We start from the raw sequence: 49,871 nt of genomic DNA, 5'->3' as shown, positions 1-49,871 counted from the left end.
ATGTCTCGCGCTACAACATCAGCAGGCCTCATAGCTACAACGACTACCGGTCGCCGGTCGTGAAGGAAAGGTTGGCGGCGTGAACCTTAATCAGTGTCCAAGATTACTTGACCAGTTCAGCTTGCTCGCGAAAATCGTCAACGATAACGCAGCGCTTCAGGTTTATCGTGGCGCGCTCTAGTTTTTCGCGAGCAAGCTCGCTCCTACAGGGGATAGCCAGTGCAGGTTACGCGCGGAGTAAACACACGCCCGTACGCAGCTCAAACACGGCAGCGATATTCAGCGTATGGCCTACTGCCCAACGGTCCGGCTTGATTCAACGTGCTGTGGAGGCAGTAGCCAGTGACGTGTAGTGGTCCATCCCAGAAATACCCTCGCGCCATCGGCTGTTGGACACTGTTGAGGCAATACTTCGCCTGCAACGGCTTTGCGCAAGCCACTCATCAACGGTAGAAATTTTTCTCGAAAAGCCACAGGCTGCGTGGCGAAATAAGCCTCGACAGACCTCAACGCATCTTTGCATTCAAATTCGTCGAGCATCGCAAGGTAAAACACCATCTGACGCCAGGCATAGGCCGTGTTCTTCAGCATTATCAACCGAGCATGATAGTGCTCAGTCTGCATCTGGTGCCGTTTGCAGATCCACTCAAAACACGCCTGGACCATGCTCCCTAGTCGAGGCTTTAGAAAAACTTTCAATCCAAGCTCATCGAAAAGCAGTGCGAGGTTTTGAGTGGTTAAAATCTGCTGCTGCTCAAGGATGGTGCCATTGGTTGCAGGGTGCCACGTGCCCAACCTAGCCTCCGCGCGCTTCGCGCATAAGGCGGCAAAGGCATCGCTTGAAACTCGCGCATGTCGTCGCTCTGTGATGACCAGACGGGCCAGTTCATCGGTATCAATCGCGTAGTAACGTGCGTATAGGGTATCTGCCATCACCCCTCCCGCTCGCCGAGCATTGTCAGCGAACTTAGGTGAAAACTTCCCCATGAAGATATCTGCAGCGACCTCCTCCACGAAGGGAAGATCCAGCCCCGCAGCGTCCGCCAGTGTTCCAAACTCCTGGAGAAGCTTGTTAGGAAGGATGGCATAAGGAAAGGCATGAATCGTCAATGCCGATGATTCAACAAGAGATTGCCTGGCGGCACTCGCTGCACCAACGCCTGACTGCCGGTCACCTTCAATTACAGTAACCCATGGCAACTCACTGAAGCCGACCTGACGCTGAAGGTTTAATAGCAACAACGAACGCCGTCGACGGAAAGCCTGGTAGGTCGAGGCGTAGACCATCCTCAGTGCTTCGTCGCGTAGCCCCGAGCTACTGAGCTGAGCGGTCATCGCGGGCAGCAGCCGTGCGACTGTGTCACCCGAAGTGATGAGCCCATGCTCGATCAATTCGCTGATTGTCCCACTGCGACAGCGTTGAACTCGCCGCAGGATCGCCTCGGGTATCGCGACACATCCGCCCTGCGCGCACTCCAATGCCTCCTCAGCAGTGAGCGGAACGACCAAATCGACAAAATCCGAAATACCACTTTTCGCCGGATACTTGGAGAGACGCTTTGCCACGGCACGCGCAATCAGGTGATGCTCTGGCCCCGCAACCTGGCGAAGCTGATTTGCACGGAACGCAAGGTGAGAGGCCGAATTCGGCGCGCCATGCTTGCGCACGAAGTCATCGACAATTCGCTTTATGCGACCTACGTGACGCCCTGTGAGCGATTCAGCATCGCGGGCGCATTGCTCGAGCAGAAGAAACAATTCATCCACACGATCGGGGGTGCGTTTGTTGAGTCCAAGGCTGTTATAACGCGCATCTAATTCGGCTGCCTGTTCGTGCCACTGAACCGGGTAACTGCGGCACGGCCAGCCAGCCTGATAAGTCAGGAGGAAATGCGCAACGGCTGAATCATATAGGGGCAGACGCGCTTCAATACTCTGTTTCTGAGCAACGATCTGAGCGCGAGGCGGCAAGGTTGAAAGCAATTCCTTGACCTCACCGGCATCAACTATGTGAACCTGCGTGGCTGAAATCGGGAGCTGCGCGGAGATTGACGGAAAGAAACGCAATCGATCGAAGAACGGAACAATCAGGTCTATAAGTGCCCTGGCTTCATCGTTGCGCTGCTGGCCTGACAGCCAGGCCACTGTCAGTAACGCGGCCTCTTCCGGTACCTCAACGCGATAGTCACAAGCGGTCAGACGCTGGTGCAAAGCGTCAAGGCCATCATCCGTCAGGTGCCAGGCATTGATGTCCAACCGCTCGAACCCCGGGCGAACACCCGGAATAGAGGCGGCCAGTTCACGCTCATTGCCGGTCAATTCGCCACCAGCCAGAAGGTTGCCGGTAGCAAAGCCCCCCGTAATGACTTCCAGCGTAACCCAGGCGGGAAGCCCGGCAATCGGGGCGCGCGAGCCGTACTCAGCACTGCCTTGCAGCATGTGCGTAATTACCTGCTGCCACTGTGAAATACGTCTGCTGGCTTTAAAGCGAGCGAGGGGACCGCAATTTTTATCGTGCGCAATCAGCGCTTTGGACAGTTGGAAAACCGCATAACCCGCGCCCATACCAGTCACCCCGTGTGTTCTGGGCCTGTGTCCAGATTGCCTTGTGATGTGATGGGTCCGGAGGCTGGATTCGAACCAGCGCCCACCCGGTCCTGAGCCGAGTGTTCTACCGCTGAACTACTCCGGAACAGCGGGCGCATTGTCTGGCAATTGCTGAAGAATGTGAAGGTTCGAGGTCATCATTAAATAATGGCCTACGACAACGTACTTCTTTTTTGTAAGAACCGCCGCGGGCCTCTGCGCGCTATTCCGGGGAATGCCGAATCAAAGATCGTTCCCACGCTCCCGTGTATATCCATCTGAGAAATGGGAAAAACCTGGGTTGCGATGGCAGCGTAGCATTCGTTTTCTGCGTTTGCTCTTCTCGGATTTTTCCGACAAGGCTTTCAGGTTGTCGCTCGGAACTTCCCTGACTAACCTCTCCGCCGTCGCTGCCAATTCAGCGGCCGGATTTGACCGTCCGACCTTGTTAACGAACTGCTACGCCCTGCACCTATCCCAGGCGTTTTTTTTGTGCCTGAGGTATCGTGTCGCGGCAGTTGTGCGCGGGATACCTTCGGGTATGCCGGGTTCGTTGACAACCGGTCGGTCAACCCGCGTACAGCTGCCACCCTCTTCGTTTGACCGCGAACGCTGGCGGCTCCACTTGTCGACGGAGCTTCACCATGATTAAAGACAGCCCCAATCCCCCAGAAAAACTCTTCACCGTGCGCCCCGACCTGGGCACGGAAACCCTGCTGGTCAACGCGTCCCAGGATCTATCCTCCATCACCGACATCGCCACTCACCTGGCCTTTGAAGTCGACGGTACGCAACGCAATGTAGCGTTGGGCATCTGCCGAATGCTGGAAGGTGTGCAACTGTTGGTGGACAAAGCATTGGATGACGCCCATCCAGCGGCATGACACTCAGATGATCGTTCCCATGCGCGTGGGAACGATCTCAAAACACCGACCACCCAATCCGCTCACTCAACAACTCCAACGCCTTGATCCCCGCCAGCGAGTTGCCCGCCGCGTTCAACTCCGGCGACCACACGCACACCGTAAACTGCCCCGGCACCACCGCGACAATGCCGCCGCCCACACCGCTCTTGCCCGGCAAGCCCACGCGATAGGCAAAATTGCCCGCCTCGTCATACAGCCCGCTGGTGGCCATGATCGAGTTGACTTGCTTGGTCTGCCGCGCGGTAAGGATCTGTTCGCCGCTGTGGGCACTGGTGCCCTCGTTGGCCAGGAAGCTGAACGCCTTGGCCAAGTCCAGGCAGCTCATCTGCAAGGCGCAGTAGTTGAAGTAGCTGTGCAGCACCGCGTCCACGTCGTTGTGGAAGTTACCGAAGGATTTCATCAGGTAGGCCATGGCCGCATTGCGCGCGCCGTGCTGGGCTTCGGAGTCGGCGACGACGCTGTTGACCAGGATCTGCGGGTTGCCCGACAGGCGCCGCACGAAGTCGCGCATCGACAGGATCGGCACGGCAAAGCGTGATTGGTTGATGTCGCAGATCACCAGCGCGCCGGCATTGATGAAGGGGTTACGCGGGCGGCCGCGTTCGAATTCCAGTTGCACCAACGAGTTGAACGGTTGCCCCGAAGGCTCGTGGCCCAGGCGTTCCCAGATGGTTTCACCGCCGTGGTCGATGGCCTGCACCAGGCTGAACACCTTGGAAATGCTCTGCACCGAGAACAGCGTATCGGCGTCACCGGCGCGGTAGGCCGAGCCGTCATTGCCGTACACCGCGATGCCCAGCTGGTTGGCCGGTACATCGGCCAGCGCGGGAATGTAGTCGGCGACTTTGCCGAGGCCGATCAGGGGGCGCACTTCGTCGAGGATCGACTCCAGCAGCGCCTGCATGTCTTGTCCTGTCATCTGTCTTTGAATCGGTGGAAAGCGGGGTGCGGAGGATACCTGAAACACGCAGGCCAGGTGGCGTACTACAGAACGTGAAGGCCCTCCTCGTCCCGGTAATACATAAGGGACTCGTACTGAAACGACATCAAGAAACAGGCCTCACACCTCGCAGTCAGTTGCTCAACCAGTTGCCTGACGTCAGCCAATGGATCAGCGTCCTGCGGCGCAGGCCCCTTGATGCGCAGATAACCACGAACGGCCACCGGAAATGCCAGATCGCTCGGGCCTTGCGCCCGAATATCAGGATCATCCACTTCATAGCAGCCGCTCAGAAAAAGACCTGAATGAAAGTGCGCCACCACCGACTGTTCATTCTGTTCCAGTTCAGCAGCGCCCACCGCGTTCACGGCGTCAGCCAGATGGACCAGGGACATTCGCTTATCAGCCTCAAGATGAATATCAAGCCCCATGGAGCACAGCCTCCAACCGTGTGTACAAGCGTAACCCCTCAGTCTCGTCAGCGTTGGCATCGAGAAACACCAGATCCTCGCAAAGCCCGGACGGCAACGAAATACCCACCACAAAATCACGCCCTGTAGCGCCAGCCATGGCTTTGGCAAACAGGACCAATTGGTCAATTTGAGATTGGCTGACGCAAGGTAAAGGAAGGTTGAGCCCGATAAACCAGTCATTCAGATCATCAGGCGCCAGGTCGGGTGTACGCTCGTGCTGATGATTCACAAACACGGCGCAATATTGCGCCCAATCGCTGACCAATGCGCGAAAGGCGTCGACCAATACCGGTTCGATTGCTTGGTTGTCAGATCCATCGACGTAACAATAAAGCGTGTGCATGGTGCGCATCCTGGTCCGCGGGCGGGCAATTCTAGCGCGAACGCGGCGAACACCTCGATTCAATGCGCCCTGAAACCCCACACAATCTCCACCACCCGCTCGGCCACCACCAGATAAACCAGGATCAGCAACAGCTGCAAGGCCAGGTGATAACGCAGCTTGGCCAACCGGCGAATGCCATCGCTGACGTTCAACAGCATCAGCACTGTCGACAGAATGATCAGTCCCCACCCCGCCACGCTGGAAGCAAACACCCCGATAAACAGGTCCTGCTGCCCCACGAGGGTATTGGTGCCCGCCGCAAACAACAGCGCGCACACCAGCAGGTTTTTGACGTTGTCGAAGATCTGCGTGCTCAGGTCGTTTTCCAGCAGGGCCACATACCGCTTCCATAACGTGCGCATGAGTCATTACCGGTTAGGGATCGCTCGTCAATCAAAGTAGTCCATATGCCCGTACACTGCACCGCTGCGCTTACTCCACGAGGACTTTTGCATGAAATTGATGATTGGCCTGGCCGCTTTACTGCTGGTATCGGCCTGTACCACGACCCCACCCGCCCAGGACGCTGCGGCGTCCACCTGCCTGGCAGGCGGCGGTACCATGAAGCAAGTCGGCAAGCTGCAGAGCTGGAAATGCATCACGCCGTACAAGGATGCGGGCAAGGCATGTACCGATTCGAGCCAGTGTGAAGGCGAGTGCCAGACCAGTGTCACCACCCAGTCCGGCAACGGCCCTGTGACCGGCGCGTGCCAGGTGGATAACGGCCACTTCGGCTGCTCGGCGACGGTGGAGAAAGGCAAGCTCGGCCGAGCGATCTGCGTGGACTGAGCCACACCACCGAACCTATTCGGCGCGCGGGGCCAGGAAACCGTGCGCATCGGTCACCAGAAATCCTCCACGCTGATCACGCTGCCGATGCATTCTTCAAGGCGGGGTTGTTGCCGAAGGCGGTGGATGCCAAGGATGTACAGACCTGGCGGCCTTGAAGGCTTGCACCGCCCCTCCCACAGTTGGTTTGCATATGACGTTAGAAGAGTGTGCGGGCCAGAGCCTTTTTCCACTCTGCGTAGCGCCCGGCCATCGCCGGATCCTCCTGCGGCTCAAAGCGCTCGCGCTGGCGCTCCAACTGCCCCAGCGCCGTATCACTCGCCCACACCCCCAACGCCCGACCCGCCAGGTGCGCTGCGCCCAGCGCCGAGACTTCCGGCGACAGGCTGCGCACCACCGGGCGTTGCAACAGGTTGGCGAGGAACTGCATCAGCCAGCGGTTGCGCGTGGCGCCGCCATCCACCCACAGTTCCTTGAGCGGGCTGCCGATGTCTTGCTGCATGGCTTCGAACACATCGCGAATCTGATAGCCGATGGATTCCAGCGACGCGCGCAGGATGTGCGCGCCGGACGTGGCTTCGGTCAACCCGCAGATCAGCCCACGGGCGTCGGCCTTCCAGTGCGGTGCGCCGAGACCGGACAGCGCCGGTACAAAGTACACGCCGCCGTTATCCGGCAGTTGCGCGGCCTGTTCGGTCAAGGTGTCCAGGGACTCCCCGGCCACCAGGCGCGACGCCCATTGCACGGCAGCGCCGGTATGGACGATATTGCCTTCCATGCCGAAGGTGGGTTGGCTGCCGTCATGCCAGGCCAGGGTGGTCGACAGGCCATGGGTGGAGGCAATCGGCCCACTCATGGGCGTCATCAAGGACGAACCGGTGCCGAGGGTGGCCTTGACCAGCCCCGGCGCAAAACCGCCCTGCCCGTACAGCGCCGCATGGGAATCGCCGATCATCGACATCACCGGGATACCGGCGGGCAAGCCGCCCACGGCGACCGTTTCGGCGAAGAATCCGGCGCTCGGCTGAATCGGTGCCAGGGCCGCAGCAGGAATGCCGAACAGCGCCAAAAGCTCAGGATCCCAGGCGCAGGTATGCAGGTTGAACAGTTGGGTGCGCGCGGCGTTGGAATAGTCGGTGGCAAACACCTGGCCGCCGCTGAGTTGCCACAACAGCCAGCTGTCGACGGTACCCAGGCAGATCTCCCCGGCAGCGGCGCGGGCATGGCCGTCCTCAAGGTGATCGAGAATCCAGCGGAATTTGCCCGCCGAGAACATCGGGTCCAACGTCAGCCCGGTCTTTTCCAGGATCAGCGCTTCATGGCCTTGCTCATGCAGTTGCGTACACAACGCCGTAGAGCGTCGGCATTGCCAACTGATGCACGGCGACAATGGTTCGCCGGTATGCCTATCCCAAGCCACCACCGATTCACGCTGGTTGCTGATCGCGAGCGCAGTGATCGGACGATCCACCTGGGCCAGGCATTCTTCAACCGCCGCCAATGTGTTTTGCCAGATCAGCAACGGGTCCTGCTCGGAAAAACCGGCCTGGGGATGGCGGATGCTCAAGGGCCGCGAACCGCGCGCAATTACCTGGCCAAGTTCGTTGACCAGGACTGCCTTGGCGTTGCTGGTGCCTTCATCTATCGCGAGGATCAGCGGGGTGTTGTTATTCATTGAGTTCACCGCAACCGAGTGGCAGCCGCCACGATCCCAGCCGCGTCGATGTTATGCAAGGCGCGGGTCGGTTCGCGGGCACCGGCGGCGGCGTACTCGCCATCGCCGATACCCAGGCGGATCAGGGCAATGCCCAACCCGGCTTCGGCCAGCACTTCGGCGACCAGGCTGCCGACGCCGCCATTGATGTTGTGTTCTTCCACACTGATGACCGCGCGGGTGCCGCTCAAGGCGCTGAGCAACACATCACGCTGCAAGGGCCGGATCGACGACAGGTTGATCACCTGCGCCTGGATGCCCTGCTCCGCCAGCAATGCCGCTGCATCCACCGCTTCATGCACCACCGAGCCCAGGGCCACGATGCTCACATCGGCGCCCTGGCGCAGGATGTCTACCTGACCGGGCACAAACTGATAGTCGGCGCCGTGCACGTCGGGCAAGGCTTTGCCGTCGAGGCGGATATACACCGGGCCGTGGTAGCGCAGCGCGTAATCGATGATCTGGCGGCACTCGACGGCATCGGCCGGGGCGAAGATTTGCACATTGCCAAACCCGCGCATCACCGAAATATCGTCGAGGCTGTGGTGGGTGCTGGCGAGCGGGCCATAACTGGTGCCGGCATTCAGGCCGAACATCTTCACGTTGGCCTGGTTGTAGCAAACGTCCACCTTGATCTGCTCATTGGCCCGCGAGATCAGGAACGGCGCCGCGTTGCAGGTGGCGGCGATCTTGCCACCCAGGGCCAGGCCCGCCGCGACGCTGACCAAGGATTGCTCGGCAATGCCGACATTGATCAGGCGCTCGGGAAAGCGCTGGGCAAACGGGCCGATCTTGGCCGTGGAGGTGGAGTCGCTGACCACCGGCACTACGTCCAGCCCGGCCTCGACGGCAGCGATAAACGCTTCCACCATGACGCTCGCCAAATGTTCACTCGCCATGGTTCAACTCCTCCAGTGCTGCGTTGATTTCATCACCCTTGGGCACGCGGTGGTGCCATTCGGGGCGGGCTTCGATAAACGACACGCCCTTGCCTTTAATGGTGTGGGCGATCAGCACCTGGGGCGCGCCGGTCTTGGTCTGCATGGTTTCCAGGGCTTCGATCAATTGGCCGACGTCGTTACCGTCGCACTCGCTGACGCGGAAGCCGAAGGCCGCCCATTTCACGTCCAGCGGGTCCAGCGGCATGATCTCGGCGGTCAACCCCGCCAGCTGCAGCTTGTTCTTGTCGACGATCACAAACAGGTTATCCAGGCCGTACTTGGCCGCCGCCATCGCCGCTTCCCAGTTGGAGCCTTCGGCCAGTTCGCCGTCACCGGTCAGCACGTAGATGCGTTTTTTGCTGCCGGACATCTTCGCCGCCAAGGCCAGCCCGACCGCCACCGGCAAACCGTGGCCGAGGGCGCCGGTGTTCAGTTCGATGCCGGGGGTTTTCTGGCGTACCGGGTGGCCGGGCAGGTGCGAGTTGAAGTGCTGGTAGGTGGGCAGCCACTCGGTGGGGATGTAGCCCGCCTGCGCCAGGCAGCAGTACAAACCGCCCACGCCGTGGCCCTTGCTCTGGATATAAATATCGCGTTCGGGGTCTTCGGTGCGTTCCGGGCCGGTGTTGAGGATGCGGAAATACAGGGTGGCGAGGATGTCGGTTTCGGAAAGATCCGCCCCGGTGTGGCCGCCGGCCGGTGAGTCGGCATTCAGGCGGATCACATGGCGACGGATCAGGCGGGCCTGTTCCTTGATCTGGTGGGCGTCGTACTGGAAGGCATTCATGCAGCGGCTCCTTTGAGGCTGACCACGCGGGGTGAAAGTGTCCAAGGCTGTCTTTGAATATTTATTCAGCAGTGACAATATATTTCTATTTAGACGCCGATCCTCTGGCAGGTCAAGTAAGCGAACCGCCGAAAAATCAAATAAAGCTCGGAAATATCCCTCGGACAAACGGCCAAAATCCCACGCCGGCTCATCTAGCCCGTGGCTTTGCGCCGGGCAAAAACACCGGATCAGCGGCTTACAAGAAAAATTAAGCGCTTGACTTTGACACGGTGTCACTGGAATCTGAATTAACAGTCAGGTGCGCATAAATATTCACGACGCCTGAAAGCACTCCAAAAAAAATAACTCAGGAGAACACTGTGGACGCCAAAGCTATTGTCCAGCACCCGGCCGAACTCAAGCCGCCACCTCGCCCACGTATTGTCAAACTGCTGCCCAGCAATATCGGCGGTCCGTTGATCGGGCTGGTGTTGCTGGTGCTGGTCTTCTCCTTCAGTTCCGAATACTTCTTCTCGTTGCGCAATGGCCTGAACATCCTCGATCAGGTCACGGTGCTGGGCATCCTGGCGATCGGCATGACAGCGGTGATCGTGATCGGCGGCATCGACCTGTCGGTCGGCTCGGTGCTTGCGTTCTCGATGATGATGCTTGGCTGGCTGTATCAGGATCAGGCGGTGCCGCTGGGCTTTGCGATTCCGATCTCGATTGCCAGCGGTATGCTCGCCGGGCTGGTCTCCGGCGCGTTGATCACCTACGCCAAGCTGCCCCCCTTTATTGCCACGCTGACCATGATGTCGGTGGCCCGCGGCCTGGCGAATATCCTCACCGAAGGCCGGCAGATCGTCGGCTACCCGGACTGGTTCACCAGCCTGGCCACAGTGCGCCACTTTGGTTTCCTCTCGGCCACCGTGGGCCTGTTCCTGGTGATGCTGGTGGCGGCCTGGGTGTTCCTGCGCTTTCGTGCCGGTGGCCGTAACCTCTACGCCATGGGCGGCAGCCCGGAAGTGGCGCGGTTGTCGGGCATCAAGGTGCGGGCGATTACCTTGTGGGTGTACGCCATCAGCGGTGCGCTGGCCGGCATCGCCGCGGTGACCCTGGCCGCGCGCCTGGACTCCTCGCAACCAAGCGCCGGGCTGAGCCTGGAACTGGACGCCATCGCCGCCGTGGTGATTGGCGGCGCCAGCCTCAGTGGCGGCGTCGGCAGCATCGGCGGCACCCTGGTGGGCGTGCTGATCATTGGCGTATTGCGCAATGGCCTCAACCTGCTGGGGGTTTCACCCTTTATTCAACAAGTGGTGATCGGTGTGGTCATCGCCCTCGCCGTCACCATCGACACCCTGCGACGCCGCTCCAGCACTGCCCGTTAAACCTGTTCGACAGTTGACACCCTCCAACAATAAAACCAGGAGTCACCGACATGTTCAGCCCCAAGAAATTGCTGTTGGCCACCGCTCTCGCCGCCGCCACCCTCACCGCTGCCGGCACCACCTGGGCCAAGGATTTGACCATCGGCCTGGCCGTGGCCAACCTGCAGGCCGACTTCTTCAACCAGATCAAGCAATCGGTGGAAGCCGAGGGCAAAGCCAAGGGGGTCAAGGTGATCACCGTGGACGCCCAGGGCAACTCCTCCACCCAGGTCAGCCAGATTGAAGACCTGATCACCCGCCAGATCGATGTGCTGATCTACATCCCGGCCGGTGCCACTGCTGCCGGTGTGCCGGTGAAAGCCGCCAAGGCCGCGGGCATCCCGGTGATCGCCGTGGACCGCAACGCCCCCGACGCACCAGGCGACACCTTTATCGCCAGCGACAGCGTGGCCGGCGCCAAGACCCTGGCCGAGTACGTGGGCAAGATCACTGACGGCAAGGGCCGCATCGCGATCCTGCAAGGCCAGATCGGTACCACCCCCGAGAATGATCGCGCCAAAGGCTTTGAAGAGGGCCTGAAAGCCTTCCCGGACCTCAAGGTCGTCGCCCAGCAACCGGCCGAATGGACCCAGGACAAAGGCTTCGCCGTGGCCCAGGACCTGCTCCAGCGTGACCCGAACATCACCGTATTCTTCGGCCGCGCCGATGCCATGGCGCTGGGTGCCGCCCAGGCGGTGAAAGTCGGCAACCTCGATCACAAGGTGGTCGTGGTCGGTTTCGACGGCGACGTGGCCGGGCTCAAGGCCGTGCAAAGCGGTGTGCTGAACGCGACCATGACCCAGCAGACGCAGAAAATGGGGCGCCTGGCCGTGGCCTCGGCCATCGACCTCAAAGCCGGCAAGACCCTGCCCAAGGAGCAACTGTTGCCCACCGTGCTGACCACTAAAGAAAACGTCGCGCCGTTCCTGCAACAGCACCCGTAAGCCTTGGAGGTCGTCATGCAAGCAGCAGCCGTGGACACCGCTCAATCTGACGCGGTGCTGTGCCTGCGCAATATCAGCAAGGCCTACGGGCCGGTGCAGGTGTTGTCGCAGGTCAACGTGGACATTCGCCCTGGCGAGGTATTGGCCCTGCTCGGTGAGAACGGCGCGGGCAAGTCGACCTTGTCGTCGATCATCGCCGGGCTGGTGCAACCCGAAGCCGGGGGCAGCATGACCTGGCTCGGCGCGCCCTACGCGCCAGCTTCACCGGGGGCTGCGCTAGGGGCCGGGATCGGCCTGATCCACCAGGAAATCCGCCTGCTGCCGCAATTGTCGATCGCCGAGAACATCTTCGTCGGCCGCCTGCCCATGCGCCGTGGGCGGGTGGACCGCGAGTACATGGAGGCCCAGGCGCAGATCCAGTTAGAGCGCCTGGGGCTCAAGGTGCCGGCCTCGCGCAAGGTCGAAGGCCTGAGCGTGGCGGCCCAGCAACTGGTGGAAATCGCCAAGGCGCTGACGCTGAAGGCCAGCCTGTTGATCCTCGATGAACCCACCGCCGCATTGGGTGGCGAAGAAACCGAGCTGCTGTTCAAGCAGGTGGAACGGCTCAAGGCCGAGGGCGTGTCGTTTATCTATATCAGCCATCGCCTGGAAGAAATCGCACGCATCGCCGACCGCGTGCTGGTGCTGCGCGACGGCCGGCAGATCGCTTTGCACGCCACGGCCCAAGTGCCGGTGCGTGAGTTGGTGGAGCAGATGGTCGGGCGCAGCCTGGAGCGAATATTCCCTGCGTTGCAGGCGCCGCAGGACCAAGTGATGTTGCAGGTCAAGGATTTGAGCTGCCGTGAGTTTGCCTTGCACGGCATCGACTTCAGCGTGCGTGCCGGCGAGGTATTCGGCATTGCCGGGGTGGTCGGCGCCGGGCGAACCGAGCTGGTGCGTACCATTGCCGGTGCGGCCCAGGATATTCGGGGCCACATGGTGTTGGATGGCGAGGTCCGCCAGTTGCGCTCGCCCTTCGAGGCGATCCAGGCCGGCGTGGTGCTGGTGCCCGAAGACCGCAAGCAGCAAGGCGTGGTGGTGGAGCACCGTATCGAAGACAACCTGATCTACGGCAACACTGATTTGCTGGATAAACGCGGTTGGGTGTTCCCTGCCCCGCTGCGCGAATTCGCGCGCACGGCGGTGGCGCGACTGGGGGTGAAAGGTGCGCCGCAGTCGCGGATTTCCAGCCTGTCGGGCGGTAACCAGCAGAAGGTGATCATTGCCAAGTGGCTGGCGCGCAACCCCAAGGTGTTCATCCTCGATGAGCCGACACGCGGCATCGACGTGGGTGCACGGGCGGCGATTTATGAAGTGATCGCGGATCTGGCGGCCAAGGGCATGGCGGTGATTGTGGTCAGTTCCGACCTGGATGAAGTGCTGGGGTTGTCCCATCGGGTGATGGTGATGAGCCGGGGACGGCAGATGGGGATTCTGGAGCGCGGCGAAGCCACCCCGGTGTCGGTGATGGAGATGGCCACCGCATAACCAAAGACCTGCAAAGATCCAACTGTGGGAGGGGTCTACTGTGATTTCAAAAATTGGAGTTATCCATGCAACTTTTTAGTCTTCAGGGCCAAGTGGCCTTTGTCACCGGCGCCGGCAGCGGCATTGGCCAAGCTATCGCCGTCGGGCTCGCCGAAGCTGGCGCGGATGTAGCCTGCTTTGATCTTCCGGGCAGCCCCGGCATTGCGAGCACGGTAGAACGCATCCAGGCGCTGGGCCGTCGCGCCTTGGCCTTGAGCGGTACCGTCACCGAGCGGGCCGCCCTGGATGCAGCGGTCGCGCAAACCGAACAAGAACTCGGCCCACTCAGCGTGGCCGTCAACTGCGCCGGCATCGCCAATGCCCAGGCCGCCGAAGACCTGGAACTGCAACGCTGGCAAACCACCCTGGACATCAACCTCACCGGCATCTTCCTCAGCTGCCAGGCCCAGGCGGCGGTGATGTTGCCGCGTGGCAAAGGCGCCATCGTCAATATCGCCTCCATGTCCGGCAGCATCGTCAACCGCGGCCTGTTACAGGCGCACTACAACACCTCCAAGGCCGGGGTGATCCACCTGAGCAAAAGCCTGGCGATGGAATGGGCCGACAAGGGCCTGCGGGTCAACTGCATCAGCCCCGGCTACACCGCCACGCCGATGAATTCACGCCCGGAAGTCGCCGACCAGGTGAAGATCTTCGAACAGACCACGCCCATGGGCCGCATGGCCAGCGTGGAAGAAATGGTCGGCCCGGCGATTTTCCTGGTCAGCCAGGCTTCGTCTTTCTGCACCGGTGTCGACCTGTTGGTCGATGGTGGTTTTGTCTGCTGGTAAGGAGTTTTGTCATGTCGCAACGTTTCAGCGGTAAAACCATCGTGATCACCGGCGCCTGCCGTGGCATTGGTGCCGGCATTGCCGAGCGCTTCGCCCAGGAAGGCGCCAACCTGGTGCTGGCCTCCAACGACCTGGAACGCGTGACGTTCACCGCCGACCAATTGGCCCGGGAATACAACGTCGACGCCCTGGCCCTGGGGATCGACGTGACAAGCGAAACCGACATTGAAAAGCTCTACCGCGAAGGCCACGCGCGCTTCGGCAGTATCGACGTATCGGTACAGAACGCCGGCATCATCACCATCGACCACTACGACAAGATGCCCCGCGCCGACTTCGACAAGGTGCTGCAGGTCAACACCACCGGTGTGTGGCTGGGTTGCCGGGAAGCGGCCAAGTACATGGTCAAGCAAGGCCGCGGGCGCTTGATCAACACCTCGTCCGGCCAGGGCCGCCAGGGGTTTATCTACACCCCGCACTACGCCGCCAGCAAAATGGGCGTGATCGGCATCACCCAGAGCCTGGCGCTGGAACTGGCGCGGCATAACATCACCGTCAACGCGTTCTGCCCCGGCATCATCGAAAGCGAGATGTGGGACTACAACGACCGCGTGTGGGGCGAGATCCTCAGCACCGATGAAAAACGCTACGGCAAGGGTGAATTGATGGCCGAATGGGTCAAGAACATCCCCTTGCGCCGGGCCGGCAAGCCCTCGGATGTCGCCGGTCTGGTGGCCTTCCTGGCCTCGGATGACGCGGCCTACCTGACCGGCCAGGCGATCAATATCGACGGCGGCCTGATCATGTCGTAAGGGTTTGGTATCCTCACGGCCATTGTGTCAACAACCGAGGCTTTCATGAGCCAGATCGAAGAACAGCGCCTGATCACCAAGATCGCGAGCCTCTATTACGAAGAAGGGCTCAAGCAGTCCGAGATTTCCGCCCAGCTGGACCTGTCCCAATCCTTTATCAGCCGCGCCCTGCGCCGGGCGCTGCAGGAAGGCGTGGTGAAGATCAGCGTGATGCGCCTGCAAGGCCTGCACCTGGAGCTGGAAACCCAATTGCAACGCCGCTACGACGTGCGCCAGGTGATCGTGGTGGAAGCCACCGAGCCCGGCAACGATGAGAGCATCAAGCAAGCCATCGGCTCGGCGGCTGCCCATTACCTGGAGACCAGCCTGTCGCCCCAGGACCATATCGGCATTTCGTCGTGGAGCAGCACCATTCGCGCCATGGTCGGCCACCTGCATGCCCAGCCGGGCAAACAAGGCGCCCAGGAAGTGGTACAACTGTTGGGCGGCGTCGGCAACAAAGGCGCGTTTGAAGCCACCCTGCTCACTCAACGCCTGGCCACCCTGCTCAACTGCCCGGCGTTTTTGCTGCCGTCGCAAAGCATCGAGCAATCGGTGGAAAGCAAGCAACGCATCGTGCAGATGGAAGAGGTCAAGGAGGTGCTGCAACGCTTTGACAGCATCACCCTGGCGATCGTCGGCATCGGCGACCTGGAACCCTCGCAACTGCTGCGCAACAGCGGCAACTACTACACCGAAGACATGCTGCGTTTGCTGGCCGAGCGTGGCGCCGTAGGCGATATCTGCCTGCGCTACTTCGACGCTCAGGGCAAGCCGGTGCTGGAAGAAGATGAAGAATTCGTGGTCTCGGTGGCGCTGCCCAAGTTGCGCAGTATCCACCGCGTGCTCGGCCTGGCCGGCGGGCTGAACAAGGTCCAGGCCATTCGTGGCGCGCTCACGGGCGGCTACCTGGATATCCTGATCACCGACCTGGACACCGCACAGGCCCTCAACCAATAACCTTTTTTGGAGAATGCCGCTCATGACGTCCAAGCTCGAACAACTCAAGCAATTCACCACCGTGGTCTGCGACACCGGCGACCTCGAAGCCATCAGCCGCCTGCGTCCGGTGGACGCCACCACCAACCCGTCGCTGCTGCTCAAGGCCGCCGCCATCCCGGAATACGCCGAGCTGCTGCGCAATGCCGTCAACATAGCCAAAGGCGACGTCGGCCTGGCCTGCGACCACTTCGCGGTGTCAGTCGGTGCCGGCATTTTGAAGGTGATTCCCGGGCGTATTTCCACCGAAGTCGACGCGCGCCTGTCCTTCGATGAAGACGCGCTGTGGGCCAAGGCCAACCAACTGATCGCCCTGTACGACCAGGCCGGTATCAGCCGCGACCGCGTGCTGATCAAACTGGCCTCCACCTGGGAAGGCATCCGCACTGCCGAACGCCTGGAAAAAGCCGGCATCCAGACCAACCTCACCCTGCTGTTCTCCTTCGCGCAAGCCCAGGCCTGCGCCGATGCTGGGGTATTCCTGATCTCGCCATTCGTGGGCCGCATCTACGACTGGTACCGCAAGAACACCGGCCTGGACTACACCGGCTCTGATGACCCAGGCGTGCAATCGGTGACGCGCATCTACAACTACTACAAGGCCAACCAGATCAACACCGTGGTCATGGGCGCAAGCTTCCGCACCCTCAGCCAGATCGAACAGCTGGCGGGTTGCGATCGCCTGACCATCAGCCCTGAGCTGCTGCAGAAGCTCGACGAAGACCAGGGCACACTGGCGCGCAAATTGGTACCGGTGACCGAAGGCGAAGCGCGCCAGCCAATGAACGAAGCGCAGTTCCGCTGGGCATCAAATGAAGATGCGATGGCCACGGAGAAACTTGCGGAAGGGATTCGACAGTTCGCGCGGGATCAGGAAAAACTCGAGGCGGTGTTGTCGGCGCTATGACCCCCGTCCAGCCGCTCGGCCAGTCGCGCACCTTGGTGTTCCTGGCCTACCCGCAAATGGGCCTGCTCGACCTGACCGGTGCCCAGACCGTGTTCTGGGCTGCCACCAAGGCCATGGTCGAGCGTGGCCTGCCGGGCTATGTGGTGCACACCGCCAGCCTGGCGGGCGGCTTGATGCCAACGGCCGAAGGATTGAGCGTCGACACCCTGCCATTGGCGCAATTTGACCCCGCCGCCCTGGACACCTTGATCGTACCCGGCGCCCCCGCCATTCAACAGGCGCTGGCCGCCAACACCGACCTGGTGGACTGGCTGCGTCACGCCTCCACTCGGGCCCGGCGCACGGCCTCGGTGTGCAGCGGTACCTTCCTGCTGGCCCAGGCCGGCTTGCTCCAGGGCCGACGTGCTGCCACGCACTGGGCGATGTGCGACATGCTCAAGCGCGGGTTTCCCAGCATCGATGTGGACATGGACGCGATCTTTGTCCAGCAAGGCAATGTGTGGACGTCGGCAGGCGTAAGTGCCGGCATCGACCTTGCGCTGGCGTTGGTAGAGGCCGATTGCGGGCGTCACATCGCCCTGCAAGTGGCGCGGGAACTGGTGGTGTTTCTCAAAAGGCCCGGCGGCCAGGCCCAGTTCAGCCAACTGCTGCAAGCCCAGACCGACGACACTGCCGGTTTCGATGCCTTGCACCTGTGGATCACCGACAACCTCAGCGACCGCGAGCTTACGGTGGAGCGCCTGGCGGAACAAAGCCGCATGAGCCCACGCAACTTCGCCCGGGTCTACAAACAAAAAACCGGGCGCACCCCGGCCAAGGCCATCGAGTTGTTTCGCGTGGAGGCGGCGCGGCGCCTGCTGGAAGACTCCCAGCGCAACATCGACCAGGTGGCGCACCTGTGTGGCTTTGGCGATGAAGAACGCATGCGCTACACCTTCCATCGCCACCTTGCGATTTCCCCTCGCGACTACCGCGCGCGCTTTTCCCGCTGACGGCAGGCCGCTTGGCAGTTATTCAGGGTTTTCTGTCCTACCCGCCAAACCGCGGCGCTCTTAGAGTAGGCCGGTAACGCATTGCGCCTTGAGCAATCGTATCGACCTGGTCCCTGGAGCATCCCCATGAAGCAGCACATCCTTATCATCGGCGCCGGGTTCGGCGGTGTCTGGAGCGCCTTGAGCGCCGCGCGCCTGCTGGATAAACATGATCGCCATGACGTGCAGATCAGCGTCCTGGCCCCACAGCCGGCGCTACGTATTCGCCCACGTTTCTACGAAGCCGACGTGCATGCCATGCAGGCACCGCTGGGCCCATTGTTTGCGGCAGTCGGCGTGGACTTCATCGAGGGCGCCGCCGACCGCATCGATGAACACGGCAAGCAGGTGAGCTACCGCAACGCGGCGGGCATCCCCACCACCCTCAAGTACGATCGCCTGGTGCTGGCTGCTGGCAGTCGTCTCAATCGCCCGCAGATGGAAGGCCTCCAGCACGTGTTCGATGTGGACCAGATCGAAGACGCCACGCGCCTCGAAGCCCATCTCAAGGGTTTGAAAAACCTGCCCGACAGCCCGGCACGCAACACCGTGGTGGTGGCCGGCGGCGGGTTTACCGGGATCGAGACCGCCACCGAGATGCCGGCACGCCTGCGCGCAGCACTGGGTGACGACGCCACTATCCGTGTGATCGTAGTGGACCGTGGCCCGCAGATCGGGGCATCCATGGGCGATGGCATTCGCCCGTCCATCGTCGAAGCCAGCCAACACCTGGGCCTCGAATGGCGATTGAACACCTCCGTGGCCGCGGTGGATGCCGGCGGCGTGACCCTGGCCGATGGGCAGCGCATCGAGTCCAGCACCGTGATCTGGACCATCGGCTTTCGCGCCAACCCGCTGACCGAGCAGGTCAGCGGCACCCTTGACCCCCAGGGCCGCCTGCATGTGGACGGCAACCTCAAGGTGAAGGGCCAGGCCGATGTCTTTGCCGCCGGTGATGTGGCCTACGCCGCCACCGACGACCTCGGTCACTTCGCCAGCATGTCCTGCCAGCACGCCATCGCCCTGGGTCGCTACGCCGGCAACAACGTCGCCGCCGACCTGATCGGTGTAGCCCCGATGACCTACAGCCAGCCCAAATACGTCACCTGCCTCGACCTCGGGGCCTGGGGCGCGGTGTATACCGAGGGCTGGGATCGTCAACTCAAGCTGGTGGGCCAGGAAGCCAAGGAGCTCAAGCAGCAGATCAACACGGTGTGGATCTACCCGCCAGCCGCCGAACGGGCCACCGCCCTGGCGGCGGCTGACCCGCTGATTCCGGTGGCCTGACCCCGACGTCAGCCCTGTGGCGCATTCACCGTCAGGCAACGCGCCACCCACGCCCCCAGCACCCCGCCCACTATCGGCGCCAGCCAGAACAACCACAGCTGCGCAATGTACTCACCGCCGGCAAACAACGCCGGCCCGGTGCTGCGCGCAGGGTTGACCGAGGTGTTGGTCACCGGGATCAGGATCAGGTGAATCAGGGTCAGTGCCAGGCCGATGGCAATCGGCGCAAAACCGGCGGCCGCGCCCGGTGCGGTGACGCGCATGATGATCAGCACAAAGAAGAACGTGGCGATGACTTCGGCCAGCAACGCCGCCTTCATATCGAACAGGCCCGGACTCAGTTCGCCGTAGCCGTTGGCGGCAAAGCCCCCCATGTCGAAACCGGGCTGGCCGGTGGCGATCACGTACAGCGCCGCAGCGGCAGCCAGCGCGCCAATGACCTGCGCCGCGATGTAGGGCAGCACATCCCCACCGCACATGCGACGCCCTACCCACAGGCCGATGGTGACGGCCGGATTGAAATGCCCCCCGGAGATGCCACCCACGGCATAGGACATGGTCAGCACGGTGAGCCCGAATGCCAGGGAAACCCCTGCGAAACCGATGCCCAACCCAGGAAATGCGGCCGCCAGAATGGCACTGCCACATCCCCCGAAGGTCAGCCAGAAGGTACCCAGAAACTCTGCGGTCAAACGTTTTTGCACAGTCGACTCCATTGCTGTTCAAGCGCCGTCACCACAGGCTGTGGGCGGTCCTGGGCGACGGTAGCAATGGGCATTGAGGGGCCCTGTAAGACTTGTCTGGTTCTATTTAATCTGCGGCGCTTCGCACGTCAGTCCTGCACAACTCCGGTCCCAAACTTGCGAATCGCCAGGCAATACCCGATCAACGCCAGCGCCGCCAGCAACCCGCCCGCCACGCCGACCCAGGCGAAGCCGAAGTGGCTGCCGACCCAGCTGCCCATCAGGGCACCGCCGCCGATGCCGATGTTGTAGATGCCGGAGAACATCGCCATGGCCACGTCGGTGGCGTCCGGGGCCAGCACCAGCACCTTGGACTGCATGGCGAGGCCGAAGCCCATGATCGCCATGCCCCAGAACACGCTGAGGATCACCAGGTACGACTCGGCGCCGCTCAACGGCAGCATCAGCGCCAGGCACGCAGCCAGGATAAACACCGCGCCGACCACGAACAGGTGGGGATTGAAGCGGTGCACCAGGCTGAACAGCAGCGAGCCGATGATGCCCGCGCCGCCGAACACCAGCAGGATCAGGGTCACCGCGCTGCCGCTCATGCCGGCCACGCCTTCGACGAAGGGTTCTATGTAGCTGTAGGCGGTGAATTGTGCGGTCACGGTCATGGCGGTGAGCACGTACAGCGCCACCAGCGCCGGACGCTTGAACAGCAATGGCAGGCTGCGCAGGGAGCCGGAGTTCTGGCTCGGCAGCAGGGGCAAGGTGCGCGCCAGCCAGAACACCAGGGCGGCGGCGAACGCGCCGATCACCAGGAATGTGGTGCGCCAGCCCATGGCTTCGCCGAGCAGACGGCCCAAGGGGATGCCCAGCACCATCGCCAGGGACGTGCCGGTGGCGAGCAGGCCGAGGGCTTGCACCTGCTTGCCTTCCGGCGCCAGGCGTACCGCCAGGGAGGCGGTGATCGACCAGAACAGCGCATGGGACAAGGCAATACCGACGCGACTGACCATCAACAGGCCGAAACTGGTGGCCACGCTGGAGAGAATATGGCTGGCGATAAACATGCAGAACAGCACGATCAGCAACTTGCGCCGCTCGACGTTACGCGTCAGCAGCATCACCGGCAGCGAGGTCAGGGACACGATCCAGGCATAGATGGTGAGCATCAGGCCGACGCTGGACACGGGCATGTCGAAGCTGGCGCCAATGGCGCTGAGCAGGCCGACGGGGACGAATTCGGTGGTGTTGAACACAAAGGCGGCCAACGCCAGGGCGATGACCGGTTGCCAGTTGGCTTGGGGGGTTGCGGCTGAATGGCTCATTGAAGGGCGAGGTACTCTGGCGATGATCAAGCGGCCACCCAGGACAAGCGCCGCCGCCTGGCATTCTATAGGTTTCTCGGTCGCCTGTTGACGCTCATCCCCCTCAAAATACCCTCAGTTTTGTCACGGTAGGGTCACAGTCGCCAAGTGGTTCCCTGCCAGAATCGGCTGGCCAGCGCCATCCACCCGCACATAGCGCTGCTCCGGGCCACTGCGCGCATTTGTCGCACAACCTGGCTCGACGATGCTGCCCCTGGGTGATAGATCACGGATCCACCTGCCCCATCAGCGCCGGAATGCTTTCCGGCCGGTTGGCATAACGCTGCGCCAAGGCCGCACAGACCATCAACTGGATCTGGTGAAAGAGCATCAACGGCAAAATCAGCACGCCCATGCTCGCCCCGGCGAACAGCACCTGGGCCATTGGCACCCCGGTGGCCAGGCTTTTCTTCGAGCCGCAGAACAGGATGGTGATGCGGTCTTCCTGGTTAAAGCCAAAGGCCTTGCCCAACAGCGTGGATGCCACCAGCACCAACGCCAGCAACACGCAGCAGGCCACCACCAGACCGCCCAGTTCCCACAGCGGGATCTGGTGCCAGATGCCCTCATTGACCGCTTCGCTGAATGCGCCGTACACCACCAGCAGGATCGAGCCCTGGTCGACGAACTTCAGCCAGGCTTTATTGCGCCCCACCCACGCGCCGATCCAGCGGCGGGCAATCTGCCCGGCGATAAACGGCAGCAGCAACTGCACGCTGATTTTCAGGATCGCATCGACGGTAGAGCTGCCTTCGCCGTGCACATTGAGCAACAGCGTCACCAGCAACGGTGTGAGGAAGATGCCGAACAGGCTGGAGGCCGCCGCGCTGCAAATCGCCGCCGGGATGTTGCCCCGCGCCAGCGAAGTGAAGGCAATCGCCGACTGCACCGTGGCCGGCAAGGCGCAGAGGTAGAGCATGCCCATGTACAGGTCTTTGCCGATCAGCGGCGACAACACCGGTTTGAGCGCCAGGCCCAACAGCGGGAACAGCACAAAGGTCAGGCTGAACACCAGCAGGTGCAGGCGCCAGTGACCAGCGCCGGCGACGATGGCCTGGCGCGACAGCTTGGCGCCGTGCAGGAAAAACAGCAGCGCGATGGCCAGGTTGGTGACCCAGCCGAAGGCCACGGCGGTCTGGCCGCTGGCGGGCAGCAGGGAAGCTAGGATCACCGTGGCGATCAGGGTCAGGGTGAAGTTGTCGGGCAGAAAACGGGGGCGAGTCATAAGCGAATCTTCCGGGGGTTGCCAAGAGCGTCATTGCGACTCTAACGTAACGGCTTGTTACCGACTAACGCCAATGAGCCAGTAAATGCCGCCTAAAGGACATGCCAATACCGTGCGCCGCAGTGTGCCTGGGCTCGCCAGCCTGCCACGGCCGGTGTATGGGCGCACTGAATCGCTGCCCAACCGCGCGCTGACCCGTCGGCACAGCCACCCGTGGGTGCAATTGTCCTACGCGATTTCCGGGGTGCTGGAGATCCAGACCAGCGCCGGCCGCTTCGTCGCTCCCCCCCAGCGGGCGGTGTGGATCCCGGCGGGCATGCCGCATCGGGTGTACAGCTCGCCCCATACGGAGATGCGCAGCCTGTACCTTGATTGCAGCGTCACCGCCTGGGCCTCGGAGCACTGTCACGTGTTGGAGGTGAGCAGTCTGTTGCGCGAGCTGATCAGCCGCTTCAGCGAGTTGCCGGTGGAATATGCCGAGGACGGCCCGGATGGGCGCTTGGCCCAGGTGGTGCTGGACCAATTAGCGGCAGCGCCCCAGGTGGACCTGATGCTGCCCTTGCCGCTGGACCCGCGCCTGCGGCAAATCTACCGCAGCCTGAACCTGCACCCGGAACAGCAGACCACCCTCGGGCACTGGAGCCAGAAGCTGGGGGTCAGCGAGAAGACCCTGAGCCGGTTGTTCTTGCGTGACACGGGCCTGACGTTTCGGGCCTGGCGCCAGCGTTTAAGGCTATTGAGCGCCCTGCCCGCCCTGGAGCAAGGCGAGCGGGTGACGGATGTGGCGTTGAACTGTGGCTATGAGTCCACCTCGGCGTTTATCAACGCGTTTCGGCAGCAGTTCGATGCCACACCGGGTGAGTTCTTCCGCTGACACTTCAAACGCTGAACGCCCGGCAGATAGGGCAACTGTGGCGAGCGGGCTTGTCCCGCGTTGGGCTGCGTAGCAGCCCCAGTAAGGAAGAACGCGGTGTATCAGACACTCGGTGGAGGCTGGTTTTGGGGCTGCTTCGCAGCCCAACGCGGGGCAAGCCCGCTCGCCACAGTTACAGTGTTCCTCCTTAACTGACCGGTATTAGGGCAAGCCCCCTCCCACAATGTTGACCGTATTTCCAATGGGGATCGACGTTCAGCTGCCGTCACCGCCATGGGCCTCTTCAAAGAAGTAGTCCTTCCAGCTCGCCGCCTTGTTTTTCAGTACGCCCAATTCCTGCAATTTATCGGCATAGATAGAGGTACGCTGCGGCACGATGGTGAAGTCGATTCCGGGTCCTGGACGATTTTCTCCACCAGGTCCAACGGCAGCTTCGACTGCTCTACGCGGATATACGCCTTGGCCGCTGCGGGTTTTTCGGCCTTGATGATCTGCTCGGCTTCGGCCAGCGCGGCGTAGAACGCCGGGTAGGTCTGTAGCGGCGGTTTTTTAGACAGCAAAAGAATATCGGAGTCTATTGTTATGCAAATACCCCCAAAACGACGCGTGGCTGTTATTGTGCCGCGCTTTGAAAAAACAGCCGCACACTGCGAGGACATGCACGTTGAACACTGACGAAAAAATGACCGGGGACCTGTTCGAGGTGGATAAGCGCCTGTCACTCAAACCCGTGGTGGACTTCAACAGCTACCTGCGCAGCGCTTTCGGCGACGGCCCGTGCACCTGCATACGTTGCACCGCCAGCGGCGGCGATGAGAGTGGCTACGCGTTCCAGCACACGTTCAGCTTCGACGGCAAACCGAGCCAGCGCCGCTTTGCCTCCACGGCTGGCAGTGATGTGTTGATGGCACTGAAAAAGGCCTGGTTGTCGTACACCAAGGCCGAGCTGCCTTCGACTGGCGCACTGGCGCTGGAGACGGTGAAGGAGTTTGTCGAGCCGCAATTGCACAAGCGCCTGGCGCCGCTGTTTCTGGCCAGTGGGTTGGTCAAGGATGTGGACGGCGAGTTGCACCTGCAGCCACAAGCCACGGCCTGAACATCACCGTCAGCGCAAACGGGTGACGGTGAGTGCCACCACGGCGATCCGCTCCACACGCTCATAGCCGGGCTTGGCCAGTTCTTCGCCGAACACATCTGGGTCGAGTTCGCGGTAGGTCCAACCAAAGGCATCGCTGCCCAGCAACGGCTTGACGGCGGCCAGGAACGGGTCTTCCCCGGCGACAATCGCCACGCCGGTGTAGAGCACCAGGCTGCCGCCCAGGGCCAGGCGCCTAACGGCCTCGCCGGCGATGCGCACCGACAGTTGCTCGCCCAGTGCGCCGCCGCCATGCCGGTAGGCACGCTGGCGGTCATCATTCATGTAGGGCGGGTTGGCGACGATCAGGTCGAATGTTCCTTCGACGCTGCCGAGCACATCGCTGTGGTACGCGGTGACGTTCGCCAACCCGGCCAGCTCGGCATTCACCGCCGTCAGGCGCAACGCGCGCGGGTTGATGTCCACCGCCAGCACCTCGGCGTCAGGGCGCGCCCGGGCGACCACCAATGCGCCTACACCGGCACCGCAGCCGATGTCCACGGCGCGCTTGATCGGCTCGAAGCGCTGTTGCAAATGGGCTTCGATCAGTTGGGCAAATCGATAGCTGTCAGGCCCGAAAAACACCGCGTCCGCTTGCGTGGTGGGGTACGCCGAGTGGGCAAACAGCAGGTCGTCCAGGCTCGACCAACGCACCGCACTGCGCCACAGCGCATCGTGTTTTTCGACCACATCGGCCTGCTGCAGCTCCTCACGAAACGCATCGGGCAATAGCGCGCGGTCAAACGGCAGCGACCATCCGAATACATCGCGCAGGTCCCTCGCCAGCGGCGTCCCCATACGCTGAAAAAACCGTTCATGGGTCAAGGGCGTTGGTGTGATGAACCGGTAGCCATTTTCCTTCAACCCCCGCCCCAGGTTCAGCAGGGCGCGGTCGGCGAGTTGTTGTGCAGACATGGACAAACTCCTCAGCGCAGGCGCGCACGCAGTTGGATAAAACGGCGAGTGGCATACAACCCGGCAGGCGTGCAGTGACGTCGCGCCGACAGCCACGGGATCAGCGCATTGAGCTGCTGCTCATCGGGCAGGTTCCACAGCGAATCCACCAGCGCCTGGGTGTCCGGATCGGACGGGCGATGCTGCGCGCGCGCGGAACGGCTGCCGCGTCCGGGCCGTACCGGGGCCACGCGTTGATCGCTGATCCAATCGCCCGCGATCCAGTCGTGCAGCACCTGTTTCTCATAGCCGCTGAACACACCGAACATCGCCGCACCGGCGCCTTCGATCAATTGCCAGAAGCGACTCTCGGCCGGATCCTGGTTGCGCTTGATCCAGCCCTTGTCTTCCAGGGCCTGGAGAAAGGCGCCGATCTGCCCCTGCCGAGCCAGCCATTGGTTGACAGTCTTGCCTTCGAAGCGGCAGTAATCCGAATGCATGTGCTGGCCGAAAGTGCGCTTGCGCTCAAGCATGCCGACCACTTCGTTATTCAGGTTGAAGTCGTGGATAACGGCGGTGGTTCCTGGGCCGAGGTCATTCAGGCGATACCCCTCGGCCACGCGACGGTAGAAGTCCTCCCTGCCCTCGCCCAATGGCAACAGGTTCAACACCGACTGCGCCGCCTTGCAGGCATGTCCGCTGCTCGCATTGTCGATGGTGACGTGGAGGGTGAAGTAATACGGGTCGATGCCCAGTTCGCTCAACTCATACGCGGTGATCATCAGGTGCAACGGCAACTGCTCATAGCCGAGGTTGAAGCCGATGATCTCCGGCAGGAAGTCCTCGACACACAGGCCCAGCGCCAGTTGCAGGGCGCCTTGCAGGTAGTGGTCATCCTCAAGGCCGGCATCGCTGTCGGCATCATGCTCGCTGAGTAATTTGCGGTAGATCACCACATGATTTTGCGCCGCTTCCCCGTCACCCAACTCCTCGAGGTAGGTGGTGAGCAGGCCGTCGAAGCGCGGGTCCTGCCAGTAGCGCAGCAACCCGTTGAGCCACGCACCGTCGACCAGCTTGGTCGGCGCCACGCGCTGCAGGAAATACAACGCATGGGCCTTGTTCTGGAAGTAACGACGCGGCTGGCCCTGCTGGCGTTGCTCAAGGTAATCGGCATAGGCCTGGGCGACGTCGGCGCAGCGCTGTTCGATCCAGGCGGGCAGTTGTTCGGGTATCGGAGGCAGTTCACTGGGTGCGGCGCGCACCTGCGCCAATTGCGTCCGTAGAAATTCCCGCGCAACCTCTTCTGCGCCAGGGGGGTCGCCATACAGGTGTTGGTACAACCGCTGGTACTGACCCGGTTGGGTGATGGAGGCCGGCTGGCCCGACAGCGCTGTAAGAAGCGTCATGATGGCAGTTTCCGCAAAGTCCGATACAACCAGGCCTCCCGACAAGGAGGCCCCGCAAGCGCGCTCAACACCACACGCGTCTAAAAGTGCAGAGCCTGCGGGCATGCGAAAAATTCAATCGGGGTTATGCGGGTGCGGATCAGTGGTCGTCAGTAGCCCACGCCACGTACGCCGCCCGAGGCACGGATCGACTCACCTGTGACCCAATGCGCCGCCTCGGAGGCCAAGAATACGGCCAGCGGTGCAATGTCCTCGGGCTCGCCGAAACGCCCCAGCGGCGTGCCGGCAATCAGCGACTGACCAAATTCGCCAGCGAAGTTGCCTTCGGTGGCAGGCGTATGGGTATGGCCAGGCAGGATCGAATTGACGCGAATACCGCGCGGTCCCAACTCACGGGCCAGGGCAAACGTCAGGGTATCCACCGCCCCCTTGGTGGCCGAATAGACGCTGGAGGCGAGGTACGGGTCGGTGCTGAGGATCGAGCTGATATTGATGATACTGCCGCCCTGCCCCAGCAACTTGACCGCCTCACGTACCGCCAGCAGGTAGCCCAGTACATTGAGGTTGAACTGCTTGTGAAAGGCCTCTTCAGTCAGGTCTTCAATCATCTGGAACACCGCCACACCCGCGTTGTTGACCAGGATGTCGAGCCTGCCGTATTCGCTGCGCACCGTGTCGAACAGGCGTGTCACATCGGCAGCCTGGCTCATGTCGGCTCGCACGCCGAACGCAGTGCCACCGTGGGCGCGAATATGGGCGACCACCGCATCGGCGTCAGATTTGCTGTTGGCGTAATTGACCACCACCGTCGCCCCTGTTGCTGCCAGGGCCTTGGCGATACCGGCACCAATGCCTTTGGAGGCGCCAGTCACGACTGCGATTTTTCCATTGAGTGTCATAGCTGTTTTCCCAGGTTGAGTGATAGTGCTGACCCCCAGTATTCGGGCAAGGCCTGAAACGGCGGTTGCCGGTTTCTCTCCCATGCTTGCCTATTCTTCGCACGTGGCTTGCTTTGCGCTCCGGCACGGCTCATGGTCAGCGCCATGAACGACAACCTGAATGAACTGCGCCGTCTGGTGATGCGCGCAGAAAACACCTGGACCGACACCGGCCTGCCCCGCGTCGCCATGGTCCAGGCCGAAGCCTGCGCAGATCAGTTGTACCCGCCGATGGTGCACCTGGTGCTGCAAGGCTCGAAAACCCTCTCGATTGGCGATCAGATCTCGACGTGCGGGCCGTCCAGCTATTTTGTGGTGCCGGTGGAGGTACCCGCCACTGGCCAGGTCCACGCCGGTGCACCCGGCCTGTCCTACCTGGCACTCAGCCTGACCCTGGAGCCTGCGGTGATCGCGGCCGTGCTGGCGGATGAAGTCCCCCCCGACGAAAGCCTGGGCGCGCACCGGTTCGCGGCGGTGCAGGCCACCGACGAATTGCTGGATGCCTGGCTGCGCATGCTGCGCCTGATGGATCGGCCCAGCGAAGCGGCTGTGCTGGCCCCCCTGATCGAACGGGAGATTGTGTTTCGCGTATTGCAGGGCCCGTTGCGCTCAACCCTGGTGCAAATGGCCCGCCCCGAAGGGCGCCTGGCGCAGATCCGGCGAGCCACCGCGTGGATTCGCGAGCACTACACCGAACCCTTTCGCGTGGAACCGCTGGCGGCCATGACCGACATGAGCGTCGCGGCGTTCTATCGGCACTTCAAGGCCGCGACCGCGATGACGCCGATTCAGTACCAGAAGCGCTTGCGCCTGTTGCGGGCGCGCTGGTTGCTGCTGTTCGACAGCCTGGATGCAGCGTCTATCGCGTTCCAGGTGGGCTATGAAAGCGCCTCGCAGTTCAGCCGCGAATACGCACGACTGTTTGGCCTGCCACCGATCAAGGACGCGGCGAGGTTCAAGGTCTAGCCCCCCACCGGTACTGCCTGGAAATTAAAAATCGCTGATGCGCGTGCCTGCAATCGTCTGGGCAAAGCCCACGCCAAACAGGTGTGCAGGGCTTTCAAAACCGCTGCGGCGCTCACCGCCAAGCACCCGCCGCGCGGCTTCTACTGCGGCGAGGGGCGTGTAGCTGTAGCCATTGACGGTCTCGATCACCGAGCGCGCCACGCTGCCATCCGCGCCGGTCACTTCGGCGATGGCGCGGGCGCGATGGGCGTCACGCTCGACCTGTGTGGGGCCGTCGGGCAGTTGTGACAGGTCACCTTCGGGGAAGGCGTCGCCACTGATGTGCACGAACATCGCGATATCCGCGATCGCGGTGGAATGCCAGGCGGTCACCAGGTCGCCGAAGGACAGCGGCGCGCACAGCACCGGGCCATCGCCGAAGTCGAGTAACTGTGGCTGTGCGTCCGGGGTCGCGATCAGTTGGCCGTCGACCCTTGCCATAACGCCCGCGCCGATGATTTCGCCCACGCTCAGCGCCGAGCCTCGGGACATCGAGCCCGGCACTTGCAGGGCGATGCGCAACGATTGGGGCTGCCGCACGCGCTGGGCGACATGCATGGCCAGACAGTCGGTGGGCACGACGTCCCAGCCGACACCGGGCAGCAACATGACGCCGGCTGCGGCGGCGTCGCTGCCGAGTTGCTCGGCCAAGCGATAGACGTTGATCTCGGCGGTGATATCCAGGTAGTCGACCCCAGCCTTGATACAGGCCTGCATCAAGGTGCCCGCCGTGTGCGCGAAGGGCCCGGCGAAATTGAGCATCACATCTATACCGTCCAAGGCGTCAGCGCTGGGCGCCTGCGCAGAGAAGACACGGTATTGCACCTCGAGTTGAGCGGCGAGTGACGCCAGCCGTTCGGCATTGCGCCCGGCGATCACCAGGGCCAGGCCCAGTTTCTTGGCGTGTTCGGCGGCCATGCGTCCGGTGTAGCCGGTGGCGCCGTAGATCATCAAGGTCTTCATAGGGTGTGCTGCCAGTTCTTGTAGACGAATTCGAGGCTGTACCCGTCCGGGTCCAGTACGTTGGCGGCGTAGTAATTGGGGTCGTAGTGCAAGCGGGCGCCGGGTGCACCGTTATCGCGGGCGCCATGGGCCAGGGCGGCGGCGTAGGCGGCCTCCACCTCGGCACGGCTGTTGGCGACGAACCCCACATGCACCGCGCGGCCATCGACCACACCTTCGCGTAGCCAGAAAAACATGCGGCCATGGGCACCGAACCCTTTGAGATCCGGGTGACCGGCAGGCCCGTCCTTGCCATCGAAGTCATGGCGAGCGGTGATGCCCAGGGGCGTCAGCGCGGCGGTGTAGAAACCCACGGAACGCGGGATGTCACTGACTGAAAGAAAGAGATGATCAAGCATGCGGTAGCCTCGCGATTCAAATGATGTAGCCGCCCGCGACCTCAATTGTCTGGGCATTGATCCAACGGCCTTCTTCCGACAGCAGCATGGCGATAACCCGTGCCACGTCTTCCGGTTCGCCTACACGGCCCAGGGCGGTTTGCCCGGCCAGCAGCGCTTCGAACTCATCGTTCAAGCCACCGCCCAGTTCGGTGCGGATGGCGCCGGGTGACACCGCGTTGGCGCGGATACGGCGCTCGCCGAATTCCTTGGCCATGTAGCGGGTGAGTACGTCGAGGCCGCCCTTGAAGGCGGCATATGGCGCCACACCGGCGGTAGCGACGCGGGTGGTGGCGCTGGTGAGGTTGACGATGCTGGCGTGTTCTTCCAGCAGCGGCAGCAGGGTCTGGGTGAGGAAGAACGGGCCCTTGAGATGGACGTTGAACAGGCCGTCGAATTGCGCTTCGGTCACGCTTTCAAGCGGGTTGAACAGGCCATAGCCGGCATTGTTGACCAGCCCGCCCAGGGTGTTTGCACCCCAGGTGCTACGCAGGGTCTGCACCACGGCGTCACGGAACGCTGCGAATGTGCCGGTAGCGCTGACGTCCAGTTGCAGCGCCGCCGCCTTGCCGCCTGCCGATTCGATGCGCTGGACCACCGCGAGTGCCGCCTCGGGGTTGCGGTTGTAAGTGAGGATCACGCCGTGACCTTGGCGGCCACACAGTTCGGCGGTACTGGCGCCGATGCCACGGCTGCCTCCGGTAATCACGATAACGCTCATGGCTTGCTCCACTGTCGAAAAGTTGAGTGACCACAATAGCCATCGCCCTACCCCGTGACGCAGCCGTTCCTACTCCAATCCTGCCTGTTTCTGCTTTTTGCTTGCGCAAGGTCTGCAGGAAGGCACAGCATGGCCAGCATGAATATTCAATTGATCGAACTGCGAGCCCTGGCCGCCAAGGCCGAAAACCGCCGCACCGAGACCGGTATCCCGCGGGTGGCGATGGTCCAGGGCGCGATTCCCGAGCATATGCTCGCGGCGGTGTATGACCCGATGATCAACCTGATCCTGCAGGGCAGCAAATCCCTGACCGTGGGCGATCGCACGTTGCACTACGACCCGGCGACGTATTTTGTGATGTCCATCGAGTTGCCCGCCGTGGGGGTGGTCAACCCGACGAGTACGGGCGAACCGTACCTGGCGGTCAGCCTGACCCTGGACCCGGCGGTGCTCACCACCTTGCTCAATGATCTGCCCGCGCCCAGCGGTCGCGGCGAACAGGACGCGGGGTTTTCAGTGGCGGCGGTGACGCCTGCGTTGATGGACGCCTGGGTGCGCATGCTGCGCCTGATGGGCGACCCGGTGGCCATCGCGGCCTTGGCGCCGGTGTATGAGCGGGAAATCCTCTACCACGTGCTGCAAGGCCCCCATGGTTGGATGCTGCGGGAAATCGCCGCGCCGGATACCGCCATGGCGCGGGTCAGCCAGGCGATCCAGTGGATACGCCGGGACTACGCCGCCCCGATCCGGGTGGAGGCCTTGGCACAGAAGGCAGCGATGAGTGTTTCGGCGTTTCACCGGCACTTCAAGGCGGTGACCAACTTGAGCCCGTTGCAGTACCAGAAACGCGTGCGCCTGTTGAACGCGCGCACGTTGATGTTGGCCAGTGCGAGCAGCGTGACCAAGGCCGCGTTCGAAGTGGGGTATGAAAGCGCGACCCAGTTCAGCCGCGACTATGCGCGCGTCTTCGGGCTGCCGCCGGCGCGGGATACGGCGCGGATTCTGGCGCAGAGCAAAGGACAGTGAACACAGGCCAGCGCTCGATTTCACTTATACAAGATCGCCTGGTGGATATCCTCCAGCGCCATGATGCGTTGGGCAGCGTTGAGCTTGATAGCTTCCTTGGGCATGCCGAACACCACGCAACTGGCCTCGTCCTGGGCCACCGTGGCGGCTCCGGCCTCGAGCATCTCCTTGAGCCCGCGCGCGCCGTCGTCGCCCATGCCGGTCATGATGATGCCGGTGGCGTTCTTGCCGGCGAACTTGGCCACCGAGCGAAACAGCACATCCACTGATGGCCGGTGCCGGTTGACCAACGGCCCATCAATGACCTGCGCGTGATAATAGGCGCCGCTGCGAGTGACCATCAGGTGCTTGCCCCCAGGGGCGATCAGGGCCAGGCCAGGCAGGATGCGGTCGTTGTTGCGCGCTTCGCGCACCTCGACCTCGCATAAGCTATTGAGGCGTTCGGCAAACGAAGCGGTGAATTTTTCTGGCATGTGCTGCACGATCACCATGCCTGGGCACACCCTCGGCAATGCCGTCAGTACCGCCTCCAACGCTTGGGTGCCGCCGGTAGACGTGCCGATGGCGATGATACGTTCGGTGGTCTGTGCCATGGCATGGCCATTGGCGGCAGGCAGGATCGCATCCGCACTGAGCTTGCTGGCCGGGGCCAGTGCCGGGCTGGCGCTGCGCTTGCCCAGGTTCCTGACGTTGGAATTCGCTGCGGCGCGGATCGCTGCCACCAGCTCGGCCGCCGACTCGATCAGGAAACTCTTCAACCCGGTACTGGGCTTGGTGATGATTTCCACAGCACCCGCCGACAGCGCCTGCAGGGAAGTTTCCGCGCCTTTCTGGGTCAGCGAGGAACAGATCACCACCGGTGTCGGCCGCTCGCTCATGATTTTCTTGAGAAAGGTGATGCCGTCCATGCGCGGCATTTCCACGTCCAGCACGATCACATCCGGCCATTCCCGGGCGAGTTTATCCATGGCGAAAATCGGGTCGGAGGCGGCGCCCATGACGTGAATATCCGGCGTATCGCTGAGGATCGCCAGCAGTACCTGGCGCACCACGGCCGAGTCATCGACCAGCAGTACACTGATTTTTTTGGTAGGCATCTTGTTGAATTATTCCCATTGGTTGGTGCCGGACCCAGACGTTGCCGTTCCACAGGTCGAACATGATCGTGCGGTAACCGGTACTGCCCATGTCCTGGGCTGTCAGGTGCAGGTGATAGTGCTCGGCCAGGGCCAGCGCTGCGCGAATATTCAGGCTGGCCACGTCCTGCGTTGGCAGGCGGCGCTGCTGCTCGGGAAACATCTTGCCGCCGCCGAACAACTTGACCTGGTAATCCTGTGCATACGTGCCATTGACCTTGGCGTGGAGCAGCAACAGTTCCAGGGCTTCGTCGGCATACCTGCCATCCAGGGGCTGATGGTCGCGCAGGCGCCCCGGCAGCATGAAGTGACACATGCCGCCGATCAGCCGTTGCGGGTGCCAGAAGGTGATCGCCACGCAGGAACCGAGCAAGGTGCGCAGGCGCGTCGACTGCGTCGCAAAGCTGACCTGCCCAGGGGCTAATACCACTTCGGCCGTACCGGCAGGCTTTTTCATGGCTTGCGGTAAATCGACGGTGCCACCAGCTTCAGGGTGTCATTGACGCCGTGGAGGCTTTCCGAGTGACTGATGATCAAGTAGCCGCCGGGTTTGAGCAGCGGCAGCAGGCGCGCGATTACCTGGCTCTTGGTCTGCTGGTCGAAATAAATCATCACGTTGCGCAGGAAGATCACCTCGAACTCACCCAGGGCCGGCAGCGCTTCGTTAAGGTTGACCTGGACAAAATTGACGCGGCTACGCAAGGCCTTGTCGATCAGCAAGGTGCCCTCCTGGCGACCAATGCCCTTGAGGCAGTACTTGGCCAGCAGCGGCTGGGGCAATGTCTCGGTGCGCTCCATGGAGTAATGGCCAGTGCGCGCCTTAGCCAGCACTTGGGAACTGATGTCCGAGCCGACCACTTCCCAGGGCGTGCTGCCAAGGCTCTCGGCCAGGGTCATCGCCAGGCTGTAGGGCTCTTCGCCCGAGGAACTGGCCGCGCTCCACACGCGAAACACCTTGCCCGGCGCGGCATGGGGCAGCACCTGCTGACGCAGGAAGTCGAAGTGCTTAGGCTCGCGAAAAAAATAGGTTTCGTTGGTGGTCAGCAAATCCAGCGCAACCTGCAGTTCGCCCTTGCGCTCACCATTCATGATCAACTTGAAATACTCACCATAGCTGTGCAGCTCATAGTGCTTGAGGCGCTTGAACAGGCGTCCGGCCACCAGGGCTTTCTTGGCCGGCGACAGGTTGATGCCGGCCGCGCGGTACAGCCAGGTCTGGAACTGACCGAATTCACGGTCGTCGATGGAGACGGTGTCTGGCATGGTCGGGTCTCAACGCGGGTCGAAGTCGAGGGCCGGCGCCTGGCCGGCCTCGGCGAGACTGGACATCTCATCGATGGACAGCACCTTGTCCACCTCCAGCACGATCACGAACTTGCCGTCGACCTTGGCCATGCCGCTGATGAAATCAGCGCGAATTCGCGCGCCGAAGTTGGGTGGCGGTTCGATCTGCGTGGCCGGGATCTCCCGCACGGCAGACACCGTATCAACCAGCAGCCCGATGTCCTGGGGCTGCCCATCCTCGGTACTCGCCTCGATGATGATCACGCAGGAGCGCCGCGTGATCGCCGAGTTGGCCCGCCCAAAGCGCGCCGACAGGTCGACCACCGGCACCACCGCGCCGCGCAGGTTGATCACCCCGCGCACAAAAGCCGGCATCATCGGCACCACGGTCAGGCTGCCGTATTCAATAATTTCCTTGATCCCCAGAATGCCGATGGCGAACATTTCGCCGCCGAGCATGAAGGTCAGGTACTGCGCATCCTCATCTACCGCCACCGCGGTCTGCCGAGTCGTCATTACTGCGCCCATGTCACTCTCCCTAGTAGGCCCGTATTGATCGTGGGATCAGAAGCGAGTGAAATCCGCTTCGTCCGGGGCACTGGCCATGGTGTAGGCGAACGCCTTGCGCTGCGCCGGTGTTTTTGGGCGTGGCGCCTGACGGTTGGGCTTGCTGCCCGGGCTGTCCACGCCGCTGCTTTGAACCGCGACCCTGGGCGCTGAATCCAGCACGAAGAAGCTCATGGCCTGTTGCAGTTGCTCGGCCTGGCTGCTCATTTCTTCGGCCGTGGCCGCCAATTCCTCGCTGCTCGAGGCATTTTGCTGGGTGACCTGGTTGAGCTGGGTCATCGCGGTGTTGATCTGCGCGACACCGGCGGCTTGTTCCTCGGACGCGGCGCTGATTTCCTGCACAAGGTCGGACGTCTTGTTGATGGAAGGCACCATTTCGTCGAGCAACTTGCCGGCTTTCTCGGCCATGTCCACGCTGCTGGAGGACAGTTCACCGATTTCCTGGGCGGCTACCTGGCTGCGTTCAGCCAGCTTGCGCACTTCGGCGGCTACCACGGCGAACCCCTTGCCGTGCTCGCCGGCCCGAGCGGCCTCGATAGCGGCATTGAGTGCGAGCAGATTGGTCTGGTAGGCGATGTCATCGATGATGCTGATGCGCTGGGCGATTTTCTTCATCGCCACCACCGTCTGCTGGACCGATTCGCCGCCCTCGGTGGCTTCCTTGGCGGCCTTGCTGGCCATGCCATCGGTGACCTTGGCGTTTTCGGTGTTCTGGTTGATGCTGGCGCTCATCTGCTCGACCGACGCACTGGTTTCCTCGACGCTGGCGGCCTGTTCACTGGTGGCCTGGCTCATCGATTGCGCGGTGGCGCTGACCTCCTCGGAGGCGCTGGCCAGGTTATCGGCGGCGTTACGCACTTCGCCGATGATATGTGCCAGCTTGCCGACCATGTTGCGCATGGCGTTGAGCACCATGCCGGTTTCATCTTTCCCACCGGGCTCGATGTGCGCGTTGAGGTTGCCTTCGGCCAATTGCTCGGCGGCGCTCGCGGCTTGGCGCAGCGGGCGGGAAATGATCCGCGCAATGAATACCGCCAGGCCCAGGCCGATCAACAGGGCCGCGCCCAGTACCGCGATGATCGACACGCGTGAGCTTTCGTACAGCGCCGAGCCCTTGTCACCGGCGGCAGTGGCGCCAGCATCATTGATCTCGACCATTTTCTGCAGGCGAGTGGTCACCTCATCAAAATGGCTCCTGGACTCTCCCCTGAGCAAACCGCGCGCCTGGGCTTCCTGGTTCTGCCGGGACAACTCGAGCAACTGCTTGCTGGATGCCAGGTAGGCGTCCCAAGCGCTTTTCACGCTGGCCAGGAGCTGCCGATCTTCATCGTTCGAGAGCAATTGCTCGTAGGTGCCCATGCGGGTTTCGAACTGTTGGCGCGCATCGCTGGCTTCGCGTTCGGCCTGGGCCTTCTCCTCGGCAATCTCGGTACCGATGTGGTTGTTTTCTTTCAAGCGGTAGTTGGCGGCAAAAAAACGCATCCCTGCCGCCGCACGCATGGAGGGCATCCAGTTGCCCTTGATGTCCTGGGCGGCCTGGTTGACGGCACCGAGCTGAAGGATGGCGAAGCCGCCCATGGCCCCGGTGAGCGCCAGGACCACCAGGAACGAGCTGATCAACTTGGTGGAAATTTTAAGATCGTAGAACCATTTCATCGGGGAACCTCCATGGAATTGCAGATACGTCAGCGGGCGACGACCGGTAGCGACTGAGGCGCCTGGGTCGTGCGGGCTTCCAGTTGTACGATTTGGTTGAGCAGTGCCGGTACATCCAGGATCAGGGCCACCGCGCCGCTGCCCAATATGGTCGAGCCGCTGATGCCGCGCAGTGCGCCGAACAACTTGCCCAAGGGTTTGATCACGGTCTGAAACTCACCGAGCAGGTCATCCACCACCAGCCCGGCCTTATGCTCGGCGTAGCGCACCACCACCACATTCTGGCGTCGGGCAACGGGGCCTTCATGGCTGAAGTGGTCACGCAGGTGCACCAGCGGCAACACCTCGCCACGCAGGTCCAGATAGCCCGTGTCGCGGCTGGACTGGCGCTGGTGTTCATCCAGCTCGATACATTCCTGGACCATGTCCAGCGGAATCACGTAGGTGGATTGGTCGATGCCGACCAGGAACCCATTGATGATCGCCAGGGTCAGCGGCAAGCGAATGCGCACCACGGTGCCCTGGCCGGGGCGGCTGTCGAGGTCGACGGTGCCGCGCAACAGGGTGATATTGCGCTTGACCACGTCCATGCCGACGCCGCGCCCGGACAGGTTGGTCACCGCCTCGGCGGTGGAGAAACCCGCTTCGAAGATCAGGTTGTAGATCTCCTGGTCGGTGAGCACCGCACCGCTGGCCACCAGCCCGCGTTCCTGGGCCTTTTGCAGGATGCGTTCGCGGTTGAGCCCGGCGCCGTCGTCGGCGATCTCGATGACGATGCTCCCCGAGTCGTGGTAGGCATTGAGGCTCAGGTGGCCCTTGGCCGACTTGCCGGCCGCACGCCGCGCATCGGCGCTTTCGATACCGTGGTCCATGGCGTTGCGCAACAGGTGCATCAGCGGGTCGCCGATCTTCTCGACCACGGTCTTGTCCAGTTCGGTTTCCGCGCCGCTGATGATCAGTTCGATGTCCTTGCCCAGCTCCTGGCTGATATCGCGCACCACGCGGCGGAAGCGGTTGAACGTGTCGCCGATGGGGATCATGCGCAAATGCAGGGCGCCATCGAGGATCTCTTCCACCAGACCCGACACCGTCGAGGAGGCCTCTTGCAAGGGGTCGTTGTTACAGGATCGGGCCAACAGGCTCGCGCCGGCGCTGGCGATGACCAGCTCGCCAACCAGATTGATCAACTCGTCGAGCTTGTCGGCGTTGACGCGCACGTAATTGCCGTCGCGGGTTTTCGCCTCACCGGCTGCCGGCCGCTGCGGTGCGGCCGTCACAATGCCTGGCTCGGCCTGCGTGACCGGGTCGCCAGCGATGGCCGCCTTGCTGGCGGGCGCTTCGTCGACGGCACTGATGTGCACTTCACAGTCGTCACGCACAAAGTCGAACACTTCGTTGAGGGTGGCGTGGCTGGCCGTCGAGCGCAGGTCGATCTCAAAACCCAGGTAGCAGCTTTCCGGGTCCCAGCGGTCCATGGGCGGGATGCTGTCGGTCAGTGTGGTGACCTGCATCATCTGCCCCAAGGTCTCGAGGTAGCGCAGAAATGACAGCGGGTCCATGCCATTACGAAATACGTCCACGCCGAAGCGCAGGGAGATGTGCCAGAGCACTTCGACCGCCGCGTCGTCGGCCACCTCAGCGGTTTCGACACTGGCAGTGGCGGTTCGCATCGGCTGATAGGCACTCAGCGCCTCGCGCAATGCCTCACCGCGCTCCAAAGCGGCAGGCGTCGGCACCTCACCGCGGTTGGCGACTACTTCGACCAGTTCGAGCATGTGGTCGCCGCACTTGAGCAGCAGCGCGATCAATGCGGCGTCCACCGCCACATTGCCTTCGCGCAGGCGGTCAAGCACGTCTTCGACGATATGCGTGAACCCCACGATCGACGCCAGACCGAAAAGGCCCGCCGAACCCTTGATGGTGTGCGCGGCGCGGAAAATCGCGCCGATGGCATCCTGGTCGCCGGGCTCGCTTTCCAATTGCAGCAGGGATTGCTCCATGGCCTGCAACAGCTCGCGAGCCTCTACGATGAATGTCTGCTGTGCCTGATCGAGATTGATGCTCACCGTGACTTTCCTTGTCGATCAAAAAACGTGGGGGCGCTGACTATGAGGCCGCGCTGCGACACAGTTGGAGCGCCTGCATGACTACCTGGCTCTGGCCGGTCACGCTCAAGGCGGTACCGGCGATGCCGGCTTCACGCCGGATGACCGCGAGCAACTGCAGGCCGGCGCCATCCATTTCCGTGACCTCTGACAGGTCCAGCTCCAGGCGTGGCGCCGCGCCCATCTGCGGCAGCAGCGCAGCCGCCAGTTCCGCTACGGTGTAGATCGTAAGCTCGCCGTCAATGCGCACGCGCGCAGTGTCGTCGACTGTTTCAGTGGTTATCGGCATGGGAGCCTCCCTGGCGCCGGGGATCAGGGCAGGATCAGTTTAGACACGGCTGCCAACATCTGCGCAGGCTGGAACGGCTTGACCACCCAGGCCTTGGCGCCGGCGGCCTGGCCCTCGGCCTTCTTCGACTCCTGGGACTCGGTGGTCAGCATGATGATCGGGGTGAACTTGTAGTTGGCCAGCTTCTTGACCTCCTTGACGAAGGTGATGCCGTCCATGTTGGGCATGTTCACGTCGCTGATGATCAGGTGCACTTTCTGCCCGGTCAGCTTGCCCAGGGCATCCTTGCCGTCGCTGGCCTCGATGACGTCGTAACCGGCGCTTTTCAAGGCTATGCCGACCACTTGCCGCACGCTGCTGGAGTCGTCGACCACTAATACATTCTTCGCCATGATGTGCTCCTAAAAGAAGGTGATGTCTTGAGAATTCTGCTGTACGGCCGCCTCTCCATGATGGAGGCGCCGCTGCTCGTCGGTGGCGTAGGTGGCTTCCATGCGCGCCAGCCATTGGCGGGCGTCGACGGCCACCGGCTGGTCCGGGGCCTGGCTGGCCTGCAGGAGGTGCTCATGCAGGGCGTGCATGTTGTCTCGCACGTGGCTGAGGATCTGGCTGACCCGGTCCTGGAATTGCAGGTTGACCAGCACCTCGGTCATCTCATCCCGGATCCCGTAGCTTTCCTGCTTGAGCAGGTCGGCGGATTCGGCCAGGCGCCCGGTGATGTTCTGGAAGCGTGCGAGCACCACTTGAATACTGTTTTCGGACTCGGCCACCGAATGGCTGTCCTGGTCGGCACTGCTGGACGCGGCCTGGACCAATTGCGTAATGGCGTTATTGATGATGTCGACCTTGGCCGACATCTGCTGGCCGGTTTCACTGGATTTGCTCGACAGGCTGCGCACCGCGTCGGCCACCACCGCAAAGCCGCGACCGGCCTCACCGGCACGCGCCGCCTCGATGGCTGCGTTGAGGGCCAGCAGGTTGGTTTGTGCGGCAATCGCCGCCACATCAGCGGCCATGGTGCGCAGTTCGCCGGTGTAGGCGGTAAGGCTGCGAACCTGGGCCAGGGTTTGGTCACGGCTGGTTTGAGTGGCCTTGAGCGAGTTGATTACCTGGCTCAACTCGCTGTCACTGCGTGCCAGCACCTCAAGTGCGCCGTCGGCGGCCTGCCCATCCAGTTCGCCGGCTGCGTGCTGCGAGGCTTGTACCGTTTCCTGCAATCGCGTGGCGATCCCGGTGAAACGGTTGGCCAGGCTCACAATCGCTTCTTCGGTCTGATGGCGCGAGCTTTCCACCTGCTTGGCCCAGATGGGCATGGCGCCGAGCAACACCTCATCGAGCTGTGCACGAGAGGCCATGCCGTTGTGCGCCGCGTCTGCATCTGACTGATCCGCCTGCGCCCGCGCAATCGCCCGCAGCATTGTGTTGCGCTGCGAAGCCGCGCTCCAGGCACAGGCACCGAGGCCGATCAGCACCAGTACCGCGCAGGCCAACAGATTGGCCGGCGAAGTTGATTGCACGAGTATCCACAAAACGGCAGGCACGACCGGGATCAAAGCGAACCAGCGAAAACGTGGATAAACGGGAAGAGGCATGCTGCTGGAATGGCGCTGGGGCATGAGTTCGATCCTTGAACGTTGTTGCGGATGTAAGTGACATAGTTGTTATCTGCGCTGTAACTCGCAACTTGAGGCGACTTAGGTGCCTTCCGTCTGGTTTATGACCGGTGGGTGACAGGCCTGGCAGTCCTGGAGCCTTGTTGCTGAAGGATCAGCGGTGGTTTACGGAACAGGGGGGTTGTTGCAGCGCTGGCTAGCGAGTCTGTCTTTCGGGCTGAGAAATCTCTTTGTGGTGAGGGAGCTTGGTTCCGTGGCGGCCTTCGGGCCGACCGCTTTTTGGGGTTTGGGTGCGTACATATCCGTTGCTGCGGTAACGGCCGCTATGGGTTCCGCCCTTACGGCGGGTCACTTTGGAAAAGCCCCAAAGTAACCAAAGGGCTCTTGCCCCACCACTCGGTACCTCGCCTAGGCTCGGTATGCCCGAACGAAGGCTTGAATCCGTGGGCCGCCGTCATGGGCCATCCATGGCCCAGGACGGCTAACCCGGCGTCCTGCCGGGTTACCCACGGATTCAAGCCTGCGTTCGGCCAGCGTGGTTAACGGGGCGCCTGAGATCAAGATCAAAAGCCAGAGGAAAAGCAGAGCAAAAGCAGAGCAGAAGCAGACCGAGGTCCATCTGATATATGGAGATCCAAATGTGGGAGGGGGCTCGCCCCCGATGAGGGTGGGTCAGTGATACTTGGGTTGACTGACTCACCGCTATCGGGGGCAAGCCCCCTCCCACATTTTTAACCCAGTACACCAGACCCAACTCCGGTCGGCTCTAAGGCCGCCACGAGACTAAGCTGCCCATACTCAGGATTGCCTGACCAACCCGCATCATCGGTCACAGAACTGCGCCTTCATGTTTGCGCCAAAACAAAACGGCACCTGGGTGCCGTTTTGTGTTTCATGCCCGGGCACGTTTACTTACGCGCTGCCTCCCACTGCTTGAGCAGGTCGCCGTAGGCCACGGTTTCGCCTTTCGGTTTCTCGTTGGCCAGTTTCGGTTTCGGCGCGCCCGGCTGGTCGAACCAGTATTGCGCATCACGCTCGGGGTTCATTTTCGGGCCACATACCGGCTGCACTTTGGAGCGTTCCAGGCGCGTCATGATCGCGTCCTGCTCCTTGGCCAGGTTGTCGAGGGCCTGTTGCGGGGTTTTCTCGCCGCTGGCGGCGGCGGCGATGTTGCTCCACCACAGTTGCGCCAGACGTGGGTAGTCCGGCACGTTGGTACCGGTCGGCGACCACTCGGTCCGGGCCGGGCTGCGGTAGAACTCCACCAGGCCACCGAGTTTCGGTGCCATGTCGGTCATGGCCTGTGAGTTGATATCGGACTCACGAATCGGCGTCAGGCCGACGATGGTTTTCTTCAGCGACACGGTTTTCGAGGTTACGAACTGCGCGTACAACCAAGCGGCGAGTTTCTGCTTCTCCGGCGTCGACTTGAGGAAGGTCCAGGAACCCACGTCCTGATACCCCTTCTTCATGCCCTTTTCCCAATAAGGCCCGACGGGCGACGGTGCCATGCGCCATTTCGGCGTACCGTCGGCATTCACCACCGGCAGGCCCGGCTTGACCATGTCAGCGGTAAACGCGGTGTACCAGAAGATCTGCTGGGCGATGTTGCCCTGGGACGGCACCGGGCCGGATTCGGAGAAGGTCATGCCCGCCGCTTCCGGTGGCGCGTAGGCTTTCATCCAGTCCACGTATTTCTGCGTGGCGAACACAGCGGCCGGGCCGTTGGTGTCGCCGCCACGGGTGACGCTGGAGCCCACCGGGTGGCAGTCCTCCACGCGGATGCCCCACTCGTCCACCGGCAAGCCGTTGGGCAGGCCTTTGTCGCCGCCACCGGCCATGGAGAACCAGGCATCGGTAAAGCGCCAGCCCAGGGATGGGTCTTTCTTGCCGTAGTCCATGTGCCCGTAGACGCGCTTGCCGTCGATTTCCTTGACGTCTTCACTGAAGAATTTGGCGATGTCTTCATAGGCCGACCAGTTCACCGGTACGCCGAGCTCATAGCCGTATTTTTCCTTGAACTTGGCTTTCAGCTCCGGACGCTCGAACCAGTCGGCGCGGAACCAGTAGAGGTTGGCAAATTGCTGGTCGGGCAGTTGGTAGATCTTGCCGTCCGGCGCGGTAGTGAAGGAGATACCGATGAAGTCCTTGATATCCAGGGTTGGCGAGGTGAAGGCCTTGCCTTCGTTGGCCATCAGGTCGGTGATGGATTCGGTCTTGCCATAGCGAAAGTGCGTACCGATCAAGTCGGAATCGTTGACCCAGCCGTCATAGATATTCTTGTCGGACTGCATCTGGGTTTGCAGCTTCTCCACCACGTCGCCTTCCTGCAGCAGGTCGTGGGTCAGCTTGATGCCGGTGATTTCACTGAAGGCCTTGGCCAGCACCTTGGATTCGTACTCGTGGGTGGTGAGGGTTTCCGACACCACATTGATCTTCATCCCACGAAACGGTTCCGAAGCCTTGATAAACCACTTCAACTCCTCAAGCTGCTGGTCGGCCGTGAGGGTCGACGGCTTGAATTCGCTGCCGATCCATTTTTTCGCGGCATCTTCGTACGCATCGGCCCAGGCCGTGGCGCTCAAACCGCTGAGGGCCAGTACGGCGGCCAATGAAATGCTATGTCGCAGCTTATTGTTCTTATTCAACATAGAGACCTCCTGGTTGTTTATTCATAAGGGCACTAGCCCCAACGCATCACACTCAACAGCCATACCAGGGAGAGCGCGGACGCTACCCAGATGCTCCAGTCGGTAACGCCGATCACCAGCAAATGCAGGTAGGCGCTGCCGAGAAGACCGATAAACAAGCGATCACCACGGGTGGTGCTGATCGGCAGGACGCCGCGCCGCGGGATGCTCGGCGAGCGCAGCTCCCAGGTGGTCATGCCCGCCAGAATCAGGGCAATGCCGCCAAAGAACAGTGCAGTGGGGGTGGTCCAGGCCATCCATTCCATCATCGACTCCTCAGACCCGGCCCAGGGCAAAGCCCTTGGCCACGTGGTTGCGAACAAACCAGATCACCAGCATGCCGGGCAGGATGGTCAACACCCCCGCCGCTGCCAGCACGCCCCAATCGATACCCGACGCCGACACCGTGCGCGTCATCACCGCCGCGATGGGCTTGGCGTTAACCGAGGTCAGGGTGCGCGCCAGCAGCAGCTCGACCCAGGAAAACATGAAGCAGAAAAACGCGGTCACACCGATACCGGAGCCGATCAACGGGATAAAAATCTTCACGAAGAACTTGGGAAAACTATAGCCGTCGATGTAGGCAGTTTCGTCAATTTCCTTGGGCACTCCGGACATGAAGCCCTCCAGGATCCACACCGCCAGTGGCACGTTGAACAGGCAGTGGGCCAAGGCCACAGCGATGTGCGTGTCGAACAGGCCGATGGACGAATACAGCTGGAAAAACGGCAGCAGGAACACCGCTGGGGGCGCCATGCGGTTGGTCAGCAGCCAGAAGAACAGGTGCTTGTCGCCCAGGAAACGATAGCGCGAGAAGGCATAGGCTGCCGGCAACGCCACGCTCAGGGAAATCACCGTGTTCAAGCTCACGTAGTACAGCGAGTTGAGGTAACCGGTGTACCAGCTCGGGTCGGTGAAGATCACCTTGTAGTTGGCCAGGGTGAAATCCTGCGGAAACAGGGTCAGCCCGCCGAGGATTTCGGTGTTGCTCTTGAAGGACATGTTCAGCAGCCAGTAGATCGGCACCAGCAGGAACAGGATGTAGATCAGCAGCGGAATAACCTTGCGCTTGCTCATGTTGGCGGCCTCAGCGGTTGGCGTCGGAGTGGGTCATGGCGGTGTAGAACAGCCAGGACACCAACAGGATGATCAGGAAATACACCAGGGAAAACGCTGCCGCCGGGCCCAGGTCGAATTGGCCTACGGCCATCTGGGTCAGCGTCTGACTGAGGAACGTCGTGGCGTTACCAGGCCCGCCGCCCGTGAGGACGAAGGGCTCGGTGTAGATCATGAAACTGTCCATGAAGCGCAGCATCACCGCGATCAGCAGCACGCTTTTCATCTTCGGCAACTGGATATGTCGGAACACCGCCCACGCCGAGGCCCGATCGATACGCGCCGCCTGGTAGTACACATCCGGGATGGCCCGCAGCCCGGAGTAGCACAGCAGCGCCACCAGTGAGGTCCAGTGCCATACGTCCATCACCAGCACCGTGACCCAGGCGTCCATGGTGTTGGCCGCGTAGTTGTAGCTGATCCCCAGGGCGTTGAGGCTGTAGCCCAGCAGGCCGATATCGGCGCGGCCGAAGATCTGCCAGATAGTGCCCACCACGTTCCACGGAATCAGCAGCGGAATGGCCAGGATGATCAGCACCAGCGACGACCAGCGGCCCTTGGTCGGCATGGTCAGGGCGATGGCGATGCCCAGGGGGATTTCGATCAGCAGCACGCAGGCCGAATAGATGAACTGGCGCAGCAGCGAGTCATGCAGGCGCGGGTCGAGCAGCACCTGTTTGTACCAGTCGGTGCCGACAAAGTAGCGGCTGGACTGATCGAAGATGTCCTGCACCGAATAGTTGACCACGGTCATCATCGGGATCACCGCACTGAACGCCACCAGCAGGAACACCGGCAACACCAGCCACCAGGCCTTGTTGTTCTGCACCTTGTTCATGGCAGCACCTCCAGCAGGTAGTCGTCGGCATACACCATCAGCCACTGCGCGGGGAAGCTGATACAGGCCTTGCCCTCCGGCACCGGTTTGTCTTCGGCCAGGCGTATCTTCAGCGGGGCGCCGTCGAGGTTGAGGGTCATGATCTTGTAGGTGCCGAGGTCTTCGAGGTGAGTGACATCGGCTTGCAGGGCGTCAGGGTTGTACTCGTCCCAGACGTGGATAAATTCCGGGCGAATGCCCACCTGCAGCTTCGTGTAGTCGGTGCTGGCAATGCGTTGTTGCATAGTCTCGGACAACGGCAGGTGAGTACCGGCAAACCGCACACCACCGGCCTCGGCCTGCACCTCGATCAGATTCATCCCCGGGCTGCCGATGAAATAGCCGACAAAGGTGTGGCTCGGCCGCTCGAACAACTCACGGGGGGTGCCGAACTGCACGATCTGCCCGCCGTACATCACCGCGATCTTGTCGGCGAAGGTCGAGGCCTCAAGCTGGTCATGGGTGACGTAGACCATGGTGATATTGAACTGCTCATGTATCTGCTTGAGCTTGCGCCGCAGCTTCCATTTCAGGTGCGGGTCGATCACCGTCAGCGGTTCGTCGAAGAGGATGGCCGACACGTCGTCACGTACCAAGCCACGGCCCATGGAGACTTTCTGTTTTTCATCGGCCGTGAGGTTGCGGGCTTTTTTGCTCAGCAGGGTTTGCAGGTCGAGGACTTCGGCAATCTCCTGCACCTTGCTGTGAATTTTCGCCTCGGCCATGCCCTGGTTCCGCAGAGGAAAGGCGAGGTTATCGAACACGGTCATGGTGTCGTACACCACCGGGAACTGGAACACCTGGGCGATGTTGCGTTTTTCCGGGGAGAGGTCATTCACCACTTTGCTATCGAACAGCACCTGCCCTTCGGACGGGCTGAGCAGGCCGGAGATGATATTGAGCAAAGTCGACTTGCCGCAGCCCGACGGCCCTAGCAAGGCGTAGGCACCGCCCTGCTCCCACACGTGGTTCATTTCCCGAATGGCGTAGTCCTCAGGACCGCTCGGCGTAGGACTGTAGCTGTGCGCCAGGTTCTGCAAATGGATCTCGGCCATCAGGCAACCCTCGCAACGCGGCGCCCGGGGGCCTGGACCAAACGGCCCTGGCCATCGAACACAAACAGTTTATGGGTGGGGATATACACGCGGATCGGCGCGTCGACGTCGTACTCATGCACCCCCGGCAGGTGCAGCACCAGCAGGAAATGCTCGCTGCGCACGTGCAGGAAGGTTTCCGAGCCGCTGATCTCGGCGACTTCCACGGTCACCGCCAGCTCCAAGTCGTCGTCGTTGCTCGGCACCAGGCTGATATGGCTGGGGCGCACGCCGAAGCGGAATTCGCCTTCGCCGATGGGGCGCAGGTCGACGTTCAGCGGGAAGTGCACGAAATTGGCGAAGCTCACCTCGTTACCGCTGATACGCCCCGGCATCAGGTTGATCGGCGGCTCGGAAAACAGCTCGGCGGCCAACACGGTCTGTGGCTGGTGATAGACCTCGGCGGCCTTGCCACTCTGGATCACCCGGCCTTCGTGAAGAATGGTGGTGGTGCCGCCCAGGGCCAGGGCCTCGTTGGGCTCGGTGGTGGCGTAGATGGCAATGGTATGCCGCGCCTTGAACAGCTCGCGCATTTCCTGACGCAGCTCTTCGCGCAGTTTGTAGTCCAGGTTCACCAGCGGCTCGTCGAACAGAATCAGCTCGGCATCCTTAACCAACGCGCGGGCCATGGCCGTGCGTTGCTGCTGGCCACCGGACAACTCCAACGGGTGGCGCTGCAGGAATTTCTCGATGCGCAGCATCTTTGCGGTTTCCAGCACTTTGCTCTGGATCAGCTCGTTGGACACACCGGCCTGGCGCAACGGCGAGGCGATGTTTTCGAACACGGTCATGGTCGGGTAGTTAATGAACTGCTGATACACCATCGACACGTTGCGCAGACGCACCGGCTTTTGGGTGACGTCCACGCCGTTCATCAGGATGCGGCCGCTGTCGGGCTTATCCAGGCCCGCCATCAGGCGCATCAGGCTGGTCTTGCCGGACAGGGTGCGGCCAAGCAAGACGTTGAAGGAACCGGCTTCGAAGCGCAGGTTGGCGTCGTCGATCCAGGTTTGACCTTCGACGACGCGGGAGACATGTTCCAGGGTCAATGACATGACACGACCTTTTTATTATTGGAATGAATCTGGCCATTCGTCAGAGCGAGTTTCGTGCCAAAAACGGCAGGTGCTTGATCCACAAGGAAATGGGTGAAACGTGATGTTCAGGAGCGAACAGAAATGAACAGATCAGGCTGAACAATTGAACAATCCGGAGGTTGACAATGAACAGTTATGAACAACACTCTTTGAACCCGATTGACTTGGTTACACCCTTTGGATTGTGCAAGACCCCAAAACAATAAAAAGAAGGTCGCCCCATGGCCGAACCCCTGGCTCACGACACCCTTATCCAGGAATCCTGGCGCCGTTGCCGCGCCTTCGGCCTTGACCACCAGAGCACGCCGAGCTTCGATCAACTGCCCGCCGAGGGCATCAGCCAACTGCTGGAAAGCCAGCATTCCCTGGTGCAGACCACGCATCAGGAAGTTCTGCCCTACTACGAAAACATCCTGAGCAACTCAAACTGTCTGATCATGCTGGCTGACAACCAGGGCCAGGTGCTGACCAGTTGGGGCACCCAGCGCTTTATCGAGCCCAAGCTGGCCCGGGGATTCAGCGCCGGGGCCAGTTGGATGGAACGCTCCAGCGGCACCAATGCCATCGGCACCGCGCTGGCCTGCGCCCAGGCGGTGCATATCGAACACGACGAACACTTCCTCAAGGCCAACCGCTTCATGACCGGCTCAGCGGCGCCGATCTTCGATGCCCAGCGCGAAATCATCGCGGTGCTGGATGTGTCCAGCGACAGCTACCTGCCGCCCTCTCACACCTTGGGCATGGTCAAGATGATGAGCCAGACCGTGGAAAACCGGCTGATCCTCAACCTGTTTCGCGGTGAGCACTTCCAACTGACGTTCAACACCGGCCTGAGCAACCTCGACAGCCAATGGGCCGGCCTGCTGATCTTTGACGAGAGCGGCCAGGTGCTCTCGGCCAACCGTCGTGCCGACAACTTGCTGGGTATCAGTCTGTCGCGGGTGATGATCGACAGTTTGTTCAAGGTGTCGCTGCTGGAGTTGCTCAATCAGCCGGAGGGCCTGCCCTTTTCGCTGCAGGCGGCGGGACGCAATCGCTTCCAGTGCCTGCTGAAACGACCGAAGCAGATGCCGGTGCAGGCGCGGGTGTTCAGCGAGCCCATTGCGCCAAAGCCCGCCGCGATTGGTTTGAAGACCCTGCACTTTGGCGATGCGCGCGTGGAAAAAGCCGTGCGCCAGGCCGAGCGCTTGCTGGAGAAGGACATCCCGCTGCTGATCCACGGTGAAACCGGCGTGGGCAAGGAAGTTTTCGTCAAGGCCCTGCACCAGGCCAGTTCCCGCAGCCAGCAGGCGTTTATCGCGGTGAACTGTGCGGCGATTCCCGCTGAGTTGGTGGAATCGGAACTGTTCGGCTACGAAAAAGGCGCGTTCACCGGCGCCAACCAGAAAGGCAGCATCGGCCTGATCCGCAAGGCCGACAAAGGCACGCTGTTCCTCGATGAAATCGGCGATATGCCGCTGCCGACGCAAGCGCGCCTGTTGCGGGTATTGCAGGAGCGTTGCGTGCAGCCGGTCGGCAGCAGCGAGTTGTTCCCGGTGGATTTGCGCATCATCTCGGCCACTAACCGGGCCTTGCGCGATCGGGTCCAGGCCGGGCGTTTTCGCGAGGATTTGTACTACCGCATCGGCGGCCTGACCCTGGAATTGCCGCCATTACGCGAACGCAGCGACAAGCGGGCGCTGTTCCAGCAGCTGTGGCAGCAGCACCGTGAGCCCACCCAATGGGCCGGGCTCAGCGCCGAGGTGCTGGCGTTGTTCGAGCAGCACCCGTGGCCGGGCAACCTGCGTCAGGTGAGCAGCGTGTTGCAGGTGGCGCTGGCGATGGCCGAGGAACAGCCGATCCGCCCGGAGCATCTGCCGGATGATTTTTTTGTCGACTTGAAAGTGACGGCGCCGCTGCCCGCCAATGAGTACCTGGATGACAGCATCGACCTGACCCAGCGCTTGAAGGCGGCCGGTGGGAACATTTCCCACCTGGCGCGGGAGCTGGGCGTGAGCCGCAACACCCTGTACAAGCGCCTGCGCCAAGGCAATGACTGAACGCCTGTAGCCGTCCTCTATCGCGTAGCCGTTTCTTGCGCATCCCGTAGCCATCAGTGCGAACCCTCAAACGATACTGGGGCAAGGGGCTCACATGCGCCGAAAGCACCACGAATCAAATGCGGGAGGGAGCTTGCTCCCGATAGAGGGTGGGGCAGTCAGCTTATCTGTAGCTGATACACCGCTATCGGGGTGTAGAACCGTAGACATCGTTTACATCTGAAACCGGGGACATCGTTTACACATTTGAGGCCTGGACGCGGGTCATACCTCGTCCAAGCCTCCCCAAGGGATAATCACACAGG

General features: G+C 61.9%; 48 protein-coding genes, 1 tRNA gene and 1 pseudogene. 16 read left to right on the top strand and 34 right to left on the bottom strand.

The genetic code is table 11. The annotated features are described in order from the left end of the window. Window positions 1-291 precede the first annotated feature (291 nt). Window positions 292-2,565: a hypothetical protein gene (locus HCF10_RS29365; protein ID WP_167656939.1), complete on the bottom strand. Its 2,274-nt coding sequence runs from the start codon at window positions 2,563-2,565 to the stop codon at window positions 292-294. A 52-nt stretch (window positions 2,566-2,617) separates the two neighbouring features. Continuing rightward, window positions 2,618-2,692, bottom strand: a tRNA-Leu gene (locus tag HCF10_RS29360). Between the two features lie 538 nt (window positions 2,693-3,230). On the opposite strand from HCF10_RS29360, the gene HCF10_RS29355 reads away from it, so the two are divergent. Continuing rightward, the gene (locus HCF10_RS29355; protein WP_167656938.1) at window positions 3,231-3,470 is read left to right on the top strand and encodes a DUF6124 family protein; all 240 of its coding nucleotides are present in this window, start codon (window positions 3,231-3,233) and stop codon (window positions 3,468-3,470) included. 37 nt (window positions 3,471-3,507) lie between these two features. On the opposite strand, the gene glsB is transcribed toward HCF10_RS29355, so the two are convergent. The 4 genes from glsB to HCF10_RS29335 form a co-directional block, all read right to left on the bottom strand. Next, window positions 3,508-4,416 (bottom strand): glutaminase B, encoded by a 909-nt coding sequence (gene glsB, locus HCF10_RS29350; protein ID WP_027607252.1) that lies wholly within the window; start codon window positions 4,414-4,416, stop codon window positions 3,508-3,510. 80 nt (window positions 4,417-4,496) lie between these two features. Beyond that, entirely contained in the window at window positions 4,497-4,883 is a 387-nt protein-coding gene (locus HCF10_RS29345; RefSeq protein WP_167656937.1) for a hypothetical protein, read from the bottom strand. After that, on the bottom strand, window positions 4,873-5,268 hold the full coding sequence (locus tag HCF10_RS29340; RefSeq protein ID WP_237683201.1) for a hypothetical protein: 396 nt from the start codon (window positions 5,266-5,268) through the stop codon (window positions 4,873-4,875). The genes HCF10_RS29345 and HCF10_RS29340 overlap by 11 nt, the downstream gene beginning before the upstream one ends. Window positions 5,269-5,327: 59 nt before the next feature. Continuing rightward, complete coding sequence (locus HCF10_RS29335) at window positions 5,328-5,672, bottom strand: hypothetical protein (RefSeq protein WP_090402992.1); 345 nt, start codon at window positions 5,670-5,672, stop codon at window positions 5,328-5,330. 91 nt (window positions 5,673-5,763) lie between these two features. Here HCF10_RS29335 and HCF10_RS29330 point away from each other — a divergent pair, with 91 nt between their 5' ends. Further along, window positions 5,764-6,099 carry a hypothetical protein gene (locus HCF10_RS29330; protein ID WP_032889532.1) on the top strand — a complete coding sequence of 112 codons (336 nt, stop codon included), beginning with the start codon at window positions 5,764-5,766 and terminating at the stop codon, window positions 6,097-6,099. Window positions 6,100-6,298: 199 nt separating this feature from the next. Here the strand turns inward: HCF10_RS29330 and HCF10_RS29325 are convergent, their stop codons facing one another. The 3 genes from HCF10_RS29325 to HCF10_RS29315 are packed head-to-tail and all read right to left on the bottom strand — an operon-like array spanning window position 6,299 to window position 9,538. Next, a complete protein-coding gene (locus tag HCF10_RS29325) occupies window positions 6,299-7,774 on the bottom strand; it encodes an FGGY family carbohydrate kinase (protein ID WP_167656935.1) in 1,476 nt (491 codons plus the stop codon). 5 nt (window positions 7,775-7,779) lie between these two features. Then, window positions 7,780-8,712 (bottom strand): transketolase family protein, encoded by a 933-nt coding sequence (locus tag HCF10_RS29320; protein ID WP_131699886.1) that lies wholly within the window; start codon window positions 8,710-8,712, stop codon window positions 7,780-7,782. Next, window positions 8,702-9,538, bottom strand: coding sequence for a transketolase (locus HCF10_RS29315; RefSeq protein WP_131699885.1), 837 nt, complete (start codon window positions 9,536-9,538; stop codon window positions 8,702-8,704). Before HCF10_RS29315 ends, HCF10_RS29320 begins: the two co-directional genes overlap by 11 nt. A gap of 362 nt (window positions 9,539-9,900) precedes the next feature. On the opposite strand from HCF10_RS29315, the gene HCF10_RS29310 reads away from it, so the two are divergent. The 9 genes from HCF10_RS29310 to HCF10_RS29270 all read left to right on the top strand — a co-directional run bounded on the left by HCF10_RS29310 (window position 9,901) and on the right by HCF10_RS29270 (window position 19,323). Further along, window positions 9,901-10,908, top strand: a complete 1,008-nt coding sequence (locus tag HCF10_RS29310) for an ABC transporter permease (RefSeq protein ID WP_131699884.1) — start codon at window positions 9,901-9,903, stop codon at window positions 10,906-10,908. 50 nt (window positions 10,909-10,958) lie between these two features. Next, window positions 10,959-11,891 (top strand): sugar ABC transporter substrate-binding protein, encoded by a 933-nt coding sequence (locus HCF10_RS29305; protein WP_131699883.1) that lies wholly within the window; start codon window positions 10,959-10,961, stop codon window positions 11,889-11,891. Window positions 11,892-11,906: 15 nt separating this feature from the next. After that, window positions 11,907-13,418 (top strand): sugar ABC transporter ATP-binding protein, encoded by a 1,512-nt coding sequence (locus HCF10_RS29300; RefSeq protein ID WP_167656934.1) that lies wholly within the window; start codon window positions 11,907-11,909, stop codon window positions 13,416-13,418. A gap of 65 nt (window positions 13,419-13,483) precedes the next feature. Continuing rightward, entirely contained in the window at window positions 13,484-14,248 is a 765-nt protein-coding gene (locus HCF10_RS29295) for an SDR family oxidoreductase (protein ID WP_032889550.1), read from the top strand. A gap of 11 nt (window positions 14,249-14,259) precedes the next feature. Then, window positions 14,260-15,060, top strand: coding sequence for an SDR family oxidoreductase (locus HCF10_RS29290; protein WP_167656933.1), 801 nt, complete (start codon window positions 14,260-14,262; stop codon window positions 15,058-15,060). Between the two features lie 45 nt (window positions 15,061-15,105). Beyond that, a complete protein-coding gene (locus HCF10_RS29285) occupies window positions 15,106-16,059 on the top strand; it encodes a sugar-binding transcriptional regulator (protein ID WP_167656932.1) in 954 nt (317 codons plus the stop codon). Window positions 16,060-16,081: 22 nt separating this feature from the next. After that, window positions 16,082-17,005, top strand: a complete 924-nt coding sequence (gene tal, locus HCF10_RS29280) for a transaldolase (RefSeq protein ID WP_167656931.1) — start codon at window positions 16,082-16,084, stop codon at window positions 17,003-17,005. Next, window positions 17,002-17,997 (top strand): GlxA family transcriptional regulator, encoded by a 996-nt coding sequence (locus tag HCF10_RS29275; RefSeq protein WP_167656930.1) that lies wholly within the window; start codon window positions 17,002-17,004, stop codon window positions 17,995-17,997. The genes tal and HCF10_RS29275 overlap by 4 nt, the downstream gene beginning before the upstream one ends. Window positions 17,998-18,123: 126 nt before the next feature. Continuing rightward, complete coding sequence (locus HCF10_RS29270) at window positions 18,124-19,323, top strand: NAD(P)/FAD-dependent oxidoreductase (RefSeq protein WP_167656929.1); 1,200 nt, start codon at window positions 18,124-18,126, stop codon at window positions 19,321-19,323. Between the two features lie 8 nt (window positions 19,324-19,331). On the opposite strand, the gene aqpZ is transcribed toward HCF10_RS29270, so the two are convergent. From aqpZ to HCF10_RS29255, 3 genes are all read right to left on the bottom strand, one after another. Further along, the gene (gene aqpZ, locus HCF10_RS29265; protein ID WP_409438468.1) at window positions 19,332-20,027 is read right to left on the bottom strand and encodes an aquaporin Z; all 696 of its coding nucleotides are present in this window, start codon (window positions 20,025-20,027) and stop codon (window positions 19,332-19,334) included. Between the two features lie 128 nt (window positions 20,028-20,155). After that, on the bottom strand, window positions 20,156-21,340 hold the full coding sequence (locus tag HCF10_RS29260; RefSeq protein ID WP_167656927.1) for a sugar transporter: 1,185 nt from the start codon (window positions 21,338-21,340) through the stop codon (window positions 20,156-20,158). A gap of 265 nt (window positions 21,341-21,605) precedes the next feature. Then, window positions 21,606-22,604 carry a bile acid:sodium symporter family protein gene (locus tag HCF10_RS29255; RefSeq protein WP_145338440.1) on the bottom strand — a complete coding sequence of 333 codons (999 nt, stop codon included), beginning with the start codon at window positions 22,602-22,604 and terminating at the stop codon, window positions 21,606-21,608. A gap of 85 nt (window positions 22,605-22,689) precedes the next feature. Between HCF10_RS29255 and HCF10_RS29250 the strand changes: the two genes are divergently transcribed. After that, entirely contained in the window at window positions 22,690-23,478 is a 789-nt protein-coding gene (locus tag HCF10_RS29250; protein ID WP_167656926.1) for an AraC family transcriptional regulator, read from the top strand. A 255-nt stretch (window positions 23,479-23,733) separates the two neighbouring features. Here the strand turns inward: HCF10_RS29250 and HCF10_RS29245 are convergent. Further along, window positions 23,734-24,014: pseudogene (locus HCF10_RS29245) on the bottom strand (ABC transporter substrate-binding protein); the annotation flags it as partial. Between the two features lie 128 nt (window positions 24,015-24,142). On the opposite strand from HCF10_RS29245, the gene HCF10_RS29240 reads away from it, so the two are divergent. After that, window positions 24,143-24,574, top strand: coding sequence for a hypothetical protein (locus HCF10_RS29240; RefSeq protein WP_167656925.1), 432 nt, complete (start codon window positions 24,143-24,145; stop codon window positions 24,572-24,574). Window positions 24,575-24,583: 9 nt separating this feature from the next. Here HCF10_RS29240 and HCF10_RS29235 read toward each other — a convergent pair whose 3' ends face one another. The 3 genes from HCF10_RS29235 to HCF10_RS29225 all read right to left on the bottom strand — a co-directional run bounded on the left by HCF10_RS29235 (window position 24,584) and on the right by HCF10_RS29225 (window position 27,812). Then, on the bottom strand, window positions 24,584-25,528 hold the full coding sequence (locus HCF10_RS29235; RefSeq protein ID WP_167656924.1) for a N5-glutamine methyltransferase family protein: 945 nt from the start codon (window positions 25,526-25,528) through the stop codon (window positions 24,584-24,586). 11 nt (window positions 25,529-25,539) lie between these two features. Continuing rightward, on the bottom strand, window positions 25,540-26,913 hold the full coding sequence (locus HCF10_RS29230; RefSeq protein WP_167656923.1) for an iron-containing redox enzyme family protein: 1,374 nt from the start codon (window positions 26,911-26,913) through the stop codon (window positions 25,540-25,542). Between the two features lie 149 nt (window positions 26,914-27,062). Then, window positions 27,063-27,812 carry a glucose 1-dehydrogenase gene (locus HCF10_RS29225; RefSeq protein WP_131699873.1) on the bottom strand — a complete coding sequence of 250 codons (750 nt, stop codon included), beginning with the start codon at window positions 27,810-27,812 and terminating at the stop codon, window positions 27,063-27,065. A 144-nt stretch (window positions 27,813-27,956) separates the two neighbouring features. On the opposite strand from HCF10_RS29225, the gene HCF10_RS29220 reads away from it, so the two are divergent. Beyond that, entirely contained in the window at window positions 27,957-28,817 is an 861-nt protein-coding gene (locus HCF10_RS29220; protein WP_145338435.1) for an AraC family transcriptional regulator, read from the top strand. A gap of 24 nt (window positions 28,818-28,841) precedes the next feature. Here HCF10_RS29220 and HCF10_RS29215 read toward each other — a convergent pair whose 3' ends face one another. Genes HCF10_RS29215 through HCF10_RS29205 form a run of 3 tightly spaced genes read right to left on the bottom strand, consistent with a single transcriptional unit; the run spans window position 28,842 to window position 30,977 of the window. Continuing rightward, a complete protein-coding gene (locus HCF10_RS29215; RefSeq protein ID WP_167656922.1) occupies window positions 28,842-29,819 on the bottom strand; it encodes a saccharopine dehydrogenase family protein in 978 nt (325 codons plus the stop codon). Further along, on the bottom strand, window positions 29,816-30,217 hold the full coding sequence (locus tag HCF10_RS29210; protein WP_131699871.1) for a VOC family protein: 402 nt from the start codon (window positions 30,215-30,217) through the stop codon (window positions 29,816-29,818). The genes HCF10_RS29215 and HCF10_RS29210 overlap by 4 nt, the downstream gene beginning before the upstream one ends. Window positions 30,218-30,233: 16 nt before the next feature. Next, window positions 30,234-30,977: an SDR family NAD(P)-dependent oxidoreductase gene (locus HCF10_RS29205; RefSeq protein WP_131699870.1), complete on the bottom strand. Its 744-nt coding sequence runs from the start codon at window positions 30,975-30,977 to the stop codon at window positions 30,234-30,236. 138 nt (window positions 30,978-31,115) lie between these two features. On the opposite strand from HCF10_RS29205, the gene HCF10_RS29200 reads away from it, so the two are divergent. Then, window positions 31,116-32,003 carry an AraC family transcriptional regulator gene (locus tag HCF10_RS29200; protein WP_178116806.1) on the top strand — a complete coding sequence of 296 codons (888 nt, stop codon included), beginning with the start codon at window positions 31,116-31,118 and terminating at the stop codon, window positions 32,001-32,003. Between the two features lie 20 nt (window positions 32,004-32,023). Here the strand turns inward: HCF10_RS29200 and HCF10_RS29195 are convergent, their stop codons facing one another. The 15 genes from HCF10_RS29195 to HCF10_RS29125 all read right to left on the bottom strand — a co-directional run bounded on the left by HCF10_RS29195 (window position 32,024) and on the right by HCF10_RS29125 (window position 47,485). Further along, window positions 32,024-33,100, bottom strand: coding sequence for a protein-glutamate methylesterase/protein-glutamine glutaminase (locus HCF10_RS29195; RefSeq protein ID WP_167656921.1), 1,077 nt, complete (start codon window positions 33,098-33,100; stop codon window positions 32,024-32,026). After that, entirely contained in the window at window positions 33,063-33,596 is a 534-nt protein-coding gene (cheD, locus tag HCF10_RS29190) for a chemoreceptor glutamine deamidase CheD (RefSeq protein WP_131699868.1), read from the bottom strand. The genes HCF10_RS29195 and cheD overlap by 38 nt, the downstream gene beginning before the upstream one ends. Further along, on the bottom strand, window positions 33,593-34,402 hold the full coding sequence (locus tag HCF10_RS29185) for a CheR family methyltransferase (protein ID WP_131699867.1): 810 nt from the start codon (window positions 34,400-34,402) through the stop codon (window positions 33,593-33,595). Before HCF10_RS29185 ends, cheD begins: the two co-directional genes overlap by 4 nt. Before the next feature lie 9 nt (window positions 34,403-34,411). After that, window positions 34,412-34,951 carry a chemotaxis protein CheW gene (locus HCF10_RS29180; RefSeq protein ID WP_131699866.1) on the bottom strand — a complete coding sequence of 180 codons (540 nt, stop codon included), beginning with the start codon at window positions 34,949-34,951 and terminating at the stop codon, window positions 34,412-34,414. A gap of 36 nt (window positions 34,952-34,987) precedes the next feature. Then, on the bottom strand, window positions 34,988-36,646 hold the full coding sequence (locus HCF10_RS29175) for a methyl-accepting chemotaxis protein (RefSeq protein WP_131699865.1): 1,659 nt from the start codon (window positions 36,644-36,646) through the stop codon (window positions 34,988-34,990). 29 nt (window positions 36,647-36,675) lie between these two features. Next, window positions 36,676-38,712, bottom strand: a complete 2,037-nt coding sequence (locus tag HCF10_RS29170) for a chemotaxis protein CheW (protein WP_167656920.1) — start codon at window positions 38,710-38,712, stop codon at window positions 36,676-36,678. Window positions 38,713-38,752: 40 nt separating this feature from the next. Beyond that, window positions 38,753-39,040 (bottom strand): STAS domain-containing protein, encoded by a 288-nt coding sequence (locus HCF10_RS29165; protein WP_131699863.1) that lies wholly within the window; start codon window positions 39,038-39,040, stop codon window positions 38,753-38,755. A gap of 23 nt (window positions 39,041-39,063) precedes the next feature. After that, window positions 39,064-39,432 carry a response regulator gene (locus tag HCF10_RS29160; RefSeq protein WP_065873103.1) on the bottom strand — a complete coding sequence of 123 codons (369 nt, stop codon included), beginning with the start codon at window positions 39,430-39,432 and terminating at the stop codon, window positions 39,064-39,066. A 9-nt stretch (window positions 39,433-39,441) separates the two neighbouring features. Continuing rightward, window positions 39,442-40,353 (bottom strand): methyl-accepting chemotaxis protein, encoded by a 912-nt coding sequence (locus HCF10_RS29155; RefSeq protein ID WP_371921005.1) that lies wholly within the window; start codon window positions 40,351-40,353, stop codon window positions 39,442-39,444. Between the two features lie 1,208 nt (window positions 40,354-41,561). After that, a complete protein-coding gene (locus HCF10_RS29150) occupies window positions 41,562-43,304 on the bottom strand; it encodes an ABC transporter substrate-binding protein (RefSeq protein ID WP_131698013.1) in 1,743 nt (580 codons plus the stop codon). Between the two features lie 32 nt (window positions 43,305-43,336). Further along, a complete protein-coding gene (locus HCF10_RS29145) occupies window positions 43,337-43,609 on the bottom strand; it encodes a DUF2160 domain-containing protein (protein WP_027607297.1) in 273 nt (90 codons plus the stop codon). Window positions 43,610-43,619: 10 nt separating this feature from the next. Continuing rightward, entirely contained in the window at window positions 43,620-44,420 is an 801-nt protein-coding gene (locus tag HCF10_RS29140) for a carbohydrate ABC transporter permease (protein ID WP_003174634.1), read from the bottom strand. A 10-nt stretch (window positions 44,421-44,430) separates the two neighbouring features. Then, window positions 44,431-45,297 (bottom strand): carbohydrate ABC transporter permease, encoded by an 867-nt coding sequence (locus HCF10_RS29135; RefSeq protein WP_131698014.1) that lies wholly within the window; start codon window positions 45,295-45,297, stop codon window positions 44,431-44,433. Next, a complete protein-coding gene (locus HCF10_RS29130) occupies window positions 45,294-46,391 on the bottom strand; it encodes an ABC transporter ATP-binding protein (RefSeq protein WP_131698015.1) in 1,098 nt (365 codons plus the stop codon). The genes HCF10_RS29135 and HCF10_RS29130 overlap by 4 nt, the downstream gene beginning before the upstream one ends. Next, window positions 46,391-47,485: an ABC transporter ATP-binding protein gene (locus tag HCF10_RS29125; RefSeq protein ID WP_090402916.1), complete on the bottom strand. Its 1,095-nt coding sequence runs from the start codon at window positions 47,483-47,485 to the stop codon at window positions 46,391-46,393. Before HCF10_RS29125 ends, HCF10_RS29130 begins: the two co-directional genes overlap by 1 nt. Before the next feature lie 263 nt (window positions 47,486-47,748). Here HCF10_RS29125 and HCF10_RS29120 point away from each other — a divergent pair, with 263 nt between their 5' ends. Then, the gene (locus HCF10_RS29120) at window positions 47,749-49,566 is read left to right on the top strand and encodes a sigma-54-dependent Fis family transcriptional regulator (RefSeq protein WP_167656918.1); all 1,818 of its coding nucleotides are present in this window, start codon (window positions 47,749-47,751) and stop codon (window positions 49,564-49,566) included. The last annotated feature ends 305 nt before the right edge of the window (window positions 49,567-49,871 follow it).

This window comes from Pseudomonas sp. B14(2022), assembly GCF_012030485.1.
In the GTDB taxonomy this organism is placed as follows: Bacteria; Pseudomonadota; Gammaproteobacteria; order Pseudomonadales; family Pseudomonadaceae; genus Aquipseudomonas.
The sequence above is the reverse complement of the archived record's forward strand: the minus strand, read 5'-3'. Positions and strand labels throughout refer to the sequence as shown.

Excerpts from the sequence above, each read along its gene's own strand:
- HCF10_RS29215 (WP_167656922.1), bottom strand. The coding sequence starts at position 29,819 with ATGAAGACCTTGATGATCTACGGCGCCACCGGCTACACCGGACGCATG.
- HCF10_RS29365 (WP_167656939.1), bottom strand. The coding sequence starts at position 2,565 with ATGGGCGCGGGTTATGCGGTTTTCCAACTGTCCAAAGCGCTGATTGCG.
- HCF10_RS29325 (WP_167656935.1), bottom strand. The coding sequence starts at position 7,774 with ATGAATAACAACACCCCGCTGATCCTCGCGATAGATGAAGGCACCAGC.
- tal (WP_167656931.1), top strand. The coding sequence starts at position 16,082 with ATGACGTCCAAGCTCGAACAACTCAAGCAATTCACCACCGTGGTCTGC.
- HCF10_RS29180 (WP_131699866.1), bottom strand. The coding sequence starts at position 34,951 with ATGGGCGCAGTAATGACGACTCGGCAGACCGCGGTGGCGGTAGATGAG.
- HCF10_RS29270 (WP_167656929.1), top strand. The coding sequence starts at position 18,124 with ATGAAGCAGCACATCCTTATCATCGGCGCCGGGTTCGGCGGTGTCTGG.
- HCF10_RS29150 (WP_131698013.1), bottom strand. The coding sequence starts at position 43,304 with ATGTTGAATAAGAACAATAAGCTGCGACATAGCATTTCATTGGCCGCC.
- HCF10_RS29225 (WP_131699873.1), bottom strand. The coding sequence starts at position 27,812 with ATGACACTCAATGGAAAAATCGCAGTCGTGACTGGCGCCTCCAAAGGC.
- HCF10_RS29335 (WP_090402992.1), bottom strand. The coding sequence starts at position 5,672 with ATGCGCACGTTATGGAAGCGGTATGTGGCCCTGCTGGAAAACGACCTG.
- HCF10_RS29210 (WP_131699871.1), bottom strand. The coding sequence starts at position 30,217 with ATGCTTGATCATCTCTTTCTTTCAGTCAGTGACATCCCGCGTTCCGTG.
- HCF10_RS29145 (WP_027607297.1), bottom strand. The coding sequence starts at position 43,609 with ATGGAATGGATGGCCTGGACCACCCCCACTGCACTGTTCTTTGGCGGC.
- HCF10_RS29300 (WP_167656934.1), top strand. The coding sequence starts at position 11,907 with ATGCAAGCAGCAGCCGTGGACACCGCTCAATCTGACGCGGTGCTGTGC.
- HCF10_RS29140 (WP_003174634.1), bottom strand. The coding sequence starts at position 44,420 with ATGAGCAAGCGCAAGGTTATTCCGCTGCTGATCTACATCCTGTTCCTG.
- HCF10_RS29125 (WP_090402916.1), bottom strand. The coding sequence starts at position 47,485 with ATGTCATTGACCCTGGAACATGTCTCCCGCGTCGTCGAAGGTCAAACC.
- HCF10_RS29175 (WP_131699865.1), bottom strand. The coding sequence starts at position 36,646 with ATGAAATGGTTCTACGATCTTAAAATTTCCACCAAGTTGATCAGCTCG.
- HCF10_RS29120 (WP_167656918.1), top strand. The coding sequence starts at position 47,749 with ATGGCCGAACCCCTGGCTCACGACACCCTTATCCAGGAATCCTGGCGC.
- HCF10_RS29290 (WP_167656933.1), top strand. The coding sequence starts at position 14,260 with ATGTCGCAACGTTTCAGCGGTAAAACCATCGTGATCACCGGCGCCTGC.
- HCF10_RS29315 (WP_131699885.1), bottom strand. The coding sequence starts at position 9,538 with ATGAATGCCTTCCAGTACGACGCCCACCAGATCAAGGAACAGGCCCGC.
- HCF10_RS29235 (WP_167656924.1), bottom strand. The coding sequence starts at position 25,528 with ATGTCTGCACAACAACTCGCCGACCGCGCCCTGCTGAACCTGGGGCGG.
- cheD (WP_131699868.1), bottom strand. The coding sequence starts at position 33,596 with ATGAAAAAGCCTGCCGGTACGGCCGAAGTGGTATTAGCCCCTGGGCAG.
- HCF10_RS29340 (WP_237683201.1), bottom strand. The coding sequence starts at position 5,268 with ATGCACACGCTTTATTGTTACGTCGATGGATCTGACAACCAAGCAATC.
- glsB (WP_027607252.1), bottom strand. The coding sequence starts at position 4,416 with ATGCAGGCGCTGCTGGAGTCGATCCTCGACGAAGTGCGCCCCCTGATC.
- HCF10_RS29230 (WP_167656923.1), bottom strand. The coding sequence starts at position 26,913 with ATGACGCTTCTTACAGCGCTGTCGGGCCAGCCGGCCTCCATCACCCAA.
- HCF10_RS29305 (WP_131699883.1), top strand. The coding sequence starts at position 10,959 with ATGTTCAGCCCCAAGAAATTGCTGTTGGCCACCGCTCTCGCCGCCGCC.
- HCF10_RS29355 (WP_167656938.1), top strand. The coding sequence starts at position 3,231 with ATGATTAAAGACAGCCCCAATCCCCCAGAAAAACTCTTCACCGTGCGC.
- HCF10_RS29330 (WP_032889532.1), top strand. The coding sequence starts at position 5,764 with ATGAAATTGATGATTGGCCTGGCCGCTTTACTGCTGGTATCGGCCTGT.
- HCF10_RS29160 (WP_065873103.1), bottom strand. The coding sequence starts at position 39,432 with ATGGCGAAGAATGTATTAGTGGTCGACGACTCCAGCAGCGTGCGGCAA.
- HCF10_RS29185 (WP_131699867.1), bottom strand. The coding sequence starts at position 34,402 with ATGCCAGACACCGTCTCCATCGACGACCGTGAATTCGGTCAGTTCCAG.
- HCF10_RS29130 (WP_131698015.1), bottom strand. The coding sequence starts at position 46,391 with ATGGCCGAGATCCATTTGCAGAACCTGGCGCACAGCTACAGTCCTACG.
- HCF10_RS29165 (WP_131699863.1), bottom strand. The coding sequence starts at position 39,040 with ATGCCGATAACCACTGAAACAGTCGACGACACTGCGCGCGTGCGCATT.
- HCF10_RS29260 (WP_167656927.1), bottom strand. The coding sequence starts at position 21,340 with ATGAGCCATTCAGCCGCAACCCCCCAAGCCAACTGGCAACCGGTCATC.
- HCF10_RS29295 (WP_032889550.1), top strand. The coding sequence starts at position 13,484 with ATGCAACTTTTTAGTCTTCAGGGCCAAGTGGCCTTTGTCACCGGCGCC.
- HCF10_RS29320 (WP_131699886.1), bottom strand. The coding sequence starts at position 8,712 with ATGGCGAGTGAACATTTGGCGAGCGTCATGGTGGAAGCGTTTATCGCT.
- HCF10_RS29255 (WP_145338440.1), bottom strand. The coding sequence starts at position 22,604 with ATGACTCGCCCCCGTTTTCTGCCCGACAACTTCACCCTGACCCTGATC.
- HCF10_RS29200 (WP_178116806.1), top strand. The coding sequence starts at position 31,116 with ATGAATATTCAATTGATCGAACTGCGAGCCCTGGCCGCCAAGGCCGAA.
- HCF10_RS29250 (WP_167656926.1), top strand. The coding sequence starts at position 22,690 with ATGCCGCCTAAAGGACATGCCAATACCGTGCGCCGCAGTGTGCCTGGG.
- HCF10_RS29275 (WP_167656930.1), top strand. The coding sequence starts at position 17,002 with ATGACCCCCGTCCAGCCGCTCGGCCAGTCGCGCACCTTGGTGTTCCTG.
- HCF10_RS29155 (WP_371921005.1), bottom strand. The coding sequence starts at position 40,353 with ATGCCCATCTGGGCCAAGCAGGTGGAAAGCTCGCGCCATCAGACCGAA.
- HCF10_RS29220 (WP_145338435.1), top strand. The coding sequence starts at position 27,957 with ATGAACGACAACCTGAATGAACTGCGCCGTCTGGTGATGCGCGCAGAA.
- HCF10_RS29195 (WP_167656921.1), bottom strand. The coding sequence starts at position 33,100 with ATGCCTACCAAAAAAATCAGTGTACTGCTGGTCGATGACTCGGCCGTG.
- HCF10_RS29285 (WP_167656932.1), top strand. The coding sequence starts at position 15,106 with ATGAGCCAGATCGAAGAACAGCGCCTGATCACCAAGATCGCGAGCCTC.
- HCF10_RS29205 (WP_131699870.1), bottom strand. The coding sequence starts at position 30,977 with ATGAGCGTTATCGTGATTACCGGAGGCAGCCGTGGCATCGGCGCCAGT.
- HCF10_RS29345 (WP_167656937.1), bottom strand. The coding sequence starts at position 4,883 with ATGGGGCTTGATATTCATCTTGAGGCTGATAAGCGAATGTCCCTGGTC.
- HCF10_RS29135 (WP_131698014.1), bottom strand. The coding sequence starts at position 45,297 with ATGAACAAGGTGCAGAACAACAAGGCCTGGTGGCTGGTGTTGCCGGTG.